The 57,671-nt window shown below is 71.9% G+C and carries 42 protein-coding genes, 2 tRNA genes, 1 pseudogene and 1 riboswitch (2 of these 46 running past the window's edge); of the genes and pseudogenes, 30 read left to right on the forward strand and 15 right to left on the reverse strand.

Going from position 1 to position 57,671, the window contains the following annotated elements; genetic code table 11:
• A tRNA-Gln gene (locus tag ACIGYR_RS34055) sits at positions 1-23 on the reverse strand (it extends 49 nt beyond the left edge of the window).
• A gap of 302 nt (positions 24-325) precedes the next feature.
• Between ACIGYR_RS34055 and ACIGYR_RS34060 the strand changes: the two genes are divergently transcribed.
• A complete protein-coding gene (locus tag ACIGYR_RS34060; RefSeq protein WP_399607370.1) occupies positions 326-1,645 on the forward strand; it encodes a sensor histidine kinase in 1,320 nt (439 codons plus the stop codon).
• A 133-nt stretch (positions 1,646-1,778) separates the two neighbouring features.
• Here the strand turns inward: ACIGYR_RS34060 and ACIGYR_RS34065 are convergent, their stop codons facing one another.
• Positions 1,779-2,315 (reverse strand): SUKH-3 domain-containing protein, encoded by a 537-nt coding sequence (locus ACIGYR_RS34065; RefSeq protein WP_391848006.1) that lies wholly within the window; start codon positions 2,313-2,315, stop codon positions 1,779-1,781.
• 220 nt (positions 2,316-2,535) lie between these two features.
• Entirely contained in the window at positions 2,536-3,051 is a 516-nt protein-coding gene (locus ACIGYR_RS34070) for a YwqJ-related putative deaminase (RefSeq protein ID WP_391848005.1), read from the reverse strand.
• A 319-nt stretch (positions 3,052-3,370) separates the two neighbouring features.
• On the opposite strand from ACIGYR_RS34070, the gene ACIGYR_RS34075 reads away from it, so the two are divergent.
• The 3 genes from ACIGYR_RS34075 (at position 3,371) to ACIGYR_RS34085 (ending at position 9,033) form a co-directional block, all read left to right on the forward strand.
• Positions 3,371-4,411, forward strand: coding sequence for an SMI1/KNR4 family protein (locus ACIGYR_RS34075; protein ID WP_399607366.1), 1,041 nt, complete (start codon positions 3,371-3,373; stop codon positions 4,409-4,411).
• 904 nt (positions 4,412-5,315) lie between these two features.
• Positions 5,316-7,778 (forward strand): SUKH-4 family immunity protein, encoded by a 2,463-nt coding sequence (locus ACIGYR_RS34080; protein ID WP_399607569.1) that lies wholly within the window; start codon positions 5,316-5,318, stop codon positions 7,776-7,778.
• Between the two features lie 382 nt (positions 7,779-8,160).
• Positions 8,161-9,033 (forward strand): DivIVA domain-containing protein, encoded by an 873-nt coding sequence (locus ACIGYR_RS34085; RefSeq protein ID WP_399607567.1) that lies wholly within the window; start codon positions 8,161-8,163, stop codon positions 9,031-9,033.
• A 49-nt stretch (positions 9,034-9,082) separates the two neighbouring features.
• On the opposite strand, the gene ACIGYR_RS34090 is transcribed toward ACIGYR_RS34085, so the two are convergent.
• From ACIGYR_RS34090 to ACIGYR_RS34100, 3 genes are all read right to left on the reverse strand, one after another.
• Positions 9,083-10,663, reverse strand: coding sequence for a cation acetate symporter (locus tag ACIGYR_RS34090; protein ID WP_399607565.1), 1,581 nt, complete (start codon positions 10,661-10,663; stop codon positions 9,083-9,085).
• Between the two features lie 62 nt (positions 10,664-10,725).
• Complete coding sequence (locus tag ACIGYR_RS34095; protein ID WP_399607563.1) at positions 10,726-11,064, reverse strand: DUF485 domain-containing protein; 339 nt, start codon at positions 11,062-11,064, stop codon at positions 10,726-10,728.
• A gap of 776 nt (positions 11,065-11,840) precedes the next feature.
• Entirely contained in the window at positions 11,841-13,337 is a 1,497-nt protein-coding gene (locus ACIGYR_RS34100; RefSeq protein WP_399607363.1) for an MFS transporter, read from the reverse strand.
• Positions 13,338-13,781: 444 nt separating this feature from the next.
• Here ACIGYR_RS34100 and ACIGYR_RS34105 point away from each other — a divergent pair, with 444 nt between their 5' ends.
• The 4 genes from ACIGYR_RS34105 to ACIGYR_RS34120 all read left to right on the forward strand — a co-directional run bounded on the left by ACIGYR_RS34105 (position 13,782) and on the right by ACIGYR_RS34120 (position 21,702).
• Entirely contained in the window at positions 13,782-14,621 is an 840-nt protein-coding gene (locus ACIGYR_RS34105) for an ABC transporter ATP-binding protein (protein ID WP_399607360.1), read from the forward strand.
• Positions 14,618-17,200, forward strand: a complete 2,583-nt coding sequence (locus ACIGYR_RS34110) for an ABC transporter permease (RefSeq protein WP_391848000.1) — start codon at positions 14,618-14,620, stop codon at positions 17,198-17,200. The genes ACIGYR_RS34105 and ACIGYR_RS34110 overlap by 4 nt, the downstream gene beginning before the upstream one ends.
• 230 nt (positions 17,201-17,430) lie before the next feature.
• A complete protein-coding gene (mfd, locus tag ACIGYR_RS34115; RefSeq protein WP_399607357.1) occupies positions 17,431-20,961 on the forward strand; it encodes a transcription-repair coupling factor in 3,531 nt (1,176 codons plus the stop codon).
• A gap of 384 nt (positions 20,962-21,345) precedes the next feature.
• The gene (locus ACIGYR_RS34120; RefSeq protein ID WP_391847998.1) at positions 21,346-21,702 is read left to right on the forward strand and encodes a MerR family transcriptional regulator; all 357 of its coding nucleotides are present in this window, start codon (positions 21,346-21,348) and stop codon (positions 21,700-21,702) included.
• A gap of 155 nt (positions 21,703-21,857) precedes the next feature.
• Here ACIGYR_RS34120 and ACIGYR_RS34125 read toward each other — a convergent pair whose 3' ends face one another.
• Positions 21,858-22,634 carry an SDR family NAD(P)-dependent oxidoreductase gene (locus tag ACIGYR_RS34125; RefSeq protein ID WP_399607354.1) on the reverse strand — a complete coding sequence of 259 codons (777 nt, stop codon included), beginning with the start codon at positions 22,632-22,634 and terminating at the stop codon, positions 21,858-21,860.
• A gap of 195 nt (positions 22,635-22,829) precedes the next feature.
• Here ACIGYR_RS34125 and ACIGYR_RS34130 point away from each other — a divergent pair, with 195 nt between their 5' ends.
• Positions 22,830-23,546 (forward strand): HNH endonuclease family protein, encoded by a 717-nt coding sequence (locus ACIGYR_RS34130; RefSeq protein ID WP_399607352.1) that lies wholly within the window; start codon positions 22,830-22,832, stop codon positions 23,544-23,546.
• 202 nt (positions 23,547-23,748) lie between these two features.
• Here ACIGYR_RS34130 and ACIGYR_RS34135 read toward each other — a convergent pair whose 3' ends face one another.
• Both ACIGYR_RS34135 and ACIGYR_RS34140 read right to left on the reverse strand, forming a co-directional pair.
• On the reverse strand, positions 23,749-24,441 hold the full coding sequence (locus ACIGYR_RS34135) for a hypothetical protein (RefSeq protein ID WP_399607349.1): 693 nt from the start codon (positions 24,439-24,441) through the stop codon (positions 23,749-23,751).
• Between the two features lie 269 nt (positions 24,442-24,710).
• On the reverse strand, positions 24,711-25,400 hold the full coding sequence (locus tag ACIGYR_RS34140) for a hypothetical protein (RefSeq protein ID WP_399607347.1): 690 nt from the start codon (positions 25,398-25,400) through the stop codon (positions 24,711-24,713).
• A gap of 185 nt (positions 25,401-25,585) precedes the next feature.
• Between ACIGYR_RS34140 and ACIGYR_RS34145 the strand changes: the two genes are divergently transcribed.
• The 16 genes from ACIGYR_RS34145 (at position 25,586) to ACIGYR_RS34220 (ending at position 46,800) form a co-directional block, all read left to right on the forward strand.
• On the forward strand, positions 25,586-27,871 hold the full coding sequence (locus ACIGYR_RS34145; protein WP_399607344.1) for an N-6 DNA methylase: 2,286 nt from the start codon (positions 25,586-25,588) through the stop codon (positions 27,869-27,871).
• 156 nt (positions 27,872-28,027) lie between these two features.
• Positions 28,028-28,672 (forward strand): hypothetical protein, encoded by a 645-nt coding sequence (locus ACIGYR_RS34150; RefSeq protein ID WP_399607342.1) that lies wholly within the window; start codon positions 28,028-28,030, stop codon positions 28,670-28,672.
• A 38-nt stretch (positions 28,673-28,710) separates the two neighbouring features.
• Positions 28,711-30,204, forward strand: coding sequence for a protein kinase (locus ACIGYR_RS34155; RefSeq protein ID WP_399607558.1), 1,494 nt, complete (start codon positions 28,711-28,713; stop codon positions 30,202-30,204).
• A 144-nt stretch (positions 30,205-30,348) separates the two neighbouring features.
• Positions 30,349-31,176 carry a glycoside hydrolase domain-containing protein gene (locus tag ACIGYR_RS34160; protein WP_399607340.1) on the forward strand — a complete coding sequence of 276 codons (828 nt, stop codon included), beginning with the start codon at positions 30,349-30,351 and terminating at the stop codon, positions 31,174-31,176.
• Between the two features lie 147 nt (positions 31,177-31,323).
• The gene (locus ACIGYR_RS34165) at positions 31,324-31,977 is read left to right on the forward strand and encodes a SurA N-terminal domain-containing protein (RefSeq protein WP_399607338.1); all 654 of its coding nucleotides are present in this window, start codon (positions 31,324-31,326) and stop codon (positions 31,975-31,977) included.
• Positions 31,978-32,204: 227 nt separating this feature from the next.
• Positions 32,205-33,233, forward strand: a complete 1,029-nt coding sequence (locus tag ACIGYR_RS34170; protein ID WP_399607335.1) for a nucleoside triphosphate pyrophosphohydrolase — start codon at positions 32,205-32,207, stop codon at positions 33,231-33,233.
• Between the two features lie 308 nt (positions 33,234-33,541).
• Positions 33,542-36,211: a hypothetical protein gene (locus ACIGYR_RS34175; RefSeq protein WP_399607332.1), complete on the forward strand. Its 2,670-nt coding sequence runs from the start codon at positions 33,542-33,544 to the stop codon at positions 36,209-36,211.
• Complete coding sequence (locus tag ACIGYR_RS34180; RefSeq protein WP_399607329.1) at positions 36,208-37,479, forward strand: cytochrome P450; 1,272 nt, start codon at positions 36,208-36,210, stop codon at positions 37,477-37,479. Before ACIGYR_RS34175 ends, ACIGYR_RS34180 begins: the two co-directional genes overlap by 4 nt.
• Before the next feature lie 168 nt (positions 37,480-37,647).
• Positions 37,648-38,715, forward strand: coding sequence for a transglycosylase family protein (locus ACIGYR_RS34185; RefSeq protein WP_399607326.1), 1,068 nt, complete (start codon positions 37,648-37,650; stop codon positions 38,713-38,715).
• Positions 38,716-38,898: 183 nt separating this feature from the next.
• Positions 38,899-39,073, forward strand: a riboswitch (cyclic di-AMP (ydaO/yuaA leader).
• Positions 39,074-39,075: 2 nt separating this feature from the next.
• Positions 39,076-39,780 (forward strand): transglycosylase family protein, encoded by a 705-nt coding sequence (locus ACIGYR_RS34190; RefSeq protein WP_399607324.1) that lies wholly within the window; start codon positions 39,076-39,078, stop codon positions 39,778-39,780.
• A 310-nt stretch (positions 39,781-40,090) separates the two neighbouring features.
• Entirely contained in the window at positions 40,091-41,377 is a 1,287-nt protein-coding gene (gene eno / locus ACIGYR_RS34195; protein ID WP_391847984.1) for a phosphopyruvate hydratase, read from the forward strand.
• A 107-nt stretch (positions 41,378-41,484) separates the two neighbouring features.
• Complete coding sequence (locus tag ACIGYR_RS34200) at positions 41,485-41,961, forward strand: septum formation initiator family protein (protein ID WP_391847983.1); 477 nt, start codon at positions 41,485-41,487, stop codon at positions 41,959-41,961.
• Positions 41,962-42,010: 49 nt separating this feature from the next.
• Positions 42,011-42,547 (forward strand): DUF501 domain-containing protein, encoded by a 537-nt coding sequence (locus ACIGYR_RS34205; RefSeq protein WP_399607320.1) that lies wholly within the window; start codon positions 42,011-42,013, stop codon positions 42,545-42,547.
• Positions 42,544-43,485: an exopolyphosphatase gene (locus ACIGYR_RS34210; protein ID WP_399607318.1), complete on the forward strand. Its 942-nt coding sequence runs from the start codon at positions 42,544-42,546 to the stop codon at positions 43,483-43,485. The genes ACIGYR_RS34205 and ACIGYR_RS34210 overlap by 4 nt, the downstream gene beginning before the upstream one ends.
• Before the next feature lie 443 nt (positions 43,486-43,928).
• Entirely contained in the window at positions 43,929-45,308 is a 1,380-nt protein-coding gene (locus ACIGYR_RS34215; RefSeq protein ID WP_391847980.1) for an NAD(P)/FAD-dependent oxidoreductase, read from the forward strand.
• A gap of 199 nt (positions 45,309-45,507) precedes the next feature.
• Positions 45,508-46,800, forward strand: coding sequence for a class I SAM-dependent methyltransferase (locus ACIGYR_RS34220; RefSeq protein WP_399607315.1), 1,293 nt, complete (start codon positions 45,508-45,510; stop codon positions 46,798-46,800).
• A 69-nt stretch (positions 46,801-46,869) separates the two neighbouring features.
• On the opposite strand, the gene ACIGYR_RS34225 is transcribed toward ACIGYR_RS34220, so the two are convergent.
• Positions 46,870-49,398 carry an ABC transporter permease gene (locus ACIGYR_RS34225; protein ID WP_399607312.1) on the reverse strand — a complete coding sequence of 843 codons (2,529 nt, stop codon included), beginning with the start codon at positions 49,396-49,398 and terminating at the stop codon, positions 46,870-46,872.
• Positions 49,398-50,168, reverse strand: coding sequence for an ABC transporter ATP-binding protein (locus ACIGYR_RS34230; protein ID WP_399607309.1), 771 nt, complete (start codon positions 50,166-50,168; stop codon positions 49,398-49,400). The genes ACIGYR_RS34225 and ACIGYR_RS34230 overlap by 1 nt, the downstream gene beginning before the upstream one ends.
• A 410-nt stretch (positions 50,169-50,578) precedes the next feature.
• On the opposite strand from ACIGYR_RS34230, the gene ACIGYR_RS34235 reads away from it, so the two are divergent.
• From ACIGYR_RS34235 to ACIGYR_RS34245, 3 genes and pseudogenes are all read left to right on the forward strand, one after another.
• Positions 50,579-50,662: transfer RNA gene (locus tag ACIGYR_RS34235), tRNA-Leu, on the forward strand.
• 135 nt (positions 50,663-50,797) lie between these two features.
• Positions 50,798-50,941, forward strand: a pseudogene (locus ACIGYR_RS34240) (4-hydroxybenzoate 3-monooxygenase); the annotation flags it as partial.
• A 149-nt stretch (positions 50,942-51,090) separates the two neighbouring features.
• On the forward strand, positions 51,091-51,936 hold the full coding sequence (locus ACIGYR_RS34245) for a Bax inhibitor-1/YccA family protein (protein WP_399607306.1): 846 nt from the start codon (positions 51,091-51,093) through the stop codon (positions 51,934-51,936).
• 56 nt (positions 51,937-51,992) lie between these two features.
• Here ACIGYR_RS34245 and ACIGYR_RS34250 read toward each other — a convergent pair whose 3' ends face one another.
• A complete protein-coding gene (locus tag ACIGYR_RS34250) occupies positions 51,993-52,223 on the reverse strand; it encodes a DUF4287 domain-containing protein (RefSeq protein WP_189814252.1) in 231 nt (76 codons plus the stop codon).
• A 129-nt stretch (positions 52,224-52,352) separates the two neighbouring features.
• Between ACIGYR_RS34250 and ACIGYR_RS34255 the strand changes: the two genes are divergently transcribed.
• Positions 52,353-52,634 (forward strand): hypothetical protein, encoded by a 282-nt coding sequence (locus ACIGYR_RS34255; RefSeq protein WP_399607555.1) that lies wholly within the window; start codon positions 52,353-52,355, stop codon positions 52,632-52,634.
• Positions 52,635-52,640: 6 nt separating this feature from the next.
• On the opposite strand, the gene ACIGYR_RS34260 is transcribed toward ACIGYR_RS34255, so the two are convergent.
• The 3 genes from ACIGYR_RS34260 to ACIGYR_RS34270 form a co-directional block, all read right to left on the reverse strand.
• Positions 52,641-53,423 carry a hypothetical protein gene (locus tag ACIGYR_RS34260; protein ID WP_399607304.1) on the reverse strand — a complete coding sequence of 261 codons (783 nt, stop codon included), beginning with the start codon at positions 53,421-53,423 and terminating at the stop codon, positions 52,641-52,643.
• A 284-nt stretch (positions 53,424-53,707) separates the two neighbouring features.
• A complete protein-coding gene (locus tag ACIGYR_RS34265; RefSeq protein WP_399607301.1) occupies positions 53,708-54,928 on the reverse strand; it encodes an acetyl-CoA C-acetyltransferase in 1,221 nt (406 codons plus the stop codon).
• 287 nt (positions 54,929-55,215) lie between these two features.
• The gene (locus ACIGYR_RS34270) at positions 55,216-56,235 is read right to left on the reverse strand and encodes an SGNH/GDSL hydrolase family protein (RefSeq protein ID WP_391847972.1); all 1,020 of its coding nucleotides are present in this window, start codon (positions 56,233-56,235) and stop codon (positions 55,216-55,218) included.
• 158 nt (positions 56,236-56,393) lie between these two features.
• Here ACIGYR_RS34270 and ACIGYR_RS34275 point away from each other — a divergent pair, with 158 nt between their 5' ends.
• On the forward strand, positions 56,394-57,671 hold the 5' portion of the coding sequence (locus ACIGYR_RS34275; RefSeq protein ID WP_391847971.1) for a cystathionine beta-synthase. It continues 114 nt past the right edge of the window; the window shows 1,278 of its 1,392 coding nt (coding positions 1-1,278); it begins with the start codon at positions 56,394-56,396; the stop codon falls past the right edge of the window.

Here is a 57,671-nt window from a genome sequence, read left to right on the forward strand (position 1 = left end):
GTTGCCGATTACACCACAGGGGATTGCAAAAGCTCCCTAAACGGACATTTAGCTAGTCTGTTGAGGTCGCGGCACCTACTATGCCGCACCATCAGCCTTCGACGCGACGGTACAACTCGGCTCCCTGGAGAACTCGGACGATGAGGCAGCCGTAGTAGCCGTCTCCGGTGTTCTTTCGAGTGCTCGCTTCCAGGGTCGAACGCGAAGGGTTCACCAGTTCGAGGGATACCGGGTGGTTTCGCGGTCCTTCGGTAACGGAGTGTGGTGTGTGGAGGTAGGGGAAACTCACCGGAAAAGCCCCACCCGTCGCCCGTAGGCTGGAGGCATGACCACGACGGGGGAAGATCACACCAGGGCCCTGACCGGCCCTTGGTGGTGGGCGAGGTGGCGCAGCGCGGTGCTCGACGGGGCCCTCGCGTCGGTGTCCGCCGTGGAGTGCGCCGCGGAGGGGATTCCGTTCGCCCGGGAGGCGGGGATCCCGGCGTCCGTGGGGATCGTGTTCGGACTGGTCGCCGGTGCGGTGCTGCTGGTGCGCCGGAAGTGGCCGCTCGCCGTGGTGCTGGTGGCGATCGCGATCACGCCCGCCGAGATGGGTTTCCTGATGGGCGTCGTCGGCCTGTACACGCTGGCGGCGTGCGAGCTGCCGCGACGGGTCATCGGGTCGCTGGCGGGGATGTCGCTGCTGGGTACGGCGATCGTGACGTTCGTGCGGGTGCGGCAGGACATGGCGCGCGGGGATCTGACGCTCGGTGACTGGTTCGTGCCGTTCGCGGCGGTGACGACGGCGTTGGGGCTGACGGCTCCGCCGGTTCTGCTGGGCCTGTACGTGGGGGCGCGGCGACGGTTGATGGAGAGTCTGCGGGAGCGGGCGGACTCGTTGGAGCGGGAGCTTCAGTTGCTCGCGGAGCGGGCGGAGGAGCGGGCCGAGTGGGCGCGCAACGAGGAGCGGACGCGGATCGCGCGGGAGATGCACGACGTGGTGGCGCATCGGGTGAGCCTGATGGTGGTGCATGCGGCGGCGCTGCAGGCGGTCGCGCGGAAGGATCCGGAGAAGGCGGTGCGGAACGCCGTGCTGGTGGGTGACATGGGCCGGCAGGCGTTGACGGAGTTGCGGGAGATGCTCGGCGTGCTGCGGGCGGGGGAGGGTGCGGGCCGGCGGTCCGCGGTGGTGCCGTTGGCGGCGGTCGGGGAGGCGGCCGTGGAGGCGGCGTCCAGGGCGGCGGCCGTGGAGGCGGGGGCGGCGGAGGGGCCGTGTCTGTCGGAGCTGGAGGAGTTGATCGGGCAGTCGGCTGCCGCGGGGATGGTGGTGGATCTGTCGGTGGAGGGGGAGGTGCGGTCGTATGTGGCGGAGATCGAGCAGACGGCGTACCGGGTGGTGCAGGAGGCGTTGACGAACGTGCACAAGCATGCGGCGGGTGCGAAGACGTATGTGCGGCTGGCGCATCGGGTGTCGGAGATCGCGATGCAGGTGGAGAACGAGCCGCCGCCGGAGCCTGCGTCGGCGTCGTCGGCGGGGCTGCCGTCGGGCGGGAACGGCCTGGTAGGGATGCGGGAGCGGGTCGTGGCGCTGGGTGGTGTGTTCGTGTCGGGGCCGACGGACGCGGGTGGTTTCCGGGTGTCCGCGGTGATTCCGGCGGCGGCGTAGGGCCGCCGGCGACTGCGGCCGTGCGGGGCCGCCCGCGACTGGTGGGCGCCGCACGGCTCTGCCTGTGCCCGGCCGCGGGCGCTGGTTCTGGTTCTGGGGCCGGCTGAGGGTGGTGCCGGGGGTGTCTCTGGGTTCAGCCCGCGGTGAGGCGTACCGGTTGTATGCCGGTGATGAGGGTGGTCAGGGCGTGGTCGATGTCGGGGCCGGCGTACCAGTCGCCGGTGTGGTCGATGGTGTAGACGCGGCCTTCGGCGTCGATGGCGAGGAGGGCCGCGGTGTCGGTTTCCTCGCCGAGGGGGCACAGCTCGGTGCCGAGGGCGCGGCCGAGGTCGCCGAGGGTGCGGGCGAGGTGGAGGCCGTGTATCGGGTCGAGGTGGAGGGTGGCGGGGGCGATCTGGCGGCCGGGTCCGGTGGGGGTGATGCGGAGGCCGCCGAATTCGGCCCAGGCTTCGACGGCGGCGGGGAACACGGTGTGCCGGTGTCCGGCGGGTGAGGTGTGTTCGCGCAGGGTGTCGGCCCAGATCTCGGCCTGCTTTATGTCCCAGCGTCCGGGTTGCCAGCCGGCGGCGCGCAGGGCGGCGTCGGCGGGTACGGGGAAGCGCGGTGGGGATGCCGTCCCGTGCACGGGTGGAGCCGGGTGCTTGGGGGAGGAGGCGCGGTCGGCGTGCATCTGCCCTTCGTTCGTCGTGCGCGGTCGGGTGGTTGCGGGTGGTGCGGTGGTGATGGCGCCGGGGGTGCTGGTGGTGATCGCCGGCGGGTGGTGCTACTGGTGCGAGGGGTGCCGGTGGGGCGCCGGTGGTGATGGTCCCGTGGTGACGGAGGTGTCGATGGGACTGGTGCCGCTGGTGGCCCCGTGGTGGTGACGGTGTTGTCGGGATGGACGGGTGGGGTCAGTCGTCGGTTCCGGCGGGGTCGACGATGCGGACGCCGAAGTGGGCGCTGAGGGCGGTGCAGGCGCGGCACGGGCCGGCGAAGCTGCCGTGGAGGGGGTCGCCGTCCTCGCGTATGCGGCGGGCGGTGAGTTTGGCGTGTCTGAGCGCTTTGCGTGCTTCGCCGTTGGTCATGGGTCTGCGGGCGGCGCGTTTGCTGCGGGCGGCGTCCGCGGCGGCGATGTGCCGGGACAGGAGGATGGTCTCGGCGCAGCGGCCGGTGAAGCGGTCGCGTTGGGCGCTGGTGAGGGTGTCGAGGAAGTCCTGGACGAGGGGGTGCAGGGCCGGTGGCCGGTCGCCGCGGGCGGCGGTGCCGGTGAGGGTGGCGCCGCGGACGGAGAGGGCGGCGGCGACGGTGGGCAGGATGCCGTCGCGCCGGTGCCGGAGGGCCGGGGCGGGGGCTGTGTCGGTGCCGCTCCAGTCGATGCGAGGGTCGCCGGCCCGCACGTCGGCACCTCCGGTCTGCAAGGCGTTCATGATCGTTATTCCTCCCCGGGCATCCCCCCGACGGACACAGGGTGCCAAATGCCGTGGCTGGTGCGGAAGCTGGGGCGCTGCGACACGCCCGTTCCGGGCAGGGTGTGACGGTGGGGTGACGGCTGGTCACGGAGGCGGGGGGAGGTTCCGCGTCGGCCGCCGGTCGCCTTCTCGTCGTCGCCCGGGAGGGTGCGGGTCGCGGGGATGCCGTGGGGACGCGGTGGGCCGGTGACCGGGGTTCGCGTACCGCATAGGCTGTCGGCATCCGCGATCGACACCGCCGTTCAGGCCAGAGAGAACGCCGCAGGGGGCTACCGCCATGACGACAGGTCGGCTCGGGCTGGGGGCGCCGCCCAGCCGCCAGGCTGGGGGACAAGCCGCGCCGCCGAATGCGGCCTATGCCGGGCAGGTCGTGCATTTTCCCGATCCGGTCCGGGCGGCGCGTCACCCGAGAGGGGTACGGGTCGATGAGCGCGGTCATCCGGATTTCTCGCCGTACGCGCGCGTGGCGGTGGAGATCGCCGAGCCGCCGGAGGGTTTCGGGGTCGACGAGCTGCGGCTGACGGATTATGTGTCGGCGAACGCGGCGTTGGCGGCGGCGGGGCACGAGTTGTGGGACACGGTGCCGGACGTGGCGACGCCGCACGGCTGGACGTGGCATCACGTGGCGGGTACGCGGCGGCTTGAGCTGATTCCGGTCGAGGTGAAGGCGCTGCTGCGGCATCACGGCGGGGTGGCGACGACGGCGGTGGATCACGCCAAGCGCGGTACGCGGCCGTTGCAGGAGTCGCGGCCGGCGCACTTCGGGCTGCCGAAGTCGGGTGTGGCGGTGACGGAGGCGCAGGTGCAGGGGGTCGAGGAGGAGCTGGGCTACCGGCTGCCCGGCGCCTATCGCTCGTTCCTGAAGGCGGCGGGCGGCTGCGCGCCGGTGGGTACCGCGCTCGACGCCGAGCTGGGGTTGCTGCTGGACCAGCCGTTCTTCACGGTGCGGGACGAGGCCGCGGTCAATGACCTGGTGTATGTGAACAAGTGTCTGCGCGACCACCTGACGAAGGATTACCTCGGTGTGGGTTTCGTGCAGGGCGGCCTGCTCGCGGTGAAGGTGAAGGGCGAGCGGCTCGGCACGGTGTGGTTCTGCGCGTACGACGATGTGCGGGACGTGGATCCGTCGTGGTCGCCGGCGGAGCGGGTGGAGCGCCTGCTGCTGCCGTGCGGTGACGACTTCGACGCCTTCCTGTCCCGGCTGGCCGGTAGTCCGCCGGAGTTGGAGACGGTGGCCAATCTGATGGTGGACGGCGGTTTCGCCCGTGTCGTCCCGGTGTCTGCCGGCCCGGTGTCTTCCGGCCCGGTGGGGGAGTGAGCTTCAGGCGATGGTGACCTACGCGCAGGCGCAGGAGCGCGCCGAGGAGTGGATCAACGGCGACGTTCCCGTGTACCAGCACCGTGAGGTGCGGGTACGGGAGTTCGAGCTGGGGTTCGTGGTGTGGGGCGAGGACCGGGCGGAGGGCCCGCGTTCGGACGCGGGCGGCCAGCGGCTCGTCATCGCCCGGGACAGCGGGGAGGCGACGCTGTGGCCGGCCCTGCCGGTGGGTGAGGTGATCCGCCGGTACGAGGAGGAGTACGGCGCTGCCGACGAGCCGCGGGATGCGGTTCCGCCGCCCGCTCCTGCCCGTGTGGATCTCAATCAGACGTCGTTCCTGCTGACTCCTCCGGAGTGGTTGCAGGAGGCCGCGGACAAGCTGGGGCTGGGTGACCGACGGCCGCAGGACGCGGCGGCGACCCCGACTGCGCCGGCTCCGGATCCGACTCCGAATCCGAGCCCGACTTCTCCGGGTCCGGCTCCGGCTCCGGCTGTGAGTCCGGGGCCGGCTGTGGATCCGGCCGCTTCGGGTTCGGCTGCGGGTCCGGCTGTGGGTCCGGCCGCTTCGGGTTCGGCTGCGGCTTCGGGTCCGGCTGGGACCGCGGGCGTGGGTACGGATGCGGGTGCGGTTTCCGACCGCTTGCCGGTTTCTGATGGTCTGCCGGTTTCTGACGGCTTGTCCGCTTCGAGTGGTGGTACGGGTACCAGCGGTGCGCCAGGGGTGCCTGCTCCGGTGGACGTGCCTCCGGGTGCCACGCCCTGGGCCGGTACCGACACGAACGCGGAGACCGGTGAGGACGACCGTTCCGTGCCGCTGCCCGCGACGGTGTTCGCCCCGCCGTTGACCGATGTGGACGATGCGCCGCGGCCACCGGCGGTCGCGCCGGACGCGCCGACGGCGTTGATGTCGGCCGGTAGCCAACTGCCGCCGACGGCGGTCTCGCCGGCGCTCGACGTGTCGGGCACGCCGGGCTTCACGCCGGGCTCGCAGGGCGGCGTGCCGGGGGCGCCCGGCAGCGCCCACACGTCGGGTGCGCCCGGCACCCACGGGGCGCCCGTTCCTCCCGGTGCGCCGGGCGTCGGCCAGGGCGGCACGCCCCCGCCGCCACCGGGCGTGGACGCGTACGGCCATCCGCACGCGTCGGCGGTCCCGGGTACGCCACCGGGCGGGTCGGCGTACGGCCATCCGCACGCGGCACCGGCCCCGGGCACGCCTCCGACGGGCGTACCTCCCTACCCTCCGGCGCACGCCACTCCGCCCGCGCCCCCCACGGCTCCCGGTGCGCCGGGCGTTCCGCAGGGCAGCACGCCGCCGCCTCCGCCGCAGGGCGCTCCGTACGGCTACCCGCAGGGTCCCGACGCTCCGCAGGGTGCCCCGGGCTACGGCTATCCGCAGGCGCCGGGCAGCGTGCCGAACGCGCCGCAGCCCCCGGCGGGCCCGGGTGCGCCCGCGCGGTCGCTCGCGCCCCACGCCGGGGACATCGCGGACGCCGCGACGAGCAAGGCGGCTCCGCCGCCGAGGAAGGCGCGCGGTGGAGCGGGCGCGCCGCCTCCGCCACCGGGCGCTCCCGGCACGCCGGGCGCGCGTCCGGGCAGCGCGACGCCTCCCCCCGCGCCGGGTGCGCCCGCGGGCGGGTACGTACCGACGCAGCTGGTGTCGGCGCTTGGCGCCGAGGGCCTCGAGGCACAGGGCGGCGCGGGCGCGCCGGCCGGTCCGGGGAGCGCGGACGGGGTGCGGGCGCCGGGCGCCCCGAACGCGCCGGACGCCCCCAACGCGCCTGTCGCGCCGCCGGGAGCTCCGGGTGGTGCCCCTTCGGGCGGCGTGCACCAGGCGGCCACGGTGCTGGCCGACCCGAGTCAGATGGGCGGGAACGCCCCGCAACCTCCAGGCCCCCTGGGTGCCCCTGGTGCCCCGCAGCCTCCGGCAGCCCCGCAGCCTCCGGGTGCTCCGGGTGCTCCGGGTGTCCCTGGTGCGCCGGTCACCCCGGGTGCGCAGGGTGCGGGAAGCGTCCCGGGCATGCCGAACCCGCCTGGTGCCCCCCTTGCCCCGGGTATGCCCGCCGCGCCCGGTGCCCCGCAGCCGCCGAACGCCCCCGGCGCCCCGCAGCCGCCCGGCGTCCCGGGTGTGCCCGGCGCGCCCGGTGCTCCGGGTGGCGTCGGCGGTGGTCGCGGGGCCGTGCATCACGCCGAGACCGTGCTGTCCGCTCCGCCGGTGGCCGGTCCGGGCGCGCCTCCGCCGCCGGCCGCCCCCGGCGCACTCGGCATGCCGGGCGCCCCTGGCATGCCCCCGGGCGGGCCGGGCGCCTCGCCGTCGATGCCGCCCGGTGCGATGCCCCCGCCGGGTGCGCCGATGCCGGGGCAGGGGCCGGCGTACGGGTATCCGCAGCAGGGGCAGCCGACGGTCGGACCGGGCTATCAGGCCGTACTGCGCTACCGCGCGCAGGACGGCTCCGAGCAGCAGCTGATCCGGCGTTCGGCGCCGGGCACGCCGCACCCGGAGTGGCAGATCTTCCACGAGCTGCGGGCCATGGGCGTGCCACCGGACCAGGTGCTGGAACTGCACACCGAGCTGGAGTCGTGCGAGCTGCCGGGCGCCTACTGTGCGCGGATGATCCGCGAGCAGTGGCCGCAGGCGCGGATCACGAGCATCGCGCCGTACGGCACGGATCACGCGAGCCGGCAGCAGGGCATGCAGCAGTTGCTGGCGCACCAGGGCGAGTTGCACCAGGTGGCGGACGGTCCCGCGCGGCCTGCGCCGGTGCGGGCGCCGCTGCCGCCGGTGCAGGCGGTGCCGCCGGTGCCGCCGGAGGGGATCGCGCAGGAGCTGGCCGCGGCGTTCGGGCCGGGCGTCTTCCGGTCCCAGCAGCAGGCGGTGTCCCGGCAGGGCGTGCCGCCGATCGTGGCGCACACGCTGGTGGTGGCCGGACTTCCGTTGGACATGGGCCCGTTCTTCTGGGCGCAGGCGCAGCCGGGCCGCCCGGTGCCGACGCTGGCGGAGCTGGCGGCCGAGCGCGGGGTGCAGCCGGCGGCGGACGCGGGCTCGTACCTGGTGATGGGCACCGACTTCGGCAAGGCGATCTGTGTGCAGTACGGGACGGCGAACATCGTCGCCGTGCCGGTCGAGGCCGGGCCGGGCGGTGCGCCGGTGCCGCCGCAGTTCGTGAACTCCGGCCTGCCGGAGTTCGCGCGGTGCCTGGCCTTGCTGGGCCGGATGTGGCGCCTGCGGTTCGGGCTGAACCAGGAGCAGGCGGGCCGCTGGACCGTCGACTTCCAGGCGCAGTTGGCCGCGCTGGACCCGGCGGCGCTCGGTTCGCCGGAGAGCTGGTGGTCGGTGCTGCTGGAGCAGATGTGGGACGGGCTGCTGTAACGCACCACCGCCCGCCGGACGGGTGGGCCGTGGGACGGGCTGCTGTAACGCACCACCGCCCGCCGGACGGGTGAGCCCTCGGGCCCTTCACGCGCGCGTGAAGGGCCCGACGCGTTTCCGCGGGCGTCCCGGCCCACTGCGGTGCGCCGCGGGCCGGCCTTCGGCGGGGGCCGCCGTTCGGAGCAGCACCGTCACCCTTGCGAGGGGGATGTTCCAGGTCCTCGCGTCCGCCACGCCGAGCGCCAACTGCGACGTTGCGACCGTGACCCGACTACGGAGTGTCGCGTTGTGAACGTTTAGGCCCGATCCATCAAGATATGCGCGAAATCATTCTGTCGTGTATGTCCGGTGGAGAGGAGTCCCCAGGGTGAGCAGCGCATCGATGCCGCCGCACGGCTTCGTGACCGTCCGGGGGCGCGGCTACCGCCCCGACCAGGTCGACGCGTACCTGGAGGCGCTGTCCGACGACCGGGACGCCGCCTGGGAGCGTGCCGCCCGGCTGACCGTGCTCGCCAAGGACATGGAGGCGGAGGCCGTGCGGTGGCGCGAGGCCGTCGCGGAGCTGGGACCGCAGACGTACGAGACGCTCGGGGAGGGCGCGCGGCGTCTTTTCCAGTCGGTGCGGGAGGAGGCGGCGGACCTCATCGAGCGCACGCGGCACGAAGCCCGGCAGCTGGCCGCGCAGGCCGAGGCTGACGCCGAGCGCGTCCGCCAGGAGGCGCGCGAAGCGGCGGACGCGCTCCGCGCGGAGGCCGACGAACGCGCCGCCCAGCGGATCCTCGCGGCGCGGGCCGAGGCCGACGACATCCGCATCGGCGCCCGGCGCGGAGTGAAGACGGGGCGCGGAGAGGCGCTCGCCGCGGTGCGCGAGGCCCGCGAGTGCACCGCCGGCATGCTCGCCGAGCAGTCCCGGGAGTACGCCGAGCGCTGGGCCGCGGCCGAACGCGAGGAGGCCGAGCAGATGGCCGCGCTGGACGCCCGGCACGCCGAACGGGCGAGCCGGGCCGAGGCCGCGCTGGCCGAGGCCGTGCGGGCCCTCGGGGAGGCCGAGGAGACCGCCCGTCGCTCCCAGGAGGAGGCACGCGCGCGTGCCGCCGAGATCATCGCCGACGCGCGCGTGCGCGAGGAGCAGATCGCCGGGGAGACCGAACGGGTGCTGCGCGAGCACGGCGACACCTGGGACGACGTCCAGGCGCACATGGACTCCGTACGCGACAGCCTCCTGTCGCTGACCGGCAGAGTGGCCATGGAGTAGGTCGCCAGGGCCCGGCGGGCGCCGCGTCCGCCTCCCTTCCGGTGCCGTGTCAGTCTCCCGTCCGTACCGTCCCCGCCAGGATCCGTCCCTCCACCGCCTCGTACTGGCGCCGCTGCTGTTCCGCCTTCGCGCGGCCCGACAGCACCGTGCCCAGCCAGCCGAAGAAGAAGCCGGCCGGGATGGAGACGATGCCGGTGGTGGTGAACGGGAACCAGTTGAAGTCGGCGTCCGGGAACGCCGAGACGGGCGACCCGGAGACGAGATCGGTGCCCGGCATCAGCAGCAGAACGGTCACCGATCCCCCGATCAGCGAACCCATCAGCCCGGCGCGGGTGTAGCGGCGCCAGAACAGGCCGTAGACCAGGGTGGGCGCGAGGGCGGAGGCGCCCAGGCAGAAGGAGAGCGTCACCAGGGGTTGCAGGCTGTGGTGCTGCACCAGGGTGGCCAGCAGGATCGTCGGCACCCCTATGGCCAGTGCCGAGAAGCGGGCCAGGGCCATCTCGCGGCGGGCCGTCATCTCCTGGACCCGGGCCGCGAACACGTCGTGCGCGAGGGAGTTGGCGCAGGCGAGGATCATCCCGGCCACCGAGGCGAGCAGGGTCAGGAAGACGGCGGTGGTGACCATGGTGAACAGGAAGGTCTCCGCCGTGGACACGTCGGCGCCGAACACCGCGCGCGAGCCCAGCAGATAGGCCGTGTTGCCCTGCGGGTCGGCCGCGGAGACCGCCGTACGCCCGAGCAGTGCGGTGGCGCCGAACCCCACCACCGTGATGACCAGCACGAACAGGGCGACGAGCGACACGGCCCAGGACAGGGAGCGGCGTACCTGGCGGGCGCTGGAGGCGGTGTACATGCGCATGGTGATGTGCGGCAGGCAGGCGCCGCCGAGCACGACGGTCAGCTCCGAGGCGATCATGTCGACGCGGGACCAGGGGGTGGTGCCGAACTGCAGCCCGGAGCGCAGGAAGTCCGGTCCGGTGCCGCTCTGCCGCGCCGCGGTGGTGAACAGGGTCCCCGGGTCCCAGTCGAAGCGGCGCAGGACCAGGACGGCGACCACGGCGCCGGAGCCGAGCAGCATCACGATCTTCAGGATCTGGATGAGCGCGGTGCCCTTCATACCGCCGATCGCCGCGTAGGCGATCATCAGGGCGCCGAGGCCGACGACACACCCGGTCTTCAGGGACTCGTTGGTGAAACCGAGGATGAAGGCCATCAGCTGCCCGGTTCCGGCCAGCTGGACCAGCATCAGCGGCAGCAGCGCGGCGATGGTCACCGCGCAGGCCGTGGCCCGGACACAGCGGCCCGGCAGCCGGCGGGCGAGCGCGTCGCCCATGGTGAACCGGCCCGCGTTGCGCAGTGGTTCGGCGAGCAGGAACATCAGCAGCATCAGCGACAGCGCCGTGCTGAGGGCGAGGACGACACCGTCGTAGCCGCACAGGGCGATCACACCGCCGGTGCCGAGGACGGTGGCGGCGGAGATGTAGTCGCCGGCGATGGCGAGGCCGTTGCGCAGCGGGGACAGGGAGCCGTAACCGGTGTAGAACTCGTCCAGGTCGTCTCCGTCGGGGCCGGTCATCACGCAGAGCAGCAGGGTCACCGTGGCGACGGTGGAGAAGGCGACCAGGGACATGGCCTGGGCGGAGTCGCTGAAGCCGGGCAAGCGGACGCCGGTCGAGGAGCCGGCGGCGCCGGTCACCGCGTGGCTCCTCGGCGCGCGTCCAGCTCGGTCTGCCTGCGGATGCGGTCGGCGAGCGGGTCGACGTGCCGGCGTGCCGTGTGCTCGTACAGGGCGATCGCGAGCCAGGTCACGGGGAGTTGGATGAGGGCGAGCAGCAGGCCGGCCGGGATGCCGTCGGCGACGGTGCTCGTCATGACACCGGGCGCGTACGCGGACAGGACGAGGAAGAGCGTGAAGTAGCCCAGCGCGGTGAGCGTGGCGGTGCGCCGCTGCCAGCGGTAGGCACTGCGCAGCACGCGCAGGTCGCTGTGGTGGCCGAGGGGTTCGCGGGGCGCCCGACGGGCCGGGGGCAGGGGTTCGGGAGGCCGCCAGGGATAGGTCGGCGGCGACGCGTACGACGAGTGCGACGCGTACGACGAGTGCGACCTGTACGGCGGCTGTGACGTATACGGCGGCTGTGGCGGCTGTGGCGGCTGCGAGGGGTACGACGGTTGCGGCGGTCGCGAGGTGTACGGCGGCTGCGACCGCTGCGAGGGGTACGTCGGCCGCCCCGGATAGGGCGGCTGCGAGGGGTACGTCGGCCGCCCGGGGTACGGCGGCTGCGAGGGGTGTGGCGGGCGCGGCGGGTCGTGGGACATCCCGGGGCTCCTTGCGTGGCTCGGGTCCGTGGCGGCGGACCGCAGGGAGGTGGGGGAACTGGGCCACGCACGCTACTCGCGGAGTACGGGGGACGGGGCGTTTTCACCAAACGGGCCAGTCGGTATGCGCTTACTGCCCGGCAACGGCACCGATCTGGGGCGGTACCCGAGTCGGCCGGCGGCTGTACGACCCGCTGGGCGAAGTCTCACGGAAGCGTTCAGCCGGTGACCGGCAACGGAAGGTTCGCCCGGTGACCGGCCATGGGGAGGTTCGCCCGGCACCGGTGGTGGAGACCTTGACCCGGTGCCGTGGTGGAGGTGTTCACCCGGTGCCGGTGGTGGAGACCTTCACCCGGTGCCCGTGGTGGAGGCGTTCACCCGGCACCGGTGGCGGAGACGTTCTCCCGGTGCCGGTGCCGGTGCCGGTGCCTAAGACGTCCGCTCGGTGCCGGTGGCTGTGGCGTCCGCCCGGTCACCGGTCGTGGTGTCGCTCACTCCTGGATGACCGGAAACCGCCGAGGCGCCACCACCAGCAGCACCACGAACGCCAGCGCCGCCGCGCCCGCCGCCCCCAGATAGACCGCGTGCACCGCCGCGGCGATCGCCCGCCGGGTCGCCTCGGGGGCCGTACCGGCGTCCAGCGCGCGCGTGATGGAGTCCAGGTCGCCCGCCCCGCCCAGCCGCGCGGCCAGCACCCCGTTGGCGACGGCGCCGAACAGGGACGCGCCGAGGGTCTGGCCGGTCTGCCGGCAGAACAGGACCGAGGCGGTCGTGGTGCCCCGCTCCGACCAGCCCACGGTCGACTGCACCCCGACGATCAACGGCAGCTGGAACAGTCCCAGTGCCCCGCCCAGCAGCAGCATCAGCAGCGTCGGCTGCCACCAGGACCCGGGATACGGCAGGAACGGGAACGCGCACAGGATCAGCGCCGCCAGGCCGATGCCGAACAGCGCGGTGTCCCGGAAGCCGATCCGCCGGTACAGGTGCTGGCTGAACGCGGCGGACACCGGCCAGCTGAGCGTCCACACCGACAGCACGAACCCGGCGGACACCGGGGCGAGTCCGAGCACCGACTGCGCGTATGTCGGCAGGAACACCGAGGGCGCCACCATCAGCAGCCCGAGCGCGCCGAGCGCCAGATTGACGGCCGCGATCGTGCGGCGCCGCCACACCCACCCCGGGATGATCGGCTCGGCGGTGCGCCGCTCCACCGCCACCACCACGGCGACCAGGGCGAGGCCCGTGCCGAAGAGGGCCAGCGACGGCGCCGACAGCCACGGCCACGCGACCCCGCCCTGCACCAGCGCGGTCAGCAGCACCCCACCGCACGCGAACACCGCGAGCGCCCCGGCCCAGTCCACCCGCGCGTGGGGCGCTTTCTCCCGCTCCGGCTCGTGCAGGTGACGGATGATCAGCCACAGGGCGGCGGCGCCGATCGGCAGGTTGATCAGGAAGATCCAGCGCCAGTCGGCGTACGCGGCGAGCACCCCGCCGAGCCCGGGGCCGGCCACGGCGGAGACCGCCCACACCGTCGACAGCTTGGACTGTATCTTCGGGCGCTCCGCCAGCGGGTAGAGGTCGGCGGCCAGCGTCTGCACGGTGCCCTGCAACGCGCCGCCGCCCAGGCCCTGCACGATCCGGAACGCGATCAGCGCCCCCATGTTCCAGGCCGTCGCGCACAGCAGCGAACCCAGCAGGAACACGGCCGCGCCCACCACCAGCACCGGCTTGCGGCCGAAGGTGTCGGACAGTTTGCCGTACACGGTGAGCGTGACGGTGACGGCGAGCAGATAGCCGGAGAACAGCCACGAGAAGACGGAGAACCCGCCGAGGTCGCCGACGATCTGCGGTACGGCCGTGGAGACCACGGTGGAGTCGAGAGCCGCCAGTGCCATCGACAGCATGAGCGCGGCGACCACCGCGCCCCGCCGTCCGGTGCCCTGCCGCCGGGTGGCGCCGTCGCGTATCGCCGGTGTCGTACTCCCCACCGCACACCCCTCCCGTGCTTCCCGTCGGAAGCTACCCCGTTGCCCCCTGCACCCATGTCCGGGACGACAGCTTCCCACGGCGGCGCGACGCGGCTCCGCGGCGGCGCAAGGGTGGAGCCCCCCGCACCGAAGGGTGGAGGCGCCCCCGAGAGCGGCTCCACCCGCCGGTGGAGCTCCCCTAGGGGTTCCTCCGTACTACGGCTCGGGGAGGGTTCGTCCCGGCGGAGGACGAGATGGGCCGGGGCCGCTCCTTAACCTGGCTTTACGCCGCTGGGGGGCGGCGGGCCGCACCGACGGGGGTGGGGTTTTCCCCCCGGGAAGACGGGGCTTCGCACCAGCGCGCGACGCCCCGGCCGGACGCGAGACTCATGGGCGTACCCAGAACGACATCCCGGGACACCGGGCACCTCTCATCGACCTGTCAACCGACATAGGAGACATACCGTGACATCGGCTGTGACCATTCCCGGGCACGGGGGCGATTCGGATGGTGTGGCGCGCGGCGCCTCGATGAGGGGCGGTGGCCGGGTGGCGGCAGGGAGCACGGCCGTTGCCGCACGGGCGCGGCAGGTCGTGAAGGCTTACGGGTCCGGTGAGACCCGTGTCGTCGCCCTGGACCACGTCGACGTGGACATCGCCCGCGGGCAGTTCACCGCGATCATGGGCCCCTCGGGGTCCGGCAAGTCCACGCTGATGCACTGTCTGGCCGGACTCGACACCGTGACGGGCGGTCAGATCTTCCTCGACGAGACCGAGATCACCGGCCTGAAGGACAAGAAGCTCACCCAGCTGCGCCGGGACCGGATCGGCTTCATCTTCCAGGCGTTCAACCTGCTGCCCACGCTGAACGCGATCGAGAACATCACGCTGCCCATGGACATCGCCGGCCGCAAGCCGGACCGGGCCTGGCTGGACAAAGTCGTGGAGACCGTCGGGCTCGCCGGACGCCTCAAGCACCGGCCGACCCAGCTCTCCGGCGGCCAGCAGCAGCGCGTCGCCGTGGCCCGCGCGCTCGCCGCCCGCCCGGAAATCATCTTCGGTGACGAGCCGACCGGAAACCTCGACTCGCGCGCGGGAGCGGAGGTCCTGGGCTTCCTGCGCCGCTCGGTGGACGAACTCGGCCAGACCATCGTCATGGTCACCCACGACCCCGTGGCCGCCTCCTACGCCGACCGCGTGCTCTACCTCGCCGACGGCCGGATCGTCGACGAGATGTACCAGCCGACGGCGGAGCAGGTCCTTGACCGCATGAAGGACTTCGACGCCCGGGGGCGCACGTCATGACCGTCCTGAAGACCTCGCTGCGCAACTTCTTCGCGCACAAGGGGCGTATGGCGCTGTCGGCGATGGCGGTGCTGCTGTCGGTGGCGTTCGTGTGCGGCACGCTGGTGTTCACCGACACGATGAACACCACCTTCGACAAGCTGTTCCAGGCAACCTCCTCGGACGTGACGGTCAGCGCCAAGGGCTCCTCCGACAGCGGCGAGACCACCTCCCGCACCGGCAAGCCGCCGGTCGTGCCGGCCTCCGTCCTCGGAGAGGTCCGCGGGGCCGAGGGCGTGAAGTCGGCCGAGGGCACGGTGTTCTCCACCTCGGTGACCGTCGTCGACGCCGACAAGGACAAGCTGTCGCCCAGCAGCGGCGCGCCCACCATCGTCGGCAGCTGGAACGGCAACGACGCCCGCACCATGGAGATCACCTCCGGTACGGCGCCCAAGGGCCCGGACCAGGTGATGGTCGACGCCGACACCGCCGACAAGCACCACCTGAAGCTCGGCGACGAGATAGGTGTGATCACGGTCGTCGGTACGCACCACGCGCGCGTGTCCGGCATCGCCGCCTTCAAGGTCACCAACCCCGGCGCGGCGATCTTCTACCTGGACACGAAGACCGCCCAGCAGACCCTGGTCGGCCGGACCGGCGTCTACACCAACGTCAACGTCACCGCCGTCGAGGGCGTGAGCGACGCGCGGCTGAAGCGGAACGTGTCCGCCGAACTCGGCCACGGCTACAAGGTGCAGACCGCCAAGGAGGTCGCCGACGCCAACCAGAAGGACGTCCAGAGCTTCCTGAACGTCATGAAGTACGCGATGCTCGGCTTCGCCGGTATCGCCTTCCTGGTCGGCATCTTCCTGATCGTCAACACCTTCTCCATGCTGGTCGCCCAGCGCACCCGCGAGATCGGCCTGATGCGCGCCGTCGGCTCCTCCCGCAAGCAGGTCAACCGGTCGGTGCTGATCGAGGCGCTGCTGCTCGGCGTGCTCGGCTCCGTGCTCGGCGTCGGCGCGGGGGTCGGCATCGCGGTCGGCCTGATGAAACTCATGGGCCAGATGGGCATGCACCTGTCCACCGACGACCTGACCGTCGCCTGGACCACCCCCGCGCTCGGCCTGCTGCTCGGCGTCGTCGTCACCGTCCTCGCCGCCTACCTGCCCGCACGGCGCGCCGGCAAGATCTCCCCGATGGCCGCCCTGCGCGACGCCGGCGCCCCGGCCGACGCCAAGGCCGGTGCCGTCCGGGCTGTCATCGGCCTGCTCCTCACCGCCGTCGGCGGCTGGAGCCTGTACGTCGCCGCCACCGCCGACAAGGCCACCACCGGCTCGGGCTGGCTGGGGCTGGGCGTGGTGCTCACCCTGATCGGTTTCGTCGTCATCGGCCCGCTGCTCGCCGGCGGCCTGGTCCGCGTCCTCGGCGCGGTCATCCTGCGGATCTTCGGACCCGTGGGCCGGATGGCCGAACGCAACGCCCTGCGCAACCCGCGCCGCACCGGCGCCACCGGCGCCGCCCTGATGATCGGCCTCGCCCTGGTGGCCTGCCTGTCGGTGGTCGGCTCGTCCATGGTGGCCTCCGCCACCGACCAGCTGGACAAGACGGTGGGCACGGACTTCATCATCCAGGACGACAACGGCAAGGAGATCGTCCCGCAGGCGGTCGAGGCGATCAAGAAGACGCCGGGCCTGAAGCGGGTCACCGAGTACAGGGCCCTGGACGCGACCCTGACCACGCCGGACGGCCGCGTCTCCAAGGGCGAGTCCATCAACGCGGCCGACCCGAGCTACGCGCGGGACCTGCGCACCAAGACGGTCGCCGGCAACCTCGCCGACGCCTACGAGCCCGACTCGATGTCCGTCTTCGAGGGCTTCGCCAAGCAGCACGGCCTCGCCCTCGGCTCCAAGGTCGCGGTCGACTTCAGGGACGGCAGGACGGCCAGGCTGACGGTCCGCGCGATCACCAGCGACGACGTCGTCATCGACAAGGGTGCGATGTACGCCTCCATCGCCACCGCGGCCAGGTACGTGCCGGCCGACCGGATGCCACTCGACGTCCTGGTCTTCGCCACCGCCGAGGAAGGGCAGGAGACCGCCGCCTACAAGGCGCTCAAGGCCGCGCTGCACGACGACTTCCCGCAGTACACCGTGCGCGACCAGACCGACTACAAGCAGGAGCTGAAGGACCAGATCGGCCAGCTGCTGAACATGATCTACGGCCTGCTGGCGCTCGCGATCATCGTCGCGATCCTCGGTGTGGTGAACACCCTGGCACTGTCCGTGGTCGAGCGGACCCGGGAGATCGGCCTCATGCGGGCCATCGGCCTCTCCCGCCGCCAGCTGCGCCGCATGATCCGCCTGGAGTCCGTGGTGATCGCCGTCTTCGGCGCCCTGCTGGGCCTCGGCCTCGGCATGGGCTGGGGCGCGACCGCCCAGAAGCTCCTCGCCCTGGAGGGGCTGAAAATCCTGGAGATCCCCTGGCCGACGATCACCGCGGTCTTCATCGGCTCCGCCTTCGTGGGCCTGTTCGCCGCGCTGGTCCCGGCGTTCCGGGCGGCCCGGATGAACGTCCTGAACGCCATCGCGACGGACTAGCCGCCCAGGCCGGGCCTGCAGAGCCACCGCATACGGGGGTTGCGGGGGAGAACCCGGCGCCGGGGAGTCCTGGGGGACTTCCCGGCGCCGGGTTCCCGGCCGTGGGGGGCACGGCGGAGGTTGTCCACAGCCCCGACGCCGCCCGGCGAGGCGACGTACGCTGGACACCCCGGCCGGTCACCCGCGTCGGGCTCTTCGCGTTGCCCACACTCGGACGGAAAGCCTCCTCCATGAGCCTGCACGGTCTGCTCGACGCCGTCGTCAAGGACCCCGCCCTCGCGCAAGCGATCGCGGCGGCAGCGGACGGCAACCGCCCGCATGTCGATCTCGTCGGCCCCCCGGCGGCCCGCCCCTTCGCCGTCGCCGCCCTGGCCCGCGAGGCCGGCCGCCCCGTGCTGGCGGTCACGGCCACGGGCCGGGAGGCCGAGGACCTGGCCGCCGCCCTGCGCTCCCTGCTGCCCGAAGAGGGCGTCGTGGAGTACCCCTCCTGGGAGACCCTCCCGCACGAGCGGCTCAGCCCGCGCAGCGACACCGTGGGCCGCCGCCTCGCCGTCCTGCGGCGCCTTGCCCACCCCAGCCCGGACGACCCCGAGACCGGCCCCGTCTCCGTCGTCGTCGCACCCGTGCGCTCCGTGCTCCAGCCCCAGGTCAAGGGCCTCGGCGACCTGGAACCGGTGTCCTTGAAGACCGGCCGGAGCGCCGACCTGAACGAGATCGTCGAAGCCCTCGCCGCCGCCGCTTACGCGCGCGTGGAGCTCGTCGAGAAGCGCGGCGAGTTCGCCGTGCGCGGCGGCATCCTGGACGTGTTCCCGCCCACCGAGGAACACCCCCTGCGCATCGAGTTCTGGGGCGACGACGTCGAGGAGATCCGCTACTTCAAGGTCGCCGACCAGCGTTCCCTCGAAGTCGCCGAGCACGGCCTGTGGGCACCCCCCTGCCGCGAGCTGCTGCTCACCGACGACGTACGGGCACGCGCGCGTGCCCTCGCCGAGGAACACCCCGAGCTGGGCGAACTGCTCGGCAAGATCGCCGAGGGCATCGCCGTGGAGGGCATGGAGTCCCTGGCCCCGGTCCTGGTGGACGACATGGAGCTGCTGCTCGACGTGCTGCCCAAGGGCGCGATGGCCGTCGTCTGCGACCCGGAGCGGGTCCGTACCCGCGCCGCCGACCTCGTGGCGACCTCGCAGGAGTTCCTGCAGGCGTCCTGGGCGGCCACCGCGGGCGGCGGCGAGGCCCCGATCGACGTCGGCGCGGCCTCCCTGTGGTCCATCGCCGACGTCCGTGACCGCGCGCGCGAGCTGGACGTCATGTGGTGGTCGGTGTCGCCGTTCGCCGCCGATCTCGAACTCGAGGCCGACACCCTCAAGCTCGGCATGCACGCGCCCGAGACCTACCGCGGTGACACCGCCCGCGCCCTCGCCGACACCAAGGGCTGGCTCTCCGAGGGCTGGCGCGCGGTGTTCCTCACCGAGGGCCACGGCCCGGCCGCACGCACGGTGGAGGTGCTCGGCGGCGAGGGCATCGCCGCCCGCATGGACGCCGACCTCGGCGAGCTGAGCCCGTCGGTGGTGCACGTCTCCTGCGGCTCGATCGAGTACGGCTTCGTGGACCCGGCGCTCAAGCTCGCCGTGCTCACCGAGACCGACCTGTCCGGCCAGCGCACCGCGAGCCGCGACGGCGCCCGCATGCCGGCCCGCCGCCGCAAGACCATCGACCCGCTCACCCTGGAGCCGGGCGACTACATCGTGCACGAACAGCACGGCGTCGGCCGCTACATCGAGATGGTGCAGCGCACGGTGCAGGGCGCCACCCGCGAGTACCTGGTCGTCGAGTACGCGCCCGCCAAGCGCGGCCAGCCCGGCGACCGGCTGTACATCCCGACCGACCAGCTGGAGCAGATCACCAAGTACGTCGGCGGCGAGGCACCCACCCTGCACCGCCTCGGCGGCGCGGACTGGACGAAGACCAAGGCCCGCGCGAAGAAGGCCGTCAAGGAGATCGCCGCCGACCTGATCAAGTTGTACAGCGCGCGCATGGCCGCCCCCGGACACGCCTTCGGCACCGACACCCCCTGGCAGCGCGAACTGGAGGACGCCTTCCCCTACGCGGAGACCCCGGACCAGCTCACCACCATCGCCGAGGTCAAGGAGGACATGGAGAAGACGGTCCCCATGGACCGCCTGATCTGCGGCGACGTCGGCTACGGCAAGACCGAGATCGCCGTACGGGCCGCCTTCAAGGCCGTCCAGGACGGCAAGCAGGTGGCGGTCCTCGTCCCCACGACCCTGCTGGTGCAGCAGCACTTCGGGACGTTCTCCGAGCGGTACGCGCAGTTCCCGGTGAACGTGAAGGCGCTCTCCCGCTTCCAGACCGACACCGAGGCCAAGGCCGTCCTGGAGGGCCTGAAGGAAGGCTCGGTGGACGTCGTCATCGGCACCCACCGCCTGTTCTCCTCCGAGACGAAGTTCAAGGACCTGGGCCTGGTCGTCGTCGACGAGGAGCAGCGCTTCGGCGTCGAGCACAAGGAGCAGCTGAAGAAGCTCCGCGCGAACGTGGACGTGCTGACCATGTCGGCCACGCCCATCCCGCGCACCCTGGAGATGGCGGTCACCGGCATCCGCGAGATGTCCACGATCACCACGCCCCCGGAGGAGCGCCACCCGGTGCTCACCTTCGTCGGGCCGTACGAGGAGAAGCAGATCGGCGCGGCCATCCGCCGCGAACTGCTGCGCGAGGGCCAGGTCTTCTACATCCACAACCGCGTCGAGTCCATCGACCGGGCGGCGGCGAGACTGCGCGAGATCGTCCCCGAGGCACGCATCGCCACGGCCCACGGCCAGATGTCGGAATCCGCGCTGGAGCAGGTCGTCGTCGACTTCTGGGAGAAGAAGTTCGACGTGCTGGTGTCCACCACGATCGTGGAGTCCGGCATCGACATCTCCAACGCCAACACACTGATCGTGGAGCGCGGCGACACCTTCGGCCTGTCCCAGCTGCACCAGCTGCGCGGCCGGGTCGGCCGGGGCCGGGAGCGCGGTTACTCCTACTTCTTGTATCCGCCGGAGAAGCCGCTGACGGAGACCGCGCACGAGCGCCTGGCGACGATCGCCCAGCACACGGAGATGGGCGCGGGCATGTACGTCGCGATGAAGGACCTGGAGATCCGCGGCGCCGGCAACCTGCTCGGCGGCGAGCAGTCCGGGCACATCGCCGGCGTCGGCTTCGACCTGTACGTCCGCATGGTCGGCGAGGCGGTCGCCGACTACCGCCGCCAGCTGGAGTCCGGCGAGATCGAGGAGGAGCCGCCGCTCGAGGTCAAGATCGAGCTGCCCGTCGACGCGCACGTCCCGCACGACTACGCACCCGGTGAGCGGCTGCGCCTGCAGGCGTACCGCGCCATCGCCTCCGCCAACAGCGAGGCGGACATCAAGGCCGTCCGCGAGGAACTCACCGACCGTTACGGCAAGCTGCCCGAGCCGGTGGAGAACCTGCTGCTGGTGGCCGGTCTGCGGATGCTCGCGCGCGCGTGCGGCGTCGGCGAGATGGTCCTGCAGGGCACCAACATCCGTTTCGCACCGGTGGAGTTGCGCGAGTCGCAGGAACTGCGGGTCAAGCGGCTCTATCCGGGCACGGTCATCAAGCCCACCGTGCACCAGGTGCTGGTCCCGCGCCCGAAGACCGCGAAGGTGGGCGGCAAGCCGCTGGTCGGCCGCGATCTGCTGGCCTGGGTCGGCGAGTTCCTCACCTCGATCCTCAGCTAGTGCTGTGACCGGAAAGGTTCACCGGCTCGCGGCGCCCGGCACGGCACCTCGCCGCGTTGTCGCATCACCCGAGTACATCCAGTACGCGGGTGATGCTCCGCCTTGCGATGCACCGCACCGGACGCCGCGAGCCTTCCGGCAAACCTTTCCGGCCACAGCACTAGCGGCCGCTGGGCGGGTCCCCCGATGGGCGGGGGGCTCGCTGGGCGGGGACGCTGCTGGGCGGGGCGCCGTCGGGCGGGGACGCTGCATGGCGGGGGACGCCGCTGGGCGGGACGTTGCTGGTGGGGGACGTCGTTGAACAGGAACGCCGATGGGTGTGGGCGTCGTTGGATGCGGGCGTCGCGGAACGAGGTCGAGGGCGGGGACGAGAAAGAGGAGCGCGTGCGGATCGGTGAGCTGGCCGAGGTGACCGGAACGACACCGCGCGCCCTGCGTCACTACGAGCAGCGGGGCCTGATCACCTCCGTGCGCGCCGCCAACGGCTACCGCGAGTACGACGCCCGTACCGTGGTCCGGGTCCGCAACATCCGCCGGCTGCTGGAGGCGGGGCTGACCCTGGACGACGCCCGGGCGTTCCTGGCCTGCCTGGACGGCGACGTCACCGCTGGTCCCGCCTCCGCCCGGGGGCTGGAGGTCGCCCGGGACCGGCTGGCCGTGCTCGATGCCCGCATCGCGTCCCAGACGGCGATACGGGACCGGCTGGCGGCGGCCCTGCGGGAGGCGGGCGAGACCGTCTGACGGCCTGTTGGCATCCTCGGGTGATGTCGTCGACGGTATGGGTCCGGCGCGGTCGTCCGGGCCGTTCGACGGTCTCGCCCACATGGCCGACAGGGCCTCCTGTCGGCGGGTCCGGGAGCCCCTGGGGGGCCGGGCGGATCCCGGAGGCCCGCCGGTCAGGCGACGACCGCGCCGCCGTCCACGGGCAGCACCACGCCCGTCACGAACGACGCCTCCGGGGAGGCGAGCCGGCTGATGGCCCAGGCGACCTCCTCGGGCCGGCCGACCCGGCCGAGGGGAGTGTGGTCGAGCTGCCACTCGCGCAGGGCGGCGCGCTGTTCGGGGGTGAACCCGGAATGGTGGGCGATCGGTGTCTCGATCGCGCCCGGCGCCACGGCGACCACCCGGATGCCGTGCGGCGCCAGTTCCACCGCCCAGCTGCGGGTCAGCACCTCCAGGGCCGCCTTGCCCGCCGCGTACAGGGAGTTGCCGGGCCAGCCCCGCTGGCCCACCGACGTCGTCACGTTCACCACGACACCTCCGCTCTCCTCCAGGGCGGGCAGCGCGGCCTGGGTGAGCAACACCGGCGCGAGGAGGTTGGTCTCCAGCAGCGGCCGTACCGACGTACGCGTGTAGCCGCGCAGGGAGTCGGCGGTGACGACGGCCGCGTTGTTGACGAGCACGTCGATCCGGCCGTACCGCTCCAGCGTGGCCCGTACGACGGCCCCGGGACCGTCCTCGGCGGTCAGGTCGGCGGGCAGGGGCGTGATCCCGGGGTGCCCTTCGGCGGTCTCGGTCAGGGGTGCGGCCCGGCGGCCGACGGCGACGACGCGGGCGCCCTCGGCGGCGAACGCGCGCGCGGTCGCCCGGCCGATACCGGTACCGGCGCCGGTCACGACGACGGTACGGGGGCTCCGGGCGGGGTTGTCCAGGACGTGGCTGTTCTCGCTCATGTCCGGATCGTCGGACCCTGACGTCAGTGACAAGGTCAAGGCCGTGGGCCGCACATACCCGGAGGGGCGACCGACTTGTCGGGGAATCACACCAATCTGCACCATCTGGTGTGCGCCGACGGGCAGTTACCGTGGGAAGCGGAACCATCCGCCCGTAACCGGAGGGCGGACCAGGGCGAGCGAGGGGGGCGCACCGTGACGCGTCTGAGGGGCGGAGTGGTCACCGCCGTGGCCGTGCTGGTCGCCGTGACCGGATGCAAGTCCGAACAGGCCGGGGGAGCCTCCGGGCCGCAGGAGACGGGCGGCGGGGGTGCCGCCGCCACCGCGGCCGGCTCGCTGACCGTCAAGGGACGCGCCCCGAAGACGGGTTACTCCCGGGAGCGGTTCGGCACCGCCTGGGCGGACACCGACTCCAACTCCTGCGACACCCGCGACGACATACTGAAGCGCGATTTGAAAGAGGTGAAGTTCAGCGGCGGTACCTGCAAGGTCTCCTTCGGCCTGCTGGAACCCGACCCCTACTCCGGCAAGGAGATCACCTACCGGCGAGGCCGCAGCCAGGTCGACATCGACCACGTCGTCGCCCTCTCCGACGCCTGGCAGAAGGGCGCCAAGTACTGGGACCCCCGCAAGCGCATAGCCCTGGCCAACGACCCGCTCAACCTCATCGCGGTCGACGCGAGCACCAACCGTGGCAAGGGAGACGGCGACGCGGCCACCTGGCTCCCGCCCAACAAGGCGTACCGGTGCACCTATGTCGCCGCCCAGGTCGCGGTCAAGAAGAAGTACGGCCTGTGGGTCACCGGCGCCGAGCGGACGGCCATGAAGAAGGTCCTCGCCACCTGCCCGCACCAGAAGCTCCCCACCGGCGGCAACCCGACCGAGGCACCCGAGCGCTTCCGGGCCCGGTGAGCCGGCCGTACGACCCGATGACCCAGCCGTACAGCTCGGTGAGCCGGCCGTACGACCCGATGACCCAGCCGTACAGCTAGGTGAGCCGGCCGTACGGGCCGATGACCCAGCCGTACGGCCTGATGAGAAGGTCGCCCGGCTCCGGCCGACGGGCGGGACCGCCGGTCGGAGCCGGGTCACAGGGGCCCGGCCGCCCGACGGATCACGCGGCCGACTTGCTCTTCAGCGAGTCGAGGACCTGGGCCGTCAACTTCTTCGCGGTCGCGGCGCCGTCGTCGCTGCCTGCGGTGGACAGCACGGTGACCACCGTGTGACCGGAACGGGCCGCGATGAGCGTGGTGCCGCTCTCCCAGGCGCCGCTCGTCAGCGTCATGGTGTACGCCTCGTCGCCGAGCGCGGCGGTGGACCGTCCCGTCACCTTCACCGTGGCGTGGGCGTCCGTGTCCGTGAACGAGGCGCACGTGGCGGCGACCGACCGCAGGTCCTTCATCACGGCCTGCGCCGTGGTGCCCTGGAAGGCGTCGATCTCCTGGGTCATCTCCTCGGTCTTGCCCTGGTTCACATAGTCGTCCTGCGCGAACGACACGCCTCCCTTGTAACCGGTCACCTGGATCCAGGCAGTGCCCTCCAGCCTGGTGCAGTCCGGCTTCGCGGTGCTCTTGTGCGACGGCGACAGGAACGTGCCCCCGCTGTCCGAGGTGCCGTCGGCCTGGCGGGTGAACCCGGACGGAAAGGCCGACGCGGGCGCCAGCACCCGCTTGAGCTGTGTGCCGGTGAGAAGACCGGCGTTGGGGTTCGGCTTGTCACTCCCGCCGCTGTCGGAGGAGCAGGCGGACAGGGCCATGGGGAGCGCCGCGACGGCGAGCAGGGTGGCGACACGGGACGGGAGACGCATGACAGTCCTTCAGGGAGATGGTGGAACGGGGGCCGGACGAGTGGTCGGTGCTGGGGCGTGCCGAGTGGAGCGGTGCGGTGAACGGTGGAGCGGTGGGTGGGATGGTGGGGTGGTGAGTGGTGCGCGATGGGTGTTGAGCGGGTGAGCGGGGGCGGTGACGGTGACCGCTGACCGGTGTGGTGCCGTGCCGTGCGGTGTGGTCGAGCAGTCGGCGGCGCCAGGCGCCGGGCCGGGCGCTCGACCACACTCGGACGGGGGGCGGCCCAGGGTCAGACCTTCTTCCAGTCGCCGCAGCCGTTCGTCTTGAAGTAACCGTCCGACGGGCTGATGGTGACGACGGCCGCGCCGGTGACGTTGTCGTTGGCGATGATCGAGTTCAGCCCTTGGGCGGCGTCCTTCGTGCGCTCCCAGTAGCAGGAGTCGTCGGCGTTCCCGGCCGACCTGTAGGTGCCCGGCGCGATGTCCGTGCCGACCTTGTACATGCCGCCGTCGCCGTCCATCGAGGAGGCGGGCGTGCCCTTCGCCGTCGGGTCCACGGCTTCCCAGTCCTTGCAGCCGCTGGACTTGAACACCTTGTCGGTGGCCTTGATGGTCACGTAGCTCGTGCCGCTGACGTTCTCGTTGGCCAGCAGCGAGTCCATCTCGCCCGAGGCGTCCTTGGCGCGCTCCCAGTAGCACATGTCATCGGTGTTGCCGGCCGTGCGGTACGTCCCCGGCTGCACATCGGAGCCGACCTGGTACTCGCCGTCGCCCGCGATGGCGGCCTTCTTCTCCTCGGCCGCCTTACCGCCCCCCGGGTCCTTCGTGCCACCGGACTTGCGCTCGGCCGACGTCGAAGACCCCTTGCCGCTGCCGCCGGAACCACCGTTCTTGCTGTCGCTGCCGGCGTTCGCGGACACGGCACCGATGACGACGATCCCCACGACGGCACCGAGCGCGACCTTGGTCTTCATGCCCATGACGAAACCTCCCCGACTACGGCGGCCTCCCCCTCCGGTGGCCGCTCGTTCGCTGGGTCAATAAGACCAGAGCCTGTGAACCGAGTCAACACGGTTCACAGGTTCCTGGTTGTACACGCTCGTGAATCCCCAGATCTTGTGTACGCCGGTATGCTCGGTGCACACATGGGGTGAGGGGAGAGCCGGTGCAGGACAACGCGACAGAGGTGACCGCAGCCGGTATCGCGCGGCTCGCCGGAGTGGGCCGTGCCGCCGTCAGCAACTGGCGTCGTCGGCACGCCGACTTCCCGAAGCCGGTCGGCGGCACCGAGACCAGCCCCTCCTTCGCACTCGCCGAGGTCGAGGCATGGCTGCGCAAGCAGGGCAAACTTGCCGAGGTCCCGCTGCGCGAACTCGTCTGGCAGCAGCTCGCCGGTCACCCGGAAGGCCCGCTGACCGCCCTGGTGCACCTCGGCTGCGTGCTGCTGCTGATCCACGAGCGGCCCACCGTCTGGCTCGACGCGAGTGCAGGCTCCGACGCGCGGCTGGCCGCGATGCTGCCCGGTGCGCTGGATCAGGTGCTGGCGCCGCGCTTCGGTGGCACACCGGGCGGCCCGGTTCACAGCAGCCGGTCCCGTCTTGCCGCGAAGGCTGTGAACGGACCGCTTCCTGTGAACACCAAAGGTGAGGGCGGGGGTGTGAACCCGACGCCGGGGGCGCCGGGTGTGAACGCCCCGGCCGACGGCGGCGGTGTGAACGCCGGGGCTGACCTCGGCGGTGTGAACACGAGCGCCGACGCCGACGGTGTGAACTCGCCCGCCGCGGTAGTCCCCACCCCCGTAGCCCCCACCGCCACAGTCCCCACCCTCGCAGCCCCCACTCCCACCGGCCCCCAACTCCTCCCCTCCGTACCCCTCCTCCGCGGCGCCGCCGAGCTGGCCGCCGAGGTGGGGGCGCGGCAGACGTTCGAGTTCCTGCTGGGCCGGCACCTGGACGCCAACCCCCGCCAGTACACGCTCACCCCGGCCGAGCTCGCCGGGCTCATGGCCGCCCTCGCCGGCCCGGCCCGTACCGTCCTGGACCCGGCCTGCGGCACCGGCGCCCTGCTGCGCGCCGTGGACGCCCGCCCCGACCAGGAGCTGTACGCCCAGGACAGCGCCCCGGAACTGGCCACGCTCAGCGCGCTGCGGCTCGCGCTGCACAGCCGGGCCGGCGTGCGCGGCGCCGCCGGCGACACCCTGCGCGCCGACGCGTACCCCTTGCTGCGCGCCGACGCCGTGCTGTGCCACCCGCCGTTCAACGAGCGCAACTGGGGCCACGACGAACTCGCCTACGACCCGCGGTGGGAGTACGGCTTCCCGGCGCGCACGGAGTCCGAGCTGGCCTGGGTGCAGCACGCGCTGGCCCGGCTGACCGACGGTGGCACCGCCGTGCTGCTCATGCCGCCGGCCGCGGCGTCCCGTCGTTCCGGCCGCCGGATCCGCGCCGACCTGCTGCGCCGGGGCGCGCTGCGGGCCGTGGTCGCGCTGCCGGTCGGCGCTGCGCCGCCGTACAACATCCCGCTGCACCTGTGGGTGCTGCGCCGGCCGGACCGGACGCCGGCGACGCCCGAGGTGCTGCTCGTGGACACGGGGAGGTTCGCCGGAGAGGGGCGGGGCGGCCCCGACTGGGAGGCGGTACGGGAGGCCGTGCTGGACGCCTGGCGTGTCTTCGCGCGCGCGGGACAGCTGGCGGAGCGGCCGGGACTCGCCCGTTCGGTGCCGGTCATCGAACTCCTCGACGACGACGTGGACCTCGCACCCGCCCGCCACCTGCCGCCGGCCGCCGTGGCCGACGGCGCGGAGCAGCTGACGCGGGTGCGCGAGCGCCTGGGCGCGACCCTGCGCCTGACCGCCGACCTCACCCCGCCCCCCGCCGACCCGGCACCGTCCGCGCGCTGGCCGCTCACCACCGTCGGTGAACTCGCGCGCGGGGGCGCGCTGGTGATGCGTACCGGCGGAAACGGCGGCCACGCGCGTGTGCCGGTGCTCACCGACCACGACGTGCTGGCCGGAACGGCGCCTTCGGGCACGCTGCCCGAGAGTGAGGAGGAGGCCGTCCTGACCGAACCGGGCGATGTCGTCGTACCGGTGCTCGGCGGGGGTTCGGTGGCGCGCGTGATCGACGACGCGACGGCGGGCGCCGCCCTGGGGCGCAGCCTGGTGCTTCTGCGCCCCGACCGCACGGCCCTCGATCCGTGGTTCCTCGCCGGGTTCCTGCGCGGTACCGCCAACAACCGGCAGGCCAGCAGCTACGCCTCCACGGCGACCCGCCTGGACGTGCGCCGGCTGCACCTTCCCCGGCTCCCGCTGGAGGAACAGCGGCGCTACGGCGCGCGCTTCCGGGCGCTCGACGAGTTCGAGCGGGCGCTCCGGCACGCGAGCCGGCTCGGGGAGCAGCTCGTACGCGGGATGTACGACGGACTGACGGACGGTACGGTCGCGCCCGACTGATCCCGCACCTGCCGCCGGACAACGGTTCGGTACATCCCGGACCGCTTGTCCGTGTCGGGCCATATGCTCGAAGCGACAATCGCACGATCGGCGTTGTCCGCCCGCGCGGACCACGTCGGGCGGGCGGGCACGCCCACTTCCGGATCAGGAGCAGCCATGCACGGCCACGGCTACGGTCAGCCGGTGAAGCAGCCGCCGCACACCGCGTGGCTGGTTTTCCTGCGTGTGCTGTTCGTGGCGCTCGGGTTCCTCACCATCGGGTTCCTGGCCTGGGCGATGATGCTGCGGCTGGCGGCCGTCACGCGCCGGTCGCTGGACTGGGGGCTGTTCGTGGCGGTGCTGGCCGCCGACATCCTCAGCCTCACGCTGGTGGCGACCGAGCCCGGCGACGAGATCCACACCACCGGCGGCTATGTGGGTCTGGTGCTGCTGCTCAGCACGCTCGTGGGCACGATCGCGTACTACCTCGCTGCCGACACCCGCCACTTCCTGCTGCGGCAGCAGGCGTACCAGGCTCAGCGCCCGGCCCCGGCCTACGGCTATCCGGCGCCGGCGGGCCCGTACGGCTCGACGACCGTGCCGATCCTGCCGGCCGCGCACAGGACGCCCGCCGCGCCGCCGGCGCCCCCGGCCGTGCCGCACACCCCGCCCCCGCTGCCGCACACCGCCGCGCCCCGGCCCCCGTCGGCCACCCCGCCGCCCCAGCGTCCCGCGCCCGCGCGGATCGACCAGGTGCGGGCCGAGCTGGACGAGCTCAGCGACTACCTGCGCAGGCAGGACGGCCACGAGGGCGGACGGTGACCGGGACGACAGGGCGTGTCGTCGCCGGCCGTTACGAACTGTCCACGCTCATCGGGCAGGGCGGCATGGGCCAGGTCTGGACGGCGTACGACCGGCGGCTGGACCGGCGGGTGGCGGTGAAGCTGCTGCGCCCGGACAAGGTGGCGGGCCAGGAGGCGGACGAGCTGCGCCGCCGGTTCCTGCGCGAGTGCCGGGTGACCGCGCAGGTGGACCACCCCGGTCTGGTGACGGTGCACGACGCGGGCAGCGAGGGCGAGGAGCTGTTCCTCGTCATGCAGTACGTCGACGGCGCCGACCTCTCCGACCACCTCGCCGAGCACGACCCCTACCCGTGGCCGTGGGCGGTCGCGGTGGCCGCGCAGCTGTGCGCCGTGCTGAGCGCCGTGCACGCCGTGCCGATCGTGCACCGTGACCTCAAGCCGCGCAACGTGATGGTGAAGCAGGACGGCACGGTCACCGTGCTCGACCTGGGCGTGGCCTCGGTGATGGACACCGACACCACCCGCCTCACCCACACCGGCTCCCCGATCGGCTCGCCCGCCTACATGGCGCCCGAGCAGGCGATGGGCGGCGCGGTCGGGCCGTACACCGACCTGTACGCGCTGGGTGTGCTGATGCATGAACTGCTCAGCGGCGAGGTGCCGTTCGCCGGCTCCACCGCGCTCGGGGTGCTGCACCGGCACCTGTACGAGCCGCCGCTGCCCGTGCGCCGTATCCGCCCCGAGGTTCCCGAGGCGCTCGAGACCCTGGTGCTGCGGCTGCTCGCCAAGGACCCGCAGCACCGGCCGGCGTCCGCGCAGGAGGTGTACGAGGACCTGGCGCTGCTGCTGCCCGCGCGCGGGACACCCACCGGGGCGCCCTTGGATCCCACGCGGCCCTTCCTGCGCCCGCACGCCCCCTGGCCGGACCGCGCGCGGACCCTCGCGCCCCAGCCCGCCCCCGTGGCGCCGGTGCCGCCGGTGGCCGAGAAGCCCGATGTCGCCGCCGCCGTGGACGACGTCAAGCGGCTGCTGGGTGAGGGTCGTATCACGCAGGCCGTGGACATCCTGGGCGCGATCCTGCCGGCCGCCGCCGAGCAGCACGGAGAGCACTCGCCGGTCGTGCGCACCCTGCGCAAGCAGTACGCGGCCACGCTCATGGACGACGGCCAGTACCGGCGCGCCCTGCCCGAACTGCGCCGTCTCGCCGACGAACGCGCCGCCGAGGCCGGCCAGGCCGACCCGCAGTCGCTGCGCTACCGCTACGAGGCCGCGCAGTGCCTGGAGCAACTGGGCGAACCGGCGGCGGCGCTCGCCGGGTACCGCGCGCTGCTGCCGTACTACGAGAACCGGTACGTCTCCGGGGATCCGCAGCTCGCCCACGAGGTCCGCCGCCGCATCGGTCATCTGCTGCTCGCCCTCGGGGACCGGCCGGCGGCCCACGACACGCTCGCGCGGCTGGTCGTGGACGTCGAGCGGCTGCACGGCCCCGGTCATCCGCTGGCCGTCGAGGTCCGGCGGACCCTCCAGTGGCTGGGGCAGGTGCGCGGATAGGCTTTGCCGGGCTCTGAGGCACTCTTGTGCGTCTCGGGGACTCGTGTTCTCCGGGGGCGGATCCGGCGCTCGACATGTCGCGCTGCGTCCGCCGCCACGCACGCACGCGCGTGAACCGCCGTGCACGATCAGGGGTGGGGATTCATGGCCGGTCACCGGCAGTCGAAGAAGCGCAGGTATGTCACCTGGGCGGTGGCCGGAGCGGCCGTCGTCGCCGGGGCCGGTATCGCCGCGCAGACCTCCATGGCCACCACCACGTGGCCCGCCCAGAAGACCTTCACCGGCCGCGCGTTCGACACCTGCACCGCGCCCTCGCTGTCCGCCATGAAGGCATGGCACACCGGTTACTACGGCGCCGCCGCCGTCTACGTGGGCGGCAAGAACCGCGGCTGCGCCCAGCCCAACCTCACCGCTTCCTGGGTGAAGTCGGTCAACTCCCTCGGCTGGAAGCTCATCCCGATCTACGTCGGCGCCCAGCCGCCCTGCCAGACCGGCTCCAACCCCGAGAAGCTGACCGCCTCCACGGCCGTCTCCCTCGGCGCGACCGACGCCAAGGACGCGGTGGCCAAGGCATCGGCGCTCGGCATGAAGACCGGCAGCCCGGTCTACCTGGACATGGAGCCGTACGACGTCAAGAACAAGGCGTGCAACGACGCCGTGCTGGCGTATGTGCGCTCGTTCATGAAGACGCTACGCGCCAAGACCTACCGTGGCGGCTACTACGGCTTCAGCAGCTCCAGTGCCAAGGCCATCGCCACCGCGTCGGACAAGACGGATCTGCCGGGCAACCTCTGGTACGCGCTGTGGGACAAGCAGTACACGACGACCACCGACTGGCCGTGGGGCACCGGCCAGTTCACCGACCACAGCCGCGGTCACCAGTACATGGTCAACAGCAAGGAGGCGCGCGGCGGCGTCACGCTGACCGTGGACCGGGACGCCTGGGACGCGCCGGTGGCCATCGTCGGCTGACCCGGCGGGCCGTCCCGGCGCGGCGCGGCGGTGCCCGAAGCACGCGCGAATCGTTGGTCGAATGGGTTGGCCGCAGCCCGCCCACTGCCTACCATCGATCACCGCAAGACTTTGTGCACCGTCGCACAATCTCCCCTGGAGGTTTCCTTGCACCGCCGCCGTCGCACCGCGCTCGTCCTCACCGCCGCGATCGCCGCCGCGGCACCCCTGCTGACCGCCTGCGGAAACGACGCGCACCCCGGTGCCGCGGCCGTCGTCGGCGGGCAGCGGATCACCGTCGGCCAGCTGGAGAGCCGGGTCAACGAGGTCCGCCGGGCACAGCGGGCCGCGGTACCGAACGAGACCCAGTACCAGCAGGTGGTCTCGTCCACCAGCAGCCTCACCCGCGACACCCTGCACAACATGGTGCTCGACCGGGTGCTGCACCGCGCCGCCCAGGACCAGGGCATCAGCGTCACCCGCAAGGAGATCCAGCAGATGCGCGCGGACCTGGAGCGGCAGGCCGGCGGCAGCAAGGGTCTGCAGACGGCCTGGCTGCAGAAGTACGGCATCGCCCCGGGCCACCTCGACGACAACCTGCGCCTGCAACTGGAGGCGCAGAAACTCGCCGCGAAGCTCGGCACCGACACCAGCCAGCCCGCCTTCTGGCAGGCCCTGTCCAAGGCGTCCGCTGAACTCCACGTCGACCTCAATCCCCGCTACGGCTCCTGGGACGTCCAGAAGAGCAGCCGCGTGGACGCCAAGACGCCCTGGGTGCGAGAGGTCACGACGGCGGGCGACGAGCAGCCGCAGACGGCGTAGCCCCGGCTGACGGCGCGGGCCCGGCCATGCCGGTGCCCGTTCGAGCAGCACGAGGACTTTGGGCAGCTGCGAGCAGCACGAGGACTTCGGGCAGCTGCGAGCAGGACGAGGACTTCAAGCAGCGCGGAACGGTACGACAACGGGCCGTCGGTCATACGATCACACGATCACCTCGGCCCTGTGGACAACTCGATCCGCTCCCTCGTGCCGTGGGCTACGTTCGGATCGTGAACGAAACCAGTCCCGCAGTCCGTCCCCCGGGCGGCCCGGAAGCCGACCCCGGCCGCATCGTCCTGCTCACCACCAGCCACCGCGTCGCCCCCGGCCTGCTGTCCTGGCCCGCCTGGCAGGTCCTGCGCGGCGCCGACGCCGTGCTGTGCGGGGACGGCGCGCATCCGCAGCTGCCGTATCTGCGCGAGGCCGGGACAGCGGTGCAGGAGGCGTCCCCCACCGCGCAGGAGCTGGTCGACGCCTGCGCCGGCGGGCGGACGGTGGTCGTCGTGGCGACGGGCGAGGGCGAGCCGGCACTCACCGACGGCCTCGCCCGGCTGGCCGGCTCCGGCCGGGTCGCCATGCCGGAGCTGGAGCTGCTCCCCGCCTCCTACGACCTGCCCGGTGCTCGCCTGCTGGACCTCGTGCAGGTCATGGACCGCATCCGCGCCGAGTGCCCGTGGTCCTCCCGGCAGACCCATGAGGGACTGGCGAAGTACGCCATCGAGGAGGCGTACGAGCTGGTCGAGGCGATCGAGGCCGGCGACCGCGTGGAGCTGCGCGAAGAGCTGGGTGACGTCCTCCTCCAGGTCGTCTTCCACTCCCGGATCGCCGAGGAGCACCCGGACGCGCCCTTTTCCGTCGACGACGTCGCCGGCGGCATCGTCGCCAAGCTCATCCGACGGCACCCGCACGTCTTCGGCGACGAGCGGGCCGAGACCCCGGAGGACGTCAAGGAGCACTGGCTGCGCACCAAGGCGGAGGAGAAGCAGCGCACCTCGGTCACGGACGGTGTCCCGCTCGGCCAGCCCGGCCTGGCCCTGGCCGCCAAGCTCGCCTCCCGCGTCCGTATGGCGGGCCTGAACGTCCCCCTGCCCGAGGGGAACGGCATCGGATATGAACTGCTCGCGCTGGCGGTGCGCGCCGAGGCGGACGGCGTGGACCCGGAGGCGGCGCTGCGGGCGGCGGCGCGGGTCTACCGGGACGCGATCAAGACGGGCGAGGGTGCGCCGACGGCGGACGGCACGGAGGAGGACGAAGGGTAGGCGGGGCGGAGAAGGAAGGGCAGGCAGGCCGAGGGAGGGGAGGGAGGGGAGGAGAGGGAGGGGGGTCACGGCGAGCCGCACTGGTGTAGTGCGCAGAGGGCAGAGGGCAGAGGGCAGAGGGCAGAGGGCAGAGGGCAGAGGGCAGGCGGCAGGCGGGGACCGGCGGATCGGCGGATCGGTGGGACGGACGGCGGGACGGACCGGCGGGACGGACGCGGACGGCGGACGGATCGCCTTCCGAGGGCCGGATTCCCTTCCGTGTCAGTACCGTTGAGGCACAGCGAGGTCACGAGGTGCGGGGGGCGTGCGTGAGGCTGGGGACGGATCTGGCGGGCGTCGGGGCCGAAGTGCTCGCGGCGGCGCTCGCCACGGAGGAATGGGTCCGGGTCCGGACAGGCTTCGCGCGATGGTTCTCGGAGCAGCGGGCTTCCTCCTACGCCTGGGAGCTGCTCAGCACCGGGCAGGCCGATCCCGATTCTCGGGAGCCGCTGCAAGCGGTCTGGGCGTCCCGGCTGCGCAGGACCCTCGCTCACGCGGAGGACAAGAACGCCGCGGCCCAGCAACTGCGGGAACTGATCTACACACTGGCACCCTTCATGGACGCGACCTCGGTCCCTGCGACAGCCCCCGTCCCGGGCCTGAGGCCGGCCCCAGCGCCGGACGCCCGCGACCCGAGACCGCGTCCCCTGCCGGACCCCGCCCCGGACCTGAGACCGGAGCCCGCGCCGGACCCCGCCCCGGACCTGAGGCCGGAGCCCGCGCCGGATCCCGCCGCGGACCTGAGGTCGGAGCCCCGGACAGGCCCCGCCCCGGGCCTGAGACCAGATACCGTGCCGGACCCCGCCCCGTACCGGACGCCGGACCCCGCCCCGTACCCGATGCCGGACCCCGCCCCGTACCGGACGCCGGACCCCGCCCCGTACCGGACGCCGGACCCCGCCCCGCACCTGATGCCGGGTCCCGGGACGGACTCCGCGCCGGAGCCGAGCCCGCGCCCGGTGTCGGAGGGCCTCCCGGAGGGACGCTCGCCGCTCACGGGGGACCATGTCGACTTCCGGCAGGCGGAATTCCATGGGCAGGTCATCGGAGTCCAGATCCAGCACGCCTACGGCGCCCGGCCGCCGATCGTCCTCCCCGTCCCCGGGGACTGGCCGACGGCCACCGCGCTGGAGCCGCTCGCGCACGGGGTGCTGCCTGCCCGTCGGATGAAGGGACGTCCGCCGCTGCCGCCCTATGTCCCGAGGGACGCCGACGCCGCCCTGGTCGCCGCTCTGGCCTCCGTGGCGGTGTACGGCGGACTGGTGGTGGTGCTCGGGGAGCCGTACGCGGGCAAGTCGCGCACGGCGCTCGCGGTGCTGGCGGCCGCGCTCCCGGGCGCCCGGGTGTACGCGCCGGACGCCGGTACGGACCTGCGGGGCCTGCCCGAGGTGCTGCGGGGAGCGCCGGGGCTCCACGTGCTGTGGCTCGACGACCTCGGCGGCCACCTCGGTGACGGCGGCCTGGAACCGCGGCTGCTGGCGCGGCTGGCCGGGCTGAAGGTCGTCGTGCTCGCCACCCTGCGGGAGGACGCCTACGACGAGCACCGGCAGACCCCGCGCGGCGGAGTGCTGGACCTGGCGCAGATCGTGGAGCTGCCCCGGGAATGGACGGACGCCGAGCGGGCGCGGGCCGCGGAGTCGGGGGACGGGCGGCTGACGGAAGCGGCCGGGCTCAGCGGGGCGGAAGGGATCGCCGCGCACCTCGCCGTGGAACCGCGGCTGTGGGCGGACTTCGAGCGCGCCCGGCGCAAGCACCCGCGCGGACAGGCGCTGGTGCGGGCGGCGATCGACCTGGCGCGGTGCGGGCTGCGGGGGCCGCTGCCCCAGGACCTGCTCGTGGAGGTGGCCGACGGCTACGGGCCGCTTGCCGGGACGCAGCCGGAGACCGTCGAGGAGGCGCTGGAATGGGCCGCCCGGGACCGGTACGGGGTGCTGCCGTTGCTGCGGCGCGAGGGGCCGCGGGCCTGGTCGGCGGCGGGCCCGCTGGTGGGCACGGCCCGGTACGACGAGAAGTTGCCGCCGGTGGACGGCGCACTGTGGCAACGGGCGCTGGACGTCGCGCGATCGGGGGAGGGGCACGACTTCGAGCTGGTGGCCACACTGGCGGGCGCCGCGTTCGAACGGGGCGTCCAGGCCGGGGACAGGCGGGCGATGTACCGGCTGGGGCTGCTGGAGGAGGCCGAGGGGCACCAGGAGGAGGCGGAGAGCTGGTTCCGGCGGGCGGCCGAGGCCGGGGTGCCGGAGGCGGCGGGACGTATGGGCCGGCTGCTCGTGGAGCGCGGGCGGAGCAGGGACGCGGAACCCTTCCTGGAGGAGGCCGCGCAGGCGGGGGACGGCGACGCGGCGACGCTGCTCGCCGAGGCGCTGCTGGACCGGGCCGAGCGCTGGCTGCGCGCGGCGCGGACTCCTAAGGCGGCGCGTCTGCTGGGAGATCTGCGGTTCTGCGTGGACGACCCCGAGGAGACCTGGCTCCGGTACACGAACGCGGCCGGCCCCCGGCACCCGGAAGTCGCCCGGAGCATGGGCATGCACCACCTGGTGGTGAGCGAGACCGAGATCGCCCGGGCATGGTTGCAGCGCGCGGTGGACTCCGGTGACCAGGTCGCGGCCGAGCTGCTGGCGGAACTGGACCGCGAGGGGCCGTCGCTGAGCGACGCGGAGGACTACTTCCGGGACACGGCCGACTATCCGCTGGACATCGCCCACCACGGAATCGTCCTGGAGAAGCTGGACCGGCCGGACGAAGCCGAGACGCGGTACAGGCACGCGTACGAAGTCGGTGACTCCTACGGCGCGTACCGGCTCGGCGCCCTGTTCGACGGGCAGGGCAAACCGCAGGAGGCCCGGCGCTGGTACCGCAAGGCGGCCGACCTCGGGCACTACGCGGCGCGCAAGGCCCTCGGCGAGTTGTCCGACGGTCCGGATACCGTCGAGGAGTGAGCGACCAGGACCACCCCGACCAGCCGGCCCCCGCCCTCTTCACGTGGGAGTTCGCCGCCGATCCCTACCCCGCCTACGCCTGGCTGCGCGAGCACGCCCCCGTGCACCGGACGCGGCTGCCGAGCGGCGTCGAGGCGTGGCTGGTCACCCGGTACGCCGATGCCCGGCAGGCCCTGGCCGACCAGCGGCTGAGCAAGAACCCGGCCCATCACGACGAGCCCGAGCACGCCAAGGGCAAGACCGGCATCCCCGGCGAGCGCAAGGCCGAGCTGATGACGCATCTGCTGAACATCGACCCGCCGGACCACACCCGGCTGCGCCGCCTGGTCAGCAAGGCGTTCACACCGCGCCGGGTCGCCGAGTTCGCCCCCCGGGTGCAGGAGCTGGCCGACCAGCTCATCGACCGGTTCGCGGCGACCGGATCCGCCGACCTCATCCACGAGTTCGCCTTCCCGCTGCCCATCTACGCCATCTGCGACCTGCTCGGCGTCCCACGCGAGGACCAGGACGACTTCCGGGACTGGGCCGGCATGATGATCCGGCACGGCGGAGGGCCCCGGGGCGGGGTCGCCCGGTCGGTGAAGAAGATGCGGGGCTATCTCGCCGAGCTGATCCACAAGAAGCGCGAGGCGCTGCCGGCGGCGCCCACGCCCGGCGAGGACCTGATCTCCGGCCTCATCCGTGCCTCCGACCACGGCGAGCACCTCACCGAGAACGAGGCCGCCGCCATGGCCTTCATCCTCCTGTTCGCCGGCTTCGAGACCACCGTCAACCTCATCGGCAACGGCACCTACGCCCTGCTCACCCACCCCGAGCAGCGTCGGCGGCTGGAGGAGTCCCTGGCGCGCCGGGAGACGGACCTGCTGGCGACCGGCGTGGAGGAACTGCTGCGCTACGACGGCCCGGTGGAGCTGGCCACCTGGCGGTTCGCCACCGAGCCGCTGACCATCGGCGGGCAGGACATCGCGCCGGGCGATCCGGTGCTCGTCGTACTCGCCGCCGCCGACCGGGACCCGGAGCGGTTCGCCCACCCGGACGTGCTGGACCTCGCACGCCGTGACAACCAGCACCTCGGCTACGGCCATGGCATCCACTACTGCCTGGGCGCGCCGCTCGCCCGCCTGGAGGGTCAGACCGCGCTCGCCACCTTGCTCACCCGCCTGCCCGACCTGCGGCTCGCCGCCGAACCGGCCGAGCTGCGCTGGCGCGGTGGACTCATCATGCGTGGACTGCGCACCTTGCCGGTGGAGTTCACGCCCACCGTCTGAAGACGGGACCTCCAGGGAGAAATGACAGACGTTCAACTCTGTGATCTTCACGTGATCTGTGCGGCATGAACTTGTGACAAGTGATCGTGTGCCGATACGTTCACCCATCAGCGCGGCGAGCGGCACCATCCGCCGCGCTGGTCCCGCTGTCGCTCGAAAGGCATCTGCATGCTCTCCGGGAACGGTCGACACCGTCGCCCCCGCCAGGCACCGGCCCTCCTCGTCGCGGCCGGGGTGACCGGCTCCGCCATCGCCATCCCGCTCCTCGGCGCGGCGAGCGCCAACGCGGCCGACGGCACGACCTGGGACAAGGTGGCCGAGTGCGAGAGCGGCGGCTCCTGGAGCGCGGACACCGGCAACGGCTACTACGGCGGGCTGCAGATCTCGCAGGACGACTGGGACAAGTACGGCGGCTCCCAGTACGCGGCCAGCGCCGACCAGGCCAGCCGTCTGCAGCAGATAGCCGTCGCCGAGAAGATCCTCGCCGACCGGGGCACCACGCCCTGGGCCACCTGCGCCCTGCTGTCCGGTCTGACCTCCGACTCGGGCTCCGTGGACGTCGACACGGGCGTCGGCGACTCCGGTGACAGCGACGGTCCGGGCCACTCGTCCGGATCGGCCGACCGTTCCGACACGTCTGACACCTCCGGCACCGCCGACTCGTCCGGTCTGCCTGATTCGTCGTCCTCCACCGGGACCGGCTCCGCCACCGGCACCGGGACCGGCTCCGGCACCGGGTCCTCCTCGGGCGAGACCGGCACGGCGACCCCGAAGCCGGGCAAGGACGCCGGTACGGCCACCGGTTCCACCGGGACCAACACTCCCAAGTCCGACAAGTCCTCCTCGCGGGACTCCGGAAGTCCGCAGGGGGCCGACGGTGCTCCCACGGCCACCCCGGACGCCGCGACCGAGCCCAACGCGCAGCAGGCTGCCGGTTCTTGGAGCCTGGTCGACACCGGGGCCCTCAGCAGTGGTGGACGGCACCGCGGGGCGAGTGCGGACGAAACGGTGACAAACGGTCCGGGTGTCGCCGGCTCCGGTCGGCACGCCTCGCCCGAGCCGGGCACCTACACCGTCCGCGAGGGCGACTCCCTGGTCTCCATCGCCGACTCCCTTGACGTCGACGGCGGGTGGCGCGCGCTGTACGCCGGGAACAAGGAGGCCATCGGGCCCGACCCGAGCCGCATCACTGCCGGTCAGACCCTGGAAGTCGGGGGCGAAACGGGCAAGAAGTAGCGGGAGTTGACGCCCCACTTAGCGCCCTAATGTCCGGTTTGGCGAAAGTGTGGGATGAGTCTCAGAAGCCCTGATCGTCTTTGAAATTCCGCGGATCGCGTGTCTACGGTCGAGGCCGCTCGTCACCACGAGCCCCGGCAGCCACCACGCCGAATCCTGCCAGTGGTTGCCCGGGAACAGTCGACGCGTAAAGCGCCGTAGGCAGGAGCGGGGGACCCAAGGTAGGCGCCGGGGCCAGCACTTGAAGCTGGAACCGGCTGGGGGTGAAGCCGCACTCCGCGCAAGCGGGAGGTGCGGCCGGGCAACTCAACCGGCCCGAACCCGACAGCTCACCTCGTAGGCGTCGGTGAGGGGATCTCCATGCTGTTTACCGGCAAGGGCAAGCACCGCCGTCCGTCCAAGGCCGTCCGCGCCGTCGCGCTGGCCGGTGTCACCGGCGCCGCCGTCGCCGCCCCGCTGATGGCGGCCGGCAACGCCTCCGCCGCCACCACCTCCGAGTGGGACACGGTCGCCCAGTGCGAGTCCGGCGGCAACTGGTCCATCAACACCGGCAACGGTTACTACGGCGGCCTCCAGTTCTCCGCCTCCACCTGGGCCGCGTACGGCGGCACCCAGTACGCCGCCACCGCCGACAAGGCCGGCAAGGCGCAGCAGATCGCCGTCGCCGAGAAGGTTCTCGCCGCGCAGGGCAAGGGTGCCTGGCCGGTCTGCGGCACGGGCCTGTCGAGCACCCCGAACAGCGGCCCCGCCCCGAGCGCCCCCTCCACCACGGACTCGGGCAGCGGCACCACCACCACCACCCGCTCCACCGACCAGCAGGCCGCCTCCCGCTCCGCCGAGCGCCCGGCCGCGTCCACGAGCAAGAGCAAGACCGTCACCACCCCGACCGGCAAGACGGTCAAGAAGGGCGACGGCGAGTACAAGGTCGTCACCGGTGACACCCTCGGCACCATCGCCGAGAAGCACCACGTCCAGGGCGGCTGGAAGAAGCTGTTCGAGCTGAACAAGGACATCGTCGAGGACGCCGACCTCATCTACCCGGGCCAGCAGCTGCACCTGAAGTAGCCACCTGGCTCCCAGCCGGCCCACAGGACCCGCACATCCGTGCGGGCCACCCTGAAGGCCCCCGTGCGGGTCACCCCCCGTCCCCCACGGGCCCCCCGCCCCGGTGCGTGTTCCCCCGTACGCACCGGGGCGGGCTTTTTTGTGCGCAGCGCACGGAAGTCCGCCGCACCTCTTTGTTTCGGGCAGAAACAAAAGGTACCGTCGGCTTGTCCACGGGACGGTCGGTCGGTGGCCGACGCCCCTGGGACGGTTAGGCTCTAGTCGCAAGGCACACCAGCCCCGCACTTCCAGCGTCACATCCAAGAAGGAGATGCTCGTGCCGTCCATCGACGTCGTCGTAGCCCGGGAAATCCTGGACTCCCGAGGCAACCCCACGGTCGAGGTCGAGGTCGGCCTCGACGACGGCAGCACGGGTCGTGCCGCCGTCCCGTCCGGCGCCTCGACGGGCGCCTTCGAGGCCATCGAGCTGCGCGACGGTGACCCCAACCGCTACCAGGGCAAGGGCGTCGAGAAGGCCGTCCTCGCCGTCATCGAGCAGATCGGCCCGGAGCTGGTCGGCTACGACGCCACCGAGCAGCGCCTGATCGACCAGGCCATGTTCGACCTGGACGCCACCGACAACAAGGGCTCCCTGGGCGCCAACGCCATCCTCGGCGTCTCGCTCGCCGTCGCCCACGCCGCCTCCGAGGCCAGCGACCTCCCCCTCTTCCGCTACCTGGGCGGCCCGAACGCGCACCTGCTGCCGGTGCCGATGATGAACATCCTGAACGGCGGCTCGCACGCCGACTCCAACGTGGACATCCAGGAGTTCATGATCGCCCCGATCGGCGCGGAGTCCTTCTCCGAGGCGCTGCGCTGGGGCACCGAGGTCTACCACACGCTGAAGAAGGTCCTGAAGAGCAAGGGCCTGTCCACCGGCCTCGGCGACGAGGGCGGCTTCGCCCCGAACCTCGGCTCCAACCGCGAGGCCCTCGACCTCATCCTCGAGGCCGTCAAGGAGGCCGGTTACGCCCCCGGCGAGCAGATCGCCCTCGCGCTCGACGTCGCCGCCTCCGAGTTCTACAAGGACGGCAAGTACCTCTTCGAGGGCAAGGAGCGCTCCGCCGCCGAGATGACGGAGTACTACGAGGAGCTCGTCGCGGCCTACCCGCTCGTCTCCATCGAGGACCCGCTGTTCGAGGACGACTGGGCCGGCTGGAAGGTCATCACCGACCGTCTCGGCGACAAGGTCCAGCTGGTCGGCGACGACCTGTTCGTCACCAACCCCGAGCGCCTGGCCCGCGGCATCGAGGAGGGCGCCGCCAACGCCCTGCTGGTCAAGGTCAACCAGATCGGCTCGCTGACCGAGACCCTGGACGCCGTCGAGCTGGCCCAGCGCAGCGGCTTCAAGTGCATGATGTCCCACCGCTCCGGCGAGACCGAGGACGTCACCATCGCCGACCTGGCCGTCGCCACCAACTGCGGCCAGATCAAGACCGGCGCCCCGGCCCGCTCCGAGCGCGTCGCCAAGTACAACCAGCTGCTGCGCATCGAGGAGATCCTCGACGACGCCGCGGTCTACGCCGGCCGCTCCGCCTTCCCGCGCTTCAAGGGCTGAGGCTGACCCAACCTGGCGTAAGGCTTAGCCAGTCGTACGTACGTCCCCGTACCCGGTCCCGTACCGTGTGCGGGGACGTACGCGCGTGTGAACGGGAGGCGGGGAAGATGGCCGTGAAGGACCGGGACCGGTTCTCCACCGCGACCAGGCTCAGGCTGCTGGGCGAGCAGACGGCGGCCCGTGTCTACCGCTCTCAGACCAAGCGGCAGGCCCGCCGATCCCGGCTCACCGGCCGCGCGGCGCTGCTCGCCCTGGTGCTGTGCACGCTGATCGTCGCGCTCGCCTACCCGATGCGGCAGTACGTCTCCCAGCGCGCCGAGATCGCCGAACAGCAACGGCAGCAGGAGCAGGCGCGCAAGCGCGTCGAGCAGCTGCGCGACCTCAAGGCGCGCTGGCAGGACGACGCCTACGCCGAGCAGCAGATCCGGCGCAGGCTGCACTACGTCAAGCCCGGCGAGACCGGGTACGTGGTCATCGACCCGGGCGTGGCCAAGCAGTCCCGCGCCGACCTCGGGGCCGCCCACCGGCCCTGGTACGCGAACGTCTGGGACGGCGTCGACAAGTCCGACGCCTCCGACCAGTGACCGGCCCGCCGGGCCGGCAGACCGACAGAAAGCCACTCTGAAAGCAGTCATGGAAACGCCTCCGCCGCCCACTCCGCGCACCGAGCCCACCGACGCGGACGTCGAGGCATTCAAGCAGCAGCTGGGCCGCCCGCCGAGGGGCCTGAGGGCCATCGCGCACCGCTGCCCGTGCGGTCAGCCGGACGTCGTGGAGACGGCACCGCGCCTGCCCGACGGCACGCCCTTCCCGACGCTGTACTACCTGACGTGTCCGAAGGCGTCCTCCGTCATCGGCACGCTGGAGGCGAACGGCGTGATGAAGGAGATGACCGAGCGGCTGGGGCGCGACCCCGAGCTGGCCGCCGCCTACCGTGCCGCGCACGAGGACTACATCCGACGCCGGGACGAGATCGAGGAGCTGACGGGCTTCCCGAGCGCGGGCGGCATGCCGGACCGGGTGAAGTGCCTGCACGTGCTCGTCGCTCACTCCCTGGCCGCCGGGCCGGGCGTGAACCCCCTCGGCGACGAGGCCCTGGCGATGCTGCCGGAGTGGTGGCGCAAGGGCGCCTGCGTGACGCTCGACGACAGCGAGGGGCACGAGCAGTGACCCGGGTCGCCGCCATCGACTGCGGTACCAACTCCATCCGGCTGCTGGTCGCCGACGCCGACCCGGAGACCGGCGAACTGACCGAGCTGGACCGCCGGATGACGATCGTGCGGCTCGGCCAGGGGGTCGACCGCACCGGCCGGCTCGCCCCCGAGGCGCTGGAGCGCACCTTCGCCGCCTGCCGTGAGTACGCGGCCGTCATCAAGGAGTACGGCGCCGAGCGTCTCCGTTTCGTCGCCACCTCCGCCTCCCGGGACGCCGAGAACCGCGACGACTTCGTGCGGGGCGTGCTGGACATCCTCGGGGTGGAGCCCGAGGTCATCACCGGCGACCAGGAGGCCGAGTTCTCCTTCACCGGCGCCACGAAGGAACTCACCGGCCGCACCGACCTCGCCCGGCCCTACCTGGTCGTGGACATCGGCGGCGGCTCGACCGAGTTCGTCGTCGGCGACGACCACGTACGTGCCGCCCGGTCGGTGGACGTCGGCTGTGTGCGGATGACCGAGCGGCACCTGGTGCACGGGGACAAGGTGAGTGATCCGCCCGCCGAGGAGCAGGTGGCCGCGATAAGGGCCGACATCGAGGCCGCCCTGGACCTCGCCGAGGAGACCGTCCCGCTGCGCGAGGCGCACACCCTGGTGGGTCTGGCCGGGTCCGTCACCACGGTGTCCGCCATCGCCCAGGAGCTGTCCGAGTACGACTCCGCGCGCATCCACCACTCCCGGGTCTCCCGGGACCGCGTCCGTGAGATCACCGAGTGGCTGCTGCGCTCCACGCACGCCGAGCGCGCCGCGGTCCCGTCCATGCACCCCGGCCGGGTCGACGTCATCGGCGCGGGTGCCCTCGTCCTGCTGGCGATCATGGAGCGGACCGGCGCCCGGGAGGTCGTGGTGAGCGAGCACGACATCCTCGACGGCATCGCGTGGTCGGTGGCGTAGCTCTCTTTTGTTACCCGTTGGTAGCCATCGGCTGAGCAGCTCGGATAACGTCTGAGCGGGGCTGAGGGGCCCTCGGGGGCCCCTCGGTGACGGCCGGTCGGAAAAGTTCGTGAAGTTCTTCACAAGGAATTCCGTTCCGGGGGGCCGTTCGCGGGGTCCCGTAGGCCCTTCCGGGGCCCCACCAGTCGTTTGAACATGTTCAGGCTGTCGGTGTGAGCGGGGATCGGAAGGTGCTTTCGGCGGGTGTTCCGGAGCCCTCACCGTCGCCTCGTGGGACCAGAGAGGCAGCTCACGCGGCCTTGACAACGGGGCGAACCGCTCCCTGGTTCCCCTCCGGGGGCATGACCTCGGTCAAGCGGGCCGCGGAGTTTATCACAGGCCCTGTCGAACCTTGTGAAGGGGCGCACGAGCAGCCCCCCCGAGGCAGGTGGATACTCGATGGCATGAGCACCACGGAGCGTCCCAGGATCCTCGTAGTAGGCGGTGGGTACGTAGGCCTGTACGCAGCTCGGCGCATTCTCAAGAAGATGCGCTACGGCGAGGCGACCGTCACGGTCGTCGACCCCCGGTCGTACATGACCTACCAGCCCTTCCTCCCCGAAGCCGCCGCCGGCAACATCTCCCCTCGCCATGTCGTCGTCCCGCTGCGACGCGTGCTGCCCAAGGCGGAGGTCCTCACCGGTCGGGTCACCACCATCGACCAGGACCGCAAGGTCGCCACGATCGCCCCGCTGGTCGGCGAGGCGTACGAGCTGCCCTTCGACTACCTGGTCATCGCCATGGGCGCGGTCTCCCGCACCTTCCCGATCCCCGGCCTCGCCGAACAGGGCATCGGCATGAAGGGCATCGAGGAGTCCATCGGTCTGCGCAACCACGTCCTGGAGCAGCTGGACAAGGCCGACTCCACGACCGACGAGGAGATCCGCCGCAAGGCCCTCACCTTCGTCTTCATCGGCGGTGGCTTCGCGGGCGCGGAGACCATCGGCGAGGTCGAGGACATGGCCCGGGACGCGGCCAAGTACTACAAGAACGTGTCCCGCGAGGACATGCGCTTCATCCTCGTCGACGCCGCCGACAAGATCCTGCCCGAGGTCGGCCCCAAGCTCGGCCAGTACGGCAAGGAGCACCTGGAGAGCCGGGGCGTGGAGATCTACCTCTCCACCTCCATGGACTCCTGCGTCGACGGCCACGTCGTGCTGAAGAACGGCCTCGAGGTCGACTCCAGCACCATCGTGTGGACCGCCGGCGTCAAGCCGAACCCGGCCCTGGCCCGCTTCGGCCTGCCCCTCGGCCCGCGCGGCCACGTCGACTGTGAGCCGACCCTCCAGGTCAAGGGCACGGACTACATCTGGGCCGCCGGTGACAACGCACAGGTCCCGGACCTCGTCGGCCGCAAGGCGGGCAACGAGAACGCCTGGTGCCCGCCGAACGCCCAGCACGCGCTGCGCCAGGCCAGGGTCCTCGGCGACAACGTGATCTCCGGCATGCGGGGCTTCCCGCAGAAGGAGTACGAGCACGCCAACAAGGGCGCGGTCGCCGGTCTCGGCCTGCACAAGGGCGTGGCGATGATCGTCATGGGCAAGATGAAGATCAAGCTCAAGGGCCGCCTCGCCTGGTACATGCACCGTGGCTACCACGGCATGGCGATGCCGACCTTCAACCGCAAGATCCGCGTCTTCGCCGACTGGACCCTCGGCATGTTCCTCAAGCGCGAGGTCGTCTCCCTCGGCGCCATGGAGAACCCCCGCGAGGAGTTCTACGAGGCCGCCAAGCCGGCACCGGTCGCCGCCGCGAAGACCGAGGAGAAGGCCAAGGCCTCCTGACCTCTGGTCGCTGACCGCCCGAAGGACCTCCCGCCATCCGTGGTGCGGGAGGTCCTTCGGCGTTGTGCACCCGGCCGAAGTGCATGCCCTCTACAGCTGTTTTGCTCAGTTGTAACTCCTTTGCGGGACTGCGCCGAGCGCCCCGGGGTGTTTACGTGGTGAACGGACATCCGGGATCGTCGTCTTGGAGGTGTGCGCCATGGCCGACGCCGCGTCGCGGCTGAGGAGTCTTGCCGAGCAGGTGCTGGGAACGCCGCTCCCCGTGCGGGTGCGGGCGTGGGACGGATCGCAGGACGGACCGCCGGAAGCACCCGTGCTCGTCATCCGCAATCGCCGCGCCCTGCGCCGCATGCTGTTCAAACCGGGCGAACTGGGTCTCGCCCGTGCCTGGGTCGCCGGGGACCTGGGCATCGAGGGGGACCTGTACAGCGTGCTGGAGGCGGTGGCCGGGCTGGTGTGGGAGCGCGGGGAGGACGCCCGGAGCCTGGTCCAGGCGGTGCGCGATCCGGAAGTACGCGCCGCCGTCCGTGAACTGCTGAAGCTCGCCGGCCCGCCCCTGCCGCCCGCCCCGCCCCAGGAGGAGGTCCGCAGGCCCCGCCGGCGCCTGCACACCAGGCGCTCCGACAAACGGGCCATCAGTCACCACTACGACGTCGGCAACGACTTCTACGAGGTGGTCCTCGGCCCCTCCATGGTGTACTCCTGCGCCTATTGGGAGGAAGCCGGCACCCTGGAGTCCGCCCAGCGCGACAAGCTCGAACTGGTCTGCGCCAAACTGGGCCTGAAGAAGGGTCAGCGGCTGCTGGACGTCGGCTGCGGCTGGGGCTCCATGGCCATCCACGCGGCCCGCGAGTACGGCGTGAGCGTCGTCGGGGTCACGCTGTCGCAGGAGCAGGCGGCGTACGCCCGCAAGCGCGTCGCCGACGAGGGGCTGACCGACCGGGTGGAGATCAGGGTCCAGGACTACCGGGACGTCACGGACGGCCCCTTCGACGCGATCTCCTCCATCGGCATGGCCGAACACGTCGGCGCCGAACGCTACCTGGAGTACGCGCGCCTGCTGTACGCCCTGCTCAAGCCCGGCGGCCGGCTGCTCAACCACCAGATCGCCCGCCGCCCGCAGCGGGACGAGTCGGCGTACGAGGTCGACCCGTTCATCGACGCCTACGTCTTCCCCGACGGCGAACTCGCTCCCGTCGGCACCACCGTCACCCAGCTGGAGCGGACCGGGTTCGAGGTCCGGGACGTGGAGTCCCTCCGCGAGCACTACGCCCGCACCCTGCGCCGCTGGGTGACCAACCTGGAGGCCGACTGGGACCGCGCCGCCCGGCTCGCCGGCCCCGGCCGCGCCCGCGTCTGGCTGCTTTACATGGCCGCCTCCGCGCTCGCCTTCGAACGCAACCGCATCGGCGTCAACCAGGTCCTGGCGGTCCGCCCTCCGGAATCCGGCGCCTCCGGACTCCCGCTGCGGCCCCGCACCTGGCAGGGCTGATGCCCTCCGCTCCACCGGTACGGCAAGAGGGGCCCCGCGGTCGCGAGGCCCCTCCGGTGTGTCCTACGGCTACTCGGCCTTGATGGCCGCCAGCATGTTCATCCGGGCCGCGCGGCGGGCCGGCCACAGGGCGGCCAGGATGCCGACCGTGCCCGCCAGCAGCAGGAAGACCGCCATCCGGCCCCAGGGCAGGACCAGTTCGTACGTCGGCATCTTCGTGCCCAGCAGCTCACCGGCCGCCCAGCCGAAGAACACGCCCAGTCCGATGCCCAGGACACCGCCGAACAGGGAGATCACCAGGGACTCCAGGCGGACCATCCGCTTGATCGCCCGGCGGTCCAGGCCGATCGCGCGGAGCATGCCGATCTCCTGCGCACGCTCGAAGACGGACATCGCCAGCGTGTTGATGACGCCGAGCACGGCGACGATCACCGCCATGCCGAGCAGGCCGTAGACCATGTTCAGCATCAGGGTGAACATCTGCGCGATCTCGTGGGAGATGTCCTGCTTGTCCTGGACCTTGATCGCCGGGTTGGAGCCGAGGGCCTGCTCCAGCGTGTCCTTGGCGGTGCCGGACGCGCCGTCCGCGGTCTTGACCATGACCTGCATGTCGGCCGGGTCGCTCAGGTGCGGGGTGAGGACCTTGTCGTCGAGGATGACGCCGTTGAGCATGTCGTTGCCCTCGTACACGCCCGCGACCGTCAGCCGCTCGGCCCTGCCGTCCTCGAAGTGCGCGGTGAACCGCGAACCGGCCTTCCAGCCGTGGTCCTTGGCCCGGTCCTCGTCCACGACGACCCGCGAGCCGCCCACCGAGAAGGAGCCGTCGGTCACCTTCAGGTCCGTCAGTTCGCCGATCACCGCGCCGTTGACGCCGGTCAGGAACTCCGTGTCGCCGTCGATGCGGGACTCGCCGTTGCGCAGCGGGCTGCTGGCGGTGACACCGTCGGCGGCGGCGAGCTTCTTCGCGACGTCGGGGGAGAGCGGGCCGCGGTTGGCCATCGAGACGACGTAGTCGGCGCGGATCGCCGAGCTGGCCATCTTGTCGATCGAGGTCTGCAGGCTGCCCGCCATCACCGTCATGCCGGTGATCAGGGTCAGGCCGATCATCAGCGCGGAGGCGGTGGCCGCCGTACGGCGCGGGTTGCGCACCGAGTTCTGCCGGGCCAGCTTGCCCGACACCCCGAAGGCGCGCAGCACCGGCGCGGCGGCGGCGATCAGCGGGCGGGACAGCAGCGGGGTCAGCACGAACACGCCGATGATGAGCAGGACCGCGCCGATGCCCATCGCACCCTGGCCCGAGTCGGCGTTCATCCTGGTACCGGCGAGGACCGCCGCGACGCCTGCCGCCGCGAACAGCGAGCCCAGCGTGTTGCGCAGCACCAGCGACTTGGTGGTCGCCTTGGCGTGCACGCTGCTCATCGCCGCCACCGGCGGGATCTTCGCGGCCCGGCGGCCCGGCAGCCACGCGGCCAGCATGGTGATGAGGACGCCGACCGCCAGGGCGGTCGCCACCGTGCCGGGGCTGATCACCAGCGGTCCGTCGGGCAGGCTCGCGCCGAAGGAGTCCAGCAGGGAGCGCAGGCCCGCGCCGATGCCGATACCGGCGGCCAGACCGGTCACACCGGCGACCGTACCGACCACGAACGCCTCGATGAGCACCGAGCGCGTGACCTGCCGGCGGGAGGCGCCGACCGCCCGCAGCAGGGCCAGTTCCCGGGTGCGCTGGGCGACCAGCATGGTGAAGGTGTTGGCGATGATGAAGGTGCCGACGAACAGGGCGATGCCGGCGAAGACCAGCAGGGCCTGCTTCAGACCGCTCATCGACGAGGAGATCATCCGCGCCTGGTCGTCGGCGAGCTGCCGGCCCGTGGTGGTCTCCACGAGCTTCGCGGGCAGGGCCTTGTCCAGTGCGGCCTTGAGCGCCGTCTGACCGGTGCCGGCCGCGGCCCGCACGTCGATCTCGTCGTACGTGCCCTTCTTGCCGAACAGGGCCTGGGCGGTGGGCGTGTCGAACAGGGCGAGACTGCCGCCCGCGGCGACATTGCCGTCGTCCGTGGTGAAGATGCCGCTGACGGTCGGGGTGAGGACCGGGCCGTCGACGGAGAGGCGCACGGTGTCGCCGACCTGGTAGCCGGCGCGCTTCGCGGTCTCGGAGTCGATCAGCACCTCGCCCTTGCCGTGCGGGGCGTGACCGTCGACCAGCGGGTAACGGGGGTCATTGGTGCCCCAGTAGTTGCCGCCGGCGGACTGCCAGTCGCCGCCGACGAGCTTGCCGTCCTTGTCGGCGACGGCGGTGAAGCCGGTGACGACACCCGTGGCGGAGGCGGCACCGGGGACCTTGGCGGCCTTGTCCAGCAGGGCCCGGGTCAGCTCGGGGGTCTTGCCGACCTTGTCTCCCTTGGAGTCCTGGTACTCGGGCCGAACGGCGACGTCGACCTGTTCGAAGCCCTTGGCGGAACTCTTCTGGTAGGCGTCGGAGATGGTGTTGGTGAAGACCAGCGTCCCGCAGACGAAGGCCACGCCGAGCATGACGGCGAGCACGGTCATCAGGAGCCGGGCCTTGTGCGCGAGGACGTTGCGCAGGGCGGTGCGGAACATCAGCTGGTACGGCCCTTCGCGTCGAACTGCTTCATCAGGTCGAGCACGGAGTCGGCGGTGGGACCGTGCATCTCGTCGACGACCCGGCCGTCCGCGAGGAAGATCACGCGGTCCGCGTACGCGGCGGCCACCGGGTCGTGGGTCACCATGACCACCGTCTGGCCCAGCTCACGCACGGAGTTGCGCAGGAAGCCGAGCACCTCGGCGCCGGACCGCGAGTCCAGGTTTCCGGTGGGCTCGTCACCGAAGATGATGTCGGGCTTGGAGGCGAGGGCCCGGGCGACGGCCACGCGCTGCTGCTGCCCGCCGGAGAGCTGGGAGGGCCGGTGGCTGAGCCGCCCCGACAGCCCCACCATCTGGATGACCTGATCCAGCCACGCCTTGTCCGCCTTGCGGCCGGCGATGTCCATCGGGAGGGTGATGTTCTCCAGCGCGGTCAGCGTCGGCAGCAGGTTGAACGCCTGGAAGATGAAGCCGATCTTGTCCCGGCGCAACTTGGTGAGCTGCTTGTCCTTCAGCTTGCCCAGCTCGGTGTCGCCGATGCGCGCCGACCCGGAGGAGAAGGTGTCCAGACCGGCCACGCAGTGCATCAGCGTGGACTTGCCGGAGCCGGACGGACCCATGATCGCGGTGAACTCGGCCTGCCGGAAGCCGACGGAGACCCGGTCCAGGGCGACCACCCGGGTCTCACCCTGCCCGTAGATCTTCGACAGCTCCGTGGCGCGTGCGGCCACGGCGGTGGTCCGGTCGGCGGTGGGTGTGGTGGTCACGGGACGGTGCTCCTGTCGGGACGACGTGTGTTCCTGGGGACCGTTCCATCGTCACGGCACGGGACGCGCGTGTAGTCAGTCGCTGTTCTGGTTCCGGGGGGCGACTCGGGTCGGACGGGAGGCCGCCGTGTCATACCTGGGGAGGACGGCCGACCCTGAGGGACGGCGCCCCGGACGCCCGGCGACATGTCAAGAACCGGTGGACCGCCTTTGTTCTGGCGGTGAAATTCCGTCATTTCGCGTACGCGCGTACACCTGTCCCGTCAGGCTGTTGGCAAGTGCGGATGGCGTGTTCCGTGGGCTGATGCACCCTCAGACGTCAATAAAATAAGACAACATCGGTCCACCCGTCCGCTGTTCGGGGGTTGGGTCCCGATAGGCTCGGAACCTCGTTGCGGAGCCCATGGCCTGCCCGGATGGTGGAATGCAGACACGGCGAGCTTAAACCTCGCTGCCCCTTCGCGGGCGTGCCGGTTCAAGTCCGGCTCCGGGCACTTTCCGCCTCCCGAACCCCTTTGTGACTCCGGCGCGACCGTTGACGGCGGTGCCTGTGTGGCCGGACACTCGCGCTCGCCTCTGAGTGAAGAAACTTTCACCACACGAACAGCCTGCCGGTGATCGCTCCGTGGTTCTCCTACGACATGACGACGCTGCTGCACCGCGCCCCGGACGCCACCGCCCGCCTCCAGCTGGGCCGCCCGGAGCGGATCGCGTCCTCTCGCGCGGCCGAGACCGGTCCGGCCGAGGCGTACACAGGGTTTCCGCTCGGTTAGCCGTCCGTCCGTGGCCGGGAATCCGACACACGCGTAGCGTGTTGCGCAGTGTGGCAGGGGAAAGATCCTCCTCAAGTATCATGGTCGGTCCTTTGCCAATCCATTACCCTTGAGCCCAAGGCTGCACTCAGCAGTCATGGAGGAGTGAAATGAGGAGCAGTAACCCGGTCTTCTCGCGACGGGGGTTCAGCCGCGACAACGGCTATGCCGGCTTCAACACCGCACCGCAGGCCGGGTACGCCCAGGGCAACCCCTACGCGCAGAACCCGTACGCGCAGGCGGACCTCCAGCAGGGTGCCCCGCCGCAGGCCCCGGCCACCACCGACCGGATGACCATGGACGACGTCGTCGTCCGCTCGGCCATCACGCTCGGCACGGTCGCCGTCGGCGCCGTCCTCGCCTGGGCGCTGCTGCCGGTCTCCACCACCAGCTACGGCCTGGCCGTGGGCTCCGCGCTGATCGCGTTCGTCCTGGCGATGGTCCAGAGCTTCAAGCGCAGCCCGTCGCCCGCGCTGATCCTGGGGTACGCCGCCTTCGAGGGCGTCTTCCTCGGCGTCCTCAGCGAGATGTTCAACAGCCGGTGGAGCGGCGCGCCGTTCCAGGCGGTGCTCGGCACCATGGCGGTCTCGGGCGCGACCCTGCTGGTCTACAAGGCCGGCTGGATCCGCGTCACCGCCCGCTACGCCCGCATCGGCATGGCCATCGCGATGGCCTTCCTGGTGGTCACGGCGGTCAACCTGCTGCTGGTCGTCTTCGGCGTCGCCCCCGACGGCGGACTGCGCAGCTTCGGCCCGCTCGGCGCGATCGTCGGCATCATCGCGATCCTGCTCGGCGCGTTCTTCCTGACCCTCGACTTCAAGCAGATCGAGGACGGCATCGCCTACGGCGCCCCGCGCAACGAGTCCTGGCTCGCCGCGTTCGGTCTCACCATGACCCTGGTGTGGATCTACGTGGAGATGCTGCGGCTGGTGGCGATCTTCAGTAGCAGCGACTAGCACCTGCGCCGGTCGTACGCCGGGCCCCGGGCAACCCGCCCGGGGCCCTTCGGCGTTCAGAGCAGCTTGCGCGCCGCCCTCCTCAGGTCGTACTCGTGTACGAGCGCCTTGGCGTGGCCGTACGCCAGGTCGTACTCGTGCCGGAGCCAGCTGACCTTCTCCTCGAAGCGGAAGAGCGCGGGGCCTTCTTCGACGGTGCGCAGCCAGTCGGAGACTTCACGACCGGTGCAGTGCGGGATGCGGGCGAGCAGATTGCGGTGGGTCTCCTCGGAGAAGACGTGGGACATCGGCGCCTCCGAACACAAAGGGGATGTAAGCCGGTCCTTCACGTCACCGTGCCTGAGCGTTCGCGTATTGGCAACAGTGCGGCGCGTTACGCTCGGTGGGTGGTTGATACGACGCCCTTGACCCAAGCAGTGGATCACTTCGCCGACCGGTTGCGGGCGGCACCGCAGAGCCGGCTGCAACGCTGCGCCGCGGCCGAGGCATTGGCCGCGGCGCGGGAGCTGTCCCGGCGCGCCCAGTCGCTGGATGAGCCCGGCACCGAGCCCCGGGAGATGCCGGACGCGGGGATGTTCGCCGTGGCGGATCAGATCCTCGTGGCCGCGCACGACCTGGCTGTGGCGGTGCGGAGTGACGATCAGGTCGCCGATGCCGTGCGGTTCGTGGAGGAGGCGCGGCAGCGGGCGGGGGTCTGAGAACCGTCAGAGGGACGCGATGACCCTGTCGGCCAGGATGTAGACCATGTCCTCGCCGCACGCGAACGTCAGCGTGTACGCGCCGGAGATGCCCGAGCCGCCCAGGAGGTAGGGGGACTGCCCCGACTCCACCGCCGCGGCCAGGCGCTCCGCCGTCTCGCGGTGGCCGGGGGTCATGCACAGGGTGGTGCCGTCGGCGAAGACGTAGACGTCGAGCGTGCCCAGCGGGCCGGGGCGGACGTCGCAGAGCTCGACGTGCTCGGCGGCCAGCTGTTCCAGGGTGGTCACCGTGCGCTCGTGGTCGTTCACGGCAGGCGACTGCACCGGCACGAAGTCCGGGTGCGAGGGGTGCCGGCGGCGGGCCGCGGCCAGCTCCGGGGACTCCCCGGCGAACTCGTCGACGTCCGCGGCCGGCTCGGACACCGGTTCCAGGCCCGCGAAGTCCGCCTGCCGCGGCAGGAACAGATCGGCCTCGGGCAGGCCGAACAGCGACGGCGTGTCGGAGGCGTCACGGGCCTCCTGCGCCGCCCAGAAGGCGCGCGCCTCGGCCAGCTCGCGCTCCCGCTCCTCGGCGAGCGCCTCGGCCACGGCCGCGCGTATCTCGCCGGCGTCGGCCGCGGCCCGCGCGTGCGGCAGCAGGGCGTGCACGCCCGCCGTCCGGTCCTCATCCAGCTGCCGCTGCAACTCGGTGAGCTGGCGGCGCAGCTTGAGGACGGTACGCAGGACGGCGACGCCCACGGCGCCGGTGGCTGCCGTGGTGAGCAGCAGGGCGATCGGCATGGCGCTCACTGACATACTCCCGGTTTCACAGTCGTCCCCCGACTTCCTACATCAGCTTGAAGGGCGGACTAACCAACTGTCAGTGCGTAACGTCACGAAACGGACGGAACTTTGGGTTCGTGGTTTCGTTGTGCGCTGTGCTGATCCACCCTGACCTGCATCGATGTGCCCGCCGGGCGAGATAGGTCACATCCTGGGGGAGATTGGATCACGGAAAGGCCCAAAACCTTGGTGTTTCCTAGGTTCTGGGCCCTTCCGTGACGTAAGGTGCGTGGTTCGCTACGGACGGTGCGTCAGCTGAGGCGCTCGATGACCATCGCCATGCCCTGGCCGCCGCCCACGCACATCGTCTCCAGGCCGAACTGCTTGTCGTGCCACTGCAGCGAGTTGATGAGCGTGCCGGTGATCCGGGCGCCCGTCATGCCGAAGGGGTGGCCGACAGCGATGGCGCCGCCGTTGACGTTCAGCTTGTCGATGTCGATGCCGAGGTCCCGGTAGGAGGGGATCACCTGGGCGGCGAACGCCTCGTTGATCTCGACCAGGTCGATGTCGTCGATGGTGAGACCGGCGCGCCGGAGGGCCTGCTTGCTGGCCTCCACCGGGCCGAGGCCCATGATCTCGGGGGACAGGCCGGAGACGCCGGTGGACACGATCCGGGCGAGCGGGGTCAGGCCCAGCTCGCGGGCCTTGGTGTCGGACATGATGACGAGCGCGGCGGCGCCGTCGTTGAGCGGGCAGCAGTTGCCGGCGGTGACCAGGCCGTCCGGGCGGAAGACCGGCTTCAGCCCGGCCACGCCCTCCAGGGTGACACCCGCGCGGGGGCCGTCGTCCTGGCTGACCACCGTGCCGTCGGGGAGGGTCACCGGGGTGATCTCGCGCTCCCAGAAGCCGTTCTTGATGGCCTGCTCGGCGAGGTTCTGGGAGCGGACACCGAACTCGTCCATGTCCTGGCGGGTGACGCCCTTGAGGCGGGCCAGGTTCTCCGCGGTCTGGCCCATCGCGATGTACGGGTCGGGCAGCAGGCCGTCCTCGCGCGGGTCGTGCCAGGTGGAGCCCTCGGACGCGGCGGTGGCGGCGGTCCGGGCCTGCGCCTCGGCGAAGAGCGGGTTGGCGGTGTCCGGCAGACCGTCGGAGCTGCCCTTGGCGAAACGGGAGACCGTCTCGACGCCGGCCGAGATGAAGACGTCGCCCTCGCCCGCCTTGATGGCGTGCAGCGCCATGCGCGAGGTCTGCAGGGAGGAGGAGCAGTAGCGGGTGATCGTGCAGCCGGGCAGGTGGTCCATGCCCATCTGTACCGCGACGATCCGGCCGAGGTTGTGACCCTGCTCGCCGCCGGGGAGGCCGCAGCCGAGCATCAGGTCGTCGATGTCCCGCGGGTCCAGCTCGGGGACCTTGGCGAGCGCCGCCTGGATGATCGTGGCGGTCAGGTCGTCGGGGCGCAGGTCCTTCAAGGAGCCCTTGTTCGCGCGGCCGATGGGGGAGCGGGCGGTCGAGACGATGACGGCTTCAGGCATCACGGCTCCAGTGACAGAAGTGGGCAGGGCCGTTTGGGAAGTTACCCGGCCGTACCGGAGAGGTCATCGGTGTCGCGGTGTGACACTGGCCGCAATTTACTAAGCGCTTGCTTTTTCGCTGGCTCGTCCGGCCGACCCGGCCGGTGGACCGGCGGCGAAGGCCGGTCCACCGACGGGGGCGCCGGTCACACCGACCGGGTCGCAGGTCCACCGACGGGGTCGCAGGTCCGCCGACGGGGTCGCCGGTCACTCCGACGGGGTCCCGGGCGTACCGACGGGATCGCCGGTCATACCGACGGGGTCGCCGGCTCGGCCTCCGGCACCCGGCGGCGCCGCCGGCGCTTGAGCAGCGCCCACGGCCCTCGCGGCCCCGTCGGCATCGCCGCCGTGACCTCCGTGCCCGCCTCCGAGGCCGCCTCGGCTGCGGCCCGGGCGACCGGCAGGAAGCCCTCGCGACGCGACACGTCCGGCCGCTCGTCCTCCGCCGGCCACAGGCCCAGTGCCGCGCACACCGTGGGGAGCACGGCCATCGCCGCCGTCGCGTAACCCTCGGCCGAGGGGTGGTAGTTGTCCGGCCCGAACAGCTCACGCGGGTTCGCCTCGAACTCGGGGCCGAGCAGGTCGCCCAGCGACACCGTGCGCCCGCCCTGCTCCACCGCCCCGATCGTCTGGGCCGCCGCCAGCTGCCGGGACGCCCGCCGGGCCAGCCAGCGCAGCGGCTGCTGCACCGGTTCGATGGTGCCGAGGTCGGGACAGGTGCCGACCACCACCTCGGCGCCGGCCGTGCGCAGCCGTCGTACCGCCGCCGACAGGTGCCGTACCGAGCGGGTCGGCGGCATCCGGTGCGTGACGTCGTTCGCGCCGACCATGATCACGCAGATGTCGGGGACCTGGAAGGCGCCGGACAGCACCAGCGCCACCTGACGGTCCAGGTCGTCGGACCGGGCGCCGGGCAGCGCCACGTTCCGCAGTTCCACCGGGCGCTCCGCCACCGCCGCGAGACCGGAGGCCAGCAGCGCCCCCGGCGTCTGGCCCGCCCGGTGCACGCCCTGCCCCGCCGCGGTGGAGTCGCCGAGCATGGTCAGGCGGAGGGGAGGTTCACCGGGGATGTCGTACGCGTGCCCGTACACCCCGTCCGCCACCGGCACCCGGCCGCTGCTGCCGTTGCCCACATGGCGCCGTGCCAGCCGTAGCTCCGCCAGCACCAGCCCGACGGTCGCCGCGCCGACCAGCCCGACCCCGCCACCGCCGTACGCCGCTCCGGCCGCGATGCGCCGGGCCACCCTCGCCCTCGACATGCTCGTCATGCGTCGCCGCCACCTCCTCGTAGCCGTATCCACTCCTTGCCCCGTACAGGCCGTGCGTCAATCTCAACGCGGAGTGAACGACCAATCTCGCCACACAGCTGGCCTTAGGCTGGCGACACCACTACGAACACATCTTTTTGCAGCGACCGGAGACAACGGTGCGATTCCACGACTCGATGATCAGCCTCGTCGGCAACACCCCGCTGGTGCGGCTCAACAACGTGACCAAGGGCATCCAGGCGACCGTCCTGGCCAAGGTGGAGTACTTCAACCCCGGCGGCTCCGTGAAGGACCGCATCGCCTTGCGCATGATCGAGGCCGCCGAACAGAGCGGGGAGCTGAAGCCGGGCGGCACGATCGTCGAGCCGACCAGTGGCAACACGGGGGTGGGTCTTGCCATCGTGGCCCAGCAGAAGGGCTACAAGTGCATCTTCGTGTGCCCCGACAAGGTGAGCACCGACAAGATCAACGTGCTGCGCGCGTACGGCGCCGAGGTCGTCGTGTGCCCGACCGCCGTCGACCCCGAGCACCCGGACTCGTACTACAACGTCTCCGACCGGCTCGTCCGCGAGACCCCCGGTGCGTGGAAGCCCGACCAGTACTCCAACCCCAACAACCCGCTCTCGCACTATCACTCGACCGGCCCCGAGCTGTGGGAGCAGACCGAGGGGAAGATCACCCACTTCGTGGCGGGCGTCGGCACCGGCGGCACCATCTCCGGCACCGGCAACTACCTGAAGGAGGCCAGCCAGGGGAAGGTCAAGGTCATCGGCGCCGACCCCGAGGGCTCGGTGTACTCCGGCGGTTCCGGGCGGCCGTACCTGATCGAGGGCGTCGGTGAGGACTTCTGGCCGACCGCCTACGACCGCACCGTCGCGGACGAGATCGTCGCCGTCTCCGACAAGGACGCCTTCCAGATGACCCGCCGGCTGGCCAAGGAGGAGGGCCTGCTGGTGGGCGGCTCCTGCGGCATGGCCGTCGTGGCCGCGCTGGAGGTGGCCGAGCGGCTCGGTCCGGACGACGTCGTGGTGGTGCTCCTGCCGGACAGCGGGCGCGGCTACCTGTCGAAGATCTTCAACGACGAGTGGATGGCCGACTACGGCTTCCTGGAGGACGAGGGCCCCAGCGCCCGCGTCGGCGACGTCCTGAACGACAAGGCGGCCGGCGCCATCCCGTCCCTGGTGCACATGCACCCGGAGGAGACCGTCGGCCAGGCCATCGAGGTGCTGCGCGAGTACGGCGTCTCGCAGATGCCGGTCGTCAAGCCGGGCGCCGGTCACCCGGACGTGATGGCCGCCGAGGTCGTCGGCTCCGTGGTGGAACGGGAACTGCTCGACGCCCTGTTCAGCAAGCGGGCCTCGCTGGAGGACCCGCTGGAGAAGCACATGTGCGCCCCGCTGCCCCAGGTCGGCTCCGGCGAGCCGGTCGGCGACCTG

It is taken from the genome of Streptomyces sp. NPDC053076 (assembly GCF_044546845.1).
Taxonomy (GTDB): Bacteria; Actinomycetota; Actinomycetes; order Streptomycetales; family Streptomycetaceae; genus Streptomyces.

Coding starts and splice junctions, on each gene's coding strand:
- ACIGYR_RS34060 (WP_399607370.1), top strand. CDS start 326: ATGACCACGACGGGGGAAGATCACACCAGGGCCCTGACCGGCCCTTGG.
- ACIGYR_RS34065 (WP_391848006.1), bottom strand. CDS start 2,315: ATGCACGCCGACCGCGCCTCCTCCCCCAAGCACCCGGCTCCACCCGTG.
- ACIGYR_RS34070 (WP_391848005.1), bottom strand. CDS start 3,051: ATGAACGCCTTGCAGACCGGAGGTGCCGACGTGCGGGCCGGCGACCCT.
- ACIGYR_RS34075 (WP_399607366.1), top strand. CDS start 3,371: ATGACGACAGGTCGGCTCGGGCTGGGGGCGCCGCCCAGCCGCCAGGCT.
- ACIGYR_RS34080 (WP_399607569.1), top strand. CDS start 5,316: ATGTCGGCCGGTAGCCAACTGCCGCCGACGGCGGTCTCGCCGGCGCTC.
- ACIGYR_RS34085 (WP_399607567.1), top strand. CDS start 8,161: ATGCCGCCGCACGGCTTCGTGACCGTCCGGGGGCGCGGCTACCGCCCC.
- ACIGYR_RS34090 (WP_399607565.1), bottom strand. CDS start 10,663: ATGTCCCTGGTCGCCTTCTCCACCGTCGCCACGGTGACCCTGCTGCTC.
- ACIGYR_RS34110 (WP_391848000.1), top strand. CDS start 14,618: ATGACCGTCCTGAAGACCTCGCTGCGCAACTTCTTCGCGCACAAGGGG.
- mfd (WP_399607357.1), top strand. CDS start 17,431: ATGAGCCTGCACGGTCTGCTCGACGCCGTCGTCAAGGACCCCGCCCTC.
- ACIGYR_RS34125 (WP_399607354.1), bottom strand. CDS start 22,634: ATGAGCGAGAACAGCCACGTCCTGGACAACCCCGCCCGGAGCCCCCGT.
- ACIGYR_RS34135 (WP_399607349.1), bottom strand. CDS start 24,441: ATGCGTCTCCCGTCCCGTGTCGCCACCCTGCTCGCCGTCGCGGCGCTC.
- ACIGYR_RS34140 (WP_399607347.1), bottom strand. CDS start 25,400: ATGGGCATGAAGACCAAGGTCGCGCTCGGTGCCGTCGTGGGGATCGTC.
- ACIGYR_RS34150 (WP_399607342.1), top strand. CDS start 28,028: ATGCACGGCCACGGCTACGGTCAGCCGGTGAAGCAGCCGCCGCACACC.
- ACIGYR_RS34160 (WP_399607340.1), top strand. CDS start 30,349: ATGGCCGGTCACCGGCAGTCGAAGAAGCGCAGGTATGTCACCTGGGCG.
- ACIGYR_RS34185 (WP_399607326.1), top strand. CDS start 37,648: ATGCTCTCCGGGAACGGTCGACACCGTCGCCCCCGCCAGGCACCGGCC.
- ACIGYR_RS34190 (WP_399607324.1), top strand. CDS start 39,076: ATGCTGTTTACCGGCAAGGGCAAGCACCGCCGTCCGTCCAAGGCCGTC.
- eno (WP_391847984.1), top strand. CDS start 40,091: ATGCTCGTGCCGTCCATCGACGTCGTCGTAGCCCGGGAAATCCTGGAC.
- ACIGYR_RS34200 (WP_391847983.1), top strand. CDS start 41,485: ATGGCCGTGAAGGACCGGGACCGGTTCTCCACCGCGACCAGGCTCAGG.
- ACIGYR_RS34205 (WP_399607320.1), top strand. CDS start 42,011: ATGGAAACGCCTCCGCCGCCCACTCCGCGCACCGAGCCCACCGACGCG.
- ACIGYR_RS34215 (WP_391847980.1), top strand. CDS start 43,929: ATGAGCACCACGGAGCGTCCCAGGATCCTCGTAGTAGGCGGTGGGTAC.
- ACIGYR_RS34220 (WP_399607315.1), top strand. CDS start 45,508: ATGGCCGACGCCGCGTCGCGGCTGAGGAGTCTTGCCGAGCAGGTGCTG.
- ACIGYR_RS34225 (WP_399607312.1), bottom strand. CDS start 49,398: ATGTTCCGCACCGCCCTGCGCAACGTCCTCGCGCACAAGGCCCGGCTC.
- ACIGYR_RS34245 (WP_399607306.1), top strand. CDS start 51,091: ATGAGGAGCAGTAACCCGGTCTTCTCGCGACGGGGGTTCAGCCGCGAC.
- ACIGYR_RS34250 (WP_189814252.1), bottom strand. CDS start 52,223: ATGTCCCACGTCTTCTCCGAGGAGACCCACCGCAATCTGCTCGCCCGC.
- ACIGYR_RS34265 (WP_399607301.1), bottom strand. CDS start 54,928: ATGCCTGAAGCCGTCATCGTCTCGACCGCCCGCTCCCCCATCGGCCGC.
- ACIGYR_RS34270 (WP_391847972.1), bottom strand. CDS start 56,235: ATGACGAGCATGTCGAGGGCGAGGGTGGCCCGGCGCATCGCGGCCGGA.